Annotated in this window: 55 protein-coding genes (2 of these 55 only partly in view); 24 read left to right on the forward strand and 31 right to left on the reverse strand. The window is 70.4% G+C overall.

Going from position 1 to position 55,215, the window contains the following annotated elements:
• A protein-coding gene (locus tag ABJD39_RS11475; RefSeq protein ID WP_348608648.1) for an enoyl-CoA hydratase/isomerase family protein crosses the window boundary here: on the reverse strand, nt 1–635 show its 5' portion. It extends 142 nt beyond the left edge of the window; the window shows 635 of its 777 coding nt (coding positions 1–635); it begins with the start codon at nt 633–635; its stop codon lies off the left edge, out of view.
• Between the two features lie 109 nt (nt 636–744).
• On the opposite strand from ABJD39_RS11475, the gene ABJD39_RS11480 reads away from it, so the two are divergent.
• Complete coding sequence (locus ABJD39_RS11480; protein ID WP_348608650.1) at nt 745–1,260, forward strand: DUF5797 family protein; 516 nt, start codon at nt 745–747, stop codon at nt 1,258–1,260.
• A 91-nt stretch (nt 1,261–1,351) separates the two neighbouring features.
• On the opposite strand, the gene ABJD39_RS11485 is transcribed toward ABJD39_RS11480, so the two are convergent.
• Together ABJD39_RS11485 and ABJD39_RS11490 are read right to left on the reverse strand one after the other, a co-directional pair.
• Complete coding sequence (locus ABJD39_RS11485; protein ID WP_348608651.1) at nt 1,352–2,338, reverse strand: DUF5787 family protein; 987 nt, start codon at nt 2,336–2,338, stop codon at nt 1,352–1,354.
• Between the two features lie 105 nt (nt 2,339–2,443).
• Nucleotides 2,444–2,905 (reverse strand): bis(5'-nucleosyl)-tetraphosphatase, encoded by a 462-nt coding sequence (locus tag ABJD39_RS11490; RefSeq protein ID WP_348608654.1) that lies wholly within the window; start codon nt 2,903–2,905, stop codon nt 2,444–2,446.
• Nucleotides 2,906–3,132: 227 nt separating this feature from the next.
• Between ABJD39_RS11490 and ABJD39_RS11495 the strand changes: the two genes are divergently transcribed.
• From ABJD39_RS11495 to ABJD39_RS11505, 3 genes are all read left to right on the forward strand, one after another.
• Entirely contained in the window at nt 3,133–3,465 is a 333-nt protein-coding gene (locus ABJD39_RS11495; RefSeq protein ID WP_348608657.1) for an uS10/mL48 family ribosomal protein, read from the forward strand.
• Nucleotides 3,466–3,492: 27 nt separating this feature from the next.
• On the forward strand, nt 3,493–4,158 hold the full coding sequence (locus ABJD39_RS11500; RefSeq protein WP_348608659.1) for a 2,5-diamino-6-(ribosylamino)-4(3H)-pyrimidinone 5'-phosphate reductase: 666 nt from the start codon (nt 3,493–3,495) through the stop codon (nt 4,156–4,158).
• A 238-nt stretch (nt 4,159–4,396) separates the two neighbouring features.
• The gene (locus tag ABJD39_RS11505; protein WP_348608662.1) at nt 4,397–4,732 is read left to right on the forward strand and encodes a thioredoxin family protein; all 336 of its coding nucleotides are present in this window, start codon (nt 4,397–4,399) and stop codon (nt 4,730–4,732) included.
• A 74-nt stretch (nt 4,733–4,806) separates the two neighbouring features.
• Here the strand turns inward: ABJD39_RS11505 and ABJD39_RS11510 are convergent, their stop codons facing one another.
• Entirely contained in the window at nt 4,807–5,622 is an 816-nt protein-coding gene (locus tag ABJD39_RS11510; protein ID WP_348608664.1) for an inositol monophosphatase family protein, read from the reverse strand.
• Nucleotides 5,623–6,016: 394 nt separating this feature from the next.
• The gene (gene hflX, locus ABJD39_RS11515; RefSeq protein ID WP_348608666.1) at nt 6,017–7,366 is read right to left on the reverse strand and encodes a GTPase HflX; all 1,350 of its coding nucleotides are present in this window, start codon (nt 7,364–7,366) and stop codon (nt 6,017–6,019) included.
• 258 nt (nt 7,367–7,624) lie between these two features.
• Between hflX and ABJD39_RS11520 the strand changes: the two genes are divergently transcribed.
• Nucleotides 7,625–7,966: an FUN14 domain-containing protein gene (locus ABJD39_RS11520; protein ID WP_431357847.1), complete on the forward strand. Its 342-nt coding sequence runs from the start codon at nt 7,625–7,627 to the stop codon at nt 7,964–7,966.
• Nucleotides 7,967–8,005: 39 nt separating this feature from the next.
• Here ABJD39_RS11520 and ABJD39_RS11525 read toward each other — a convergent pair whose 3' ends face one another.
• The 3 genes from ABJD39_RS11525 to ABJD39_RS11535 all read right to left on the reverse strand — a co-directional run bounded on the left by ABJD39_RS11525 (nt 8,006) and on the right by ABJD39_RS11535 (nt 10,814).
• A complete protein-coding gene (locus tag ABJD39_RS11525; protein WP_348608668.1) occupies nt 8,006–8,731 on the reverse strand; it encodes a ribosome assembly factor SBDS in 726 nt (241 codons plus the stop codon).
• A gap of 75 nt (nt 8,732–8,806) precedes the next feature.
• A complete protein-coding gene (gene moaC, locus ABJD39_RS11530; protein ID WP_348608670.1) occupies nt 8,807–9,349 on the reverse strand; it encodes a cyclic pyranopterin monophosphate synthase MoaC in 543 nt (180 codons plus the stop codon).
• Between the two features lies 1 nt (nt 9,350).
• Nucleotides 9,351–10,814 (reverse strand): NAD(P)H-hydrate dehydratase, encoded by a 1,464-nt coding sequence (locus tag ABJD39_RS11535; protein WP_348608673.1) that lies wholly within the window; start codon nt 10,812–10,814, stop codon nt 9,351–9,353.
• Nucleotides 10,815–10,963: 149 nt separating this feature from the next.
• Here ABJD39_RS11535 and ABJD39_RS11540 point away from each other — a divergent pair, with 149 nt between their 5' ends.
• Complete coding sequence (locus tag ABJD39_RS11540; protein WP_348608676.1) at nt 10,964–12,322, forward strand: MFS transporter; 1,359 nt, start codon at nt 10,964–10,966, stop codon at nt 12,320–12,322.
• Between the two features lie 89 nt (nt 12,323–12,411).
• Here ABJD39_RS11540 and ABJD39_RS11545 read toward each other — a convergent pair whose 3' ends face one another.
• The 4 genes from ABJD39_RS11545 to ABJD39_RS11560 all read right to left on the reverse strand — a co-directional run bounded on the left by ABJD39_RS11545 (nt 12,412) and on the right by ABJD39_RS11560 (nt 17,779).
• Nucleotides 12,412–13,572 (reverse strand): acyl-CoA dehydrogenase family protein, encoded by a 1,161-nt coding sequence (locus tag ABJD39_RS11545; protein ID WP_348608679.1) that lies wholly within the window; start codon nt 13,570–13,572, stop codon nt 12,412–12,414.
• 76 nt (nt 13,573–13,648) lie between these two features.
• On the reverse strand, nt 13,649–15,559 hold the full coding sequence (locus ABJD39_RS11550; protein ID WP_348608682.1) for a class I adenylate-forming enzyme family protein: 1,911 nt from the start codon (nt 15,557–15,559) through the stop codon (nt 13,649–13,651).
• 86 nt (nt 15,560–15,645) lie between these two features.
• Nucleotides 15,646–16,032, reverse strand: a complete 387-nt coding sequence (mce, locus tag ABJD39_RS11555) for a methylmalonyl-CoA epimerase (RefSeq protein ID WP_348608684.1) — start codon at nt 16,030–16,032, stop codon at nt 15,646–15,648.
• Between the two features lie 70 nt (nt 16,033–16,102).
• A complete protein-coding gene (locus ABJD39_RS11560; protein ID WP_348608687.1) occupies nt 16,103–17,779 on the reverse strand; it encodes an acyl-CoA mutase large subunit family protein in 1,677 nt (558 codons plus the stop codon).
• A gap of 172 nt (nt 17,780–17,951) precedes the next feature.
• Here ABJD39_RS11560 and ABJD39_RS11565 point away from each other — a divergent pair, with 172 nt between their 5' ends.
• Nucleotides 17,952–18,413, forward strand: a complete 462-nt coding sequence (locus ABJD39_RS11565) for a transporter (RefSeq protein ID WP_348608690.1) — start codon at nt 17,952–17,954, stop codon at nt 18,411–18,413.
• Between the two features lie 15 nt (nt 18,414–18,428).
• Here ABJD39_RS11565 and ABJD39_RS11570 read toward each other — a convergent pair whose 3' ends face one another.
• Nucleotides 18,429–19,109, reverse strand: coding sequence for a DNA methyltransferase (locus ABJD39_RS11570; RefSeq protein WP_348608693.1), 681 nt, complete (start codon nt 19,107–19,109; stop codon nt 18,429–18,431).
• 149 nt (nt 19,110–19,258) lie between these two features.
• Here ABJD39_RS11570 and ABJD39_RS11575 point away from each other — a divergent pair, with 149 nt between their 5' ends.
• Entirely contained in the window at nt 19,259–19,942 is a 684-nt protein-coding gene (locus tag ABJD39_RS11575) for an O-methyltransferase (protein ID WP_348608696.1), read from the forward strand.
• Between the two features lie 190 nt (nt 19,943–20,132).
• Here the strand turns inward: ABJD39_RS11575 and ABJD39_RS11580 are convergent, their stop codons facing one another.
• Complete coding sequence (locus tag ABJD39_RS11580) at nt 20,133–20,900, reverse strand: 2-keto-4-pentenoate hydratase (protein WP_348608699.1); 768 nt, start codon at nt 20,898–20,900, stop codon at nt 20,133–20,135.
• Nucleotides 20,897–21,691, reverse strand: a complete 795-nt coding sequence (locus ABJD39_RS11585; protein WP_348608702.1) for a creatininase family protein — start codon at nt 21,689–21,691, stop codon at nt 20,897–20,899. Before ABJD39_RS11585 ends, ABJD39_RS11580 begins: the two co-directional genes overlap by 4 nt.
• A 143-nt stretch (nt 21,692–21,834) precedes the next feature.
• Here ABJD39_RS11585 and ABJD39_RS11590 point away from each other — a divergent pair, with 143 nt between their 5' ends.
• From ABJD39_RS11590 to ABJD39_RS11610, 5 genes are all read left to right on the forward strand, one after another.
• Nucleotides 21,835–22,236, forward strand: a complete 402-nt coding sequence (locus tag ABJD39_RS11590) for a nascent polypeptide-associated complex protein (RefSeq protein ID WP_348608705.1) — start codon at nt 21,835–21,837, stop codon at nt 22,234–22,236.
• Nucleotides 22,233–22,976, forward strand: coding sequence for a methyltransferase domain-containing protein (locus tag ABJD39_RS11595; protein WP_348608708.1), 744 nt, complete (start codon nt 22,233–22,235; stop codon nt 22,974–22,976). The genes ABJD39_RS11590 and ABJD39_RS11595 overlap by 4 nt, the downstream gene beginning before the upstream one ends.
• A 56-nt stretch (nt 22,977–23,032) precedes the next feature.
• Nucleotides 23,033–23,881 (forward strand): transcriptional regulator TbsP domain-containing protein, encoded by an 849-nt coding sequence (locus tag ABJD39_RS11600; RefSeq protein ID WP_348608711.1) that lies wholly within the window; start codon nt 23,033–23,035, stop codon nt 23,879–23,881.
• 114 nt (nt 23,882–23,995) lie between these two features.
• Nucleotides 23,996–24,229, forward strand: coding sequence for a hypothetical protein (locus ABJD39_RS11605; RefSeq protein ID WP_348608714.1), 234 nt, complete (start codon nt 23,996–23,998; stop codon nt 24,227–24,229).
• Nucleotides 24,226–24,612, forward strand: a complete 387-nt coding sequence (locus tag ABJD39_RS11610) for a hypothetical protein (RefSeq protein ID WP_348608717.1) — start codon at nt 24,226–24,228, stop codon at nt 24,610–24,612. The genes ABJD39_RS11605 and ABJD39_RS11610 overlap by 4 nt, the downstream gene beginning before the upstream one ends.
• Nucleotides 24,613–24,692: 80 nt before the next feature.
• Here the strand turns inward: ABJD39_RS11610 and ABJD39_RS11615 are convergent, their stop codons facing one another.
• The gene (locus tag ABJD39_RS11615) at nt 24,693–25,295 is read right to left on the reverse strand and encodes a hypothetical protein (protein ID WP_348608720.1); all 603 of its coding nucleotides are present in this window, start codon (nt 25,293–25,295) and stop codon (nt 24,693–24,695) included.
• A gap of 189 nt (nt 25,296–25,484) precedes the next feature.
• Between ABJD39_RS11615 and ABJD39_RS11620 the strand changes: the two genes are divergently transcribed.
• From ABJD39_RS11620 to ABJD39_RS11635, 4 genes are all read left to right on the forward strand, one after another.
• The gene (locus tag ABJD39_RS11620; RefSeq protein WP_348608723.1) at nt 25,485–26,024 is read left to right on the forward strand and encodes a transcription factor; all 540 of its coding nucleotides are present in this window, start codon (nt 25,485–25,487) and stop codon (nt 26,022–26,024) included.
• A complete protein-coding gene (locus ABJD39_RS11625) occupies nt 26,025–26,699 on the forward strand; it encodes a DUF2110 family protein (RefSeq protein ID WP_348608726.1) in 675 nt (224 codons plus the stop codon).
• Nucleotide 26,700: 1 nt separating this feature from the next.
• The gene (locus tag ABJD39_RS11630) at nt 26,701–27,519 is read left to right on the forward strand and encodes a DUF5803 family protein (RefSeq protein WP_348608729.1); all 819 of its coding nucleotides are present in this window, start codon (nt 26,701–26,703) and stop codon (nt 27,517–27,519) included.
• A gap of 86 nt (nt 27,520–27,605) precedes the next feature.
• Entirely contained in the window at nt 27,606–28,331 is a 726-nt protein-coding gene (locus ABJD39_RS11635; RefSeq protein WP_348608732.1) for an HAD-IIB family hydrolase, read from the forward strand.
• 64 nt (nt 28,332–28,395) lie between these two features.
• Here the strand turns inward: ABJD39_RS11635 and ABJD39_RS11640 are convergent, their stop codons facing one another.
• Both ABJD39_RS11640 and ABJD39_RS11645 read right to left on the reverse strand, forming a co-directional pair.
• Entirely contained in the window at nt 28,396–28,584 is a 189-nt protein-coding gene (locus ABJD39_RS11640) for an HEWD family protein (protein WP_348608735.1), read from the reverse strand.
• Between the two features lie 114 nt (nt 28,585–28,698).
• Nucleotides 28,699–29,298, reverse strand: a complete 600-nt coding sequence (locus ABJD39_RS11645) for a GNAT family N-acetyltransferase (protein ID WP_348608738.1) — start codon at nt 29,296–29,298, stop codon at nt 28,699–28,701.
• 67 nt (nt 29,299–29,365) lie between these two features.
• Here ABJD39_RS11645 and ABJD39_RS11650 point away from each other — a divergent pair, with 67 nt between their 5' ends.
• The gene (locus ABJD39_RS11650) at nt 29,366–29,920 is read left to right on the forward strand and encodes a class I SAM-dependent methyltransferase (protein ID WP_348608740.1); all 555 of its coding nucleotides are present in this window, start codon (nt 29,366–29,368) and stop codon (nt 29,918–29,920) included.
• 272 nt (nt 29,921–30,192) lie between these two features.
• Here ABJD39_RS11650 and ABJD39_RS11655 read toward each other — a convergent pair whose 3' ends face one another.
• The 6 genes from ABJD39_RS11655 to ABJD39_RS11680 all read right to left on the reverse strand — a co-directional run bounded on the left by ABJD39_RS11655 (nt 30,193) and on the right by ABJD39_RS11680 (nt 37,402).
• Nucleotides 30,193–32,586: an ATP-dependent DNA helicase gene (locus tag ABJD39_RS11655; protein WP_348608743.1), complete on the reverse strand. Its 2,394-nt coding sequence runs from the start codon at nt 32,584–32,586 to the stop codon at nt 30,193–30,195.
• 82 nt (nt 32,587–32,668) lie between these two features.
• Nucleotides 32,669–33,058 (reverse strand): hypothetical protein, encoded by a 390-nt coding sequence (locus ABJD39_RS11660; RefSeq protein WP_348608746.1) that lies wholly within the window; start codon nt 33,056–33,058, stop codon nt 32,669–32,671.
• 69 nt (nt 33,059–33,127) lie between these two features.
• A complete protein-coding gene (locus ABJD39_RS11665; RefSeq protein WP_348608749.1) occupies nt 33,128–34,492 on the reverse strand; it encodes a S8 family serine peptidase in 1,365 nt (454 codons plus the stop codon).
• Entirely contained in the window at nt 34,489–35,421 is a 933-nt protein-coding gene (locus ABJD39_RS11670) for a helix-turn-helix domain-containing protein (RefSeq protein WP_348608752.1), read from the reverse strand. The genes ABJD39_RS11665 and ABJD39_RS11670 overlap by 4 nt, the downstream gene beginning before the upstream one ends.
• Nucleotides 35,422–35,562: 141 nt before the next feature.
• Nucleotides 35,563–36,813, reverse strand: a complete 1,251-nt coding sequence (locus ABJD39_RS11675; protein WP_348608755.1) for an MFS transporter — start codon at nt 36,811–36,813, stop codon at nt 35,563–35,565.
• A gap of 121 nt (nt 36,814–36,934) precedes the next feature.
• Nucleotides 36,935–37,402 (reverse strand): GNAT family N-acetyltransferase, encoded by a 468-nt coding sequence (locus tag ABJD39_RS11680; RefSeq protein WP_348608758.1) that lies wholly within the window; start codon nt 37,400–37,402, stop codon nt 36,935–36,937.
• A 159-nt stretch (nt 37,403–37,561) separates the two neighbouring features.
• Here ABJD39_RS11680 and ABJD39_RS11685 point away from each other — a divergent pair, with 159 nt between their 5' ends.
• Nucleotides 37,562–38,632, forward strand: coding sequence for a glycosyltransferase family 4 protein (locus tag ABJD39_RS11685; RefSeq protein WP_348608761.1), 1,071 nt, complete (start codon nt 37,562–37,564; stop codon nt 38,630–38,632).
• A gap of 89 nt (nt 38,633–38,721) precedes the next feature.
• Complete coding sequence (locus ABJD39_RS11690; protein WP_348608764.1) at nt 38,722–39,843, forward strand: glycosyltransferase; 1,122 nt, start codon at nt 38,722–38,724, stop codon at nt 39,841–39,843.
• A gap of 138 nt (nt 39,844–39,981) precedes the next feature.
• Here ABJD39_RS11690 and ABJD39_RS11695 read toward each other — a convergent pair whose 3' ends face one another.
• Nucleotides 39,982–40,425, reverse strand: a complete 444-nt coding sequence (locus ABJD39_RS11695; protein ID WP_348608767.1) for a hypothetical protein — start codon at nt 40,423–40,425, stop codon at nt 39,982–39,984.
• An 89-nt stretch (nt 40,426–40,514) separates the two neighbouring features.
• On the opposite strand from ABJD39_RS11695, the gene ABJD39_RS11700 reads away from it, so the two are divergent.
• Both ABJD39_RS11700 and ABJD39_RS11705 read left to right on the forward strand, forming a co-directional pair.
• Nucleotides 40,515–41,942 (forward strand): CRTAC1 family protein, encoded by a 1,428-nt coding sequence (locus tag ABJD39_RS11700; RefSeq protein ID WP_348608770.1) that lies wholly within the window; start codon nt 40,515–40,517, stop codon nt 41,940–41,942.
• 83 nt (nt 41,943–42,025) lie between these two features.
• Nucleotides 42,026–43,132, forward strand: coding sequence for an AIR synthase-related protein (locus ABJD39_RS11705; RefSeq protein ID WP_348608772.1), 1,107 nt, complete (start codon nt 42,026–42,028; stop codon nt 43,130–43,132).
• A 19-nt stretch (nt 43,133–43,151) separates the two neighbouring features.
• Here ABJD39_RS11705 and ABJD39_RS11710 read toward each other — a convergent pair whose 3' ends face one another.
• Nucleotides 43,152–44,159, reverse strand: coding sequence for an alpha/beta hydrolase (locus ABJD39_RS11710; protein WP_348608775.1), 1,008 nt, complete (start codon nt 44,157–44,159; stop codon nt 43,152–43,154).
• A gap of 108 nt (nt 44,160–44,267) precedes the next feature.
• On the opposite strand from ABJD39_RS11710, the gene ABJD39_RS11715 reads away from it, so the two are divergent.
• Both ABJD39_RS11715 and kynU read left to right on the forward strand, forming a co-directional pair.
• The gene (locus ABJD39_RS11715) at nt 44,268–45,533 is read left to right on the forward strand and encodes an MFS transporter (RefSeq protein ID WP_348608778.1); all 1,266 of its coding nucleotides are present in this window, start codon (nt 44,268–44,270) and stop codon (nt 45,531–45,533) included.
• Nucleotides 45,534–45,591: 58 nt separating this feature from the next.
• Nucleotides 45,592–46,932, forward strand: coding sequence for a kynureninase (gene kynU, locus ABJD39_RS11720; RefSeq protein ID WP_348608781.1), 1,341 nt, complete (start codon nt 45,592–45,594; stop codon nt 46,930–46,932).
• 6 nt (nt 46,933–46,938) lie between these two features.
• Here kynU and ABJD39_RS11725 read toward each other — a convergent pair whose 3' ends face one another.
• The 5 genes from ABJD39_RS11725 to ABJD39_RS11745 form a co-directional block, all read right to left on the reverse strand.
• Nucleotides 46,939–47,064, reverse strand: a complete 126-nt coding sequence (locus ABJD39_RS11725) for a hypothetical protein (protein ID WP_275671153.1) — start codon at nt 47,062–47,064, stop codon at nt 46,939–46,941.
• Between the two features lie 85 nt (nt 47,065–47,149).
• The gene (locus tag ABJD39_RS11730; protein WP_348608784.1) at nt 47,150–51,994 is read right to left on the reverse strand and encodes a right-handed parallel beta-helix repeat-containing protein; all 4,845 of its coding nucleotides are present in this window, start codon (nt 51,992–51,994) and stop codon (nt 47,150–47,152) included.
• 332 nt (nt 51,995–52,326) lie between these two features.
• Nucleotides 52,327–53,205 (reverse strand): SDR family oxidoreductase, encoded by an 879-nt coding sequence (locus ABJD39_RS11735; RefSeq protein WP_348613637.1) that lies wholly within the window; start codon nt 53,203–53,205, stop codon nt 52,327–52,329.
• Between the two features lie 103 nt (nt 53,206–53,308).
• A complete protein-coding gene (locus ABJD39_RS11740) occupies nt 53,309–54,928 on the reverse strand; it encodes a lipopolysaccharide biosynthesis protein (protein WP_348608787.1) in 1,620 nt (539 codons plus the stop codon).
• 49 nt (nt 54,929–54,977) lie between these two features.
• Nucleotides 54,978–55,215 carry the 3' end of a diacylglycerol/lipid kinase family protein gene (locus ABJD39_RS11745; RefSeq protein ID WP_348608790.1) on the reverse strand. The gene runs 731 nt beyond the window's last position, so the window shows 238 of its 969 coding nt (coding positions 732–969); its start codon lies beyond the right edge, outside the window; its stop codon occupies nt 54,978–54,980.

Below are 55,215 nucleotides of genomic sequence, written 5' to 3' on the forward strand. Positions count from 1 at the left end.
TCCTTCGCCGCCGCGACGGCGAACTTCGGCTGGGCAGCGAGGTCGGCGGTCAGCTCGTCGATTCTGGAGTCGAGTTGATCGTGGGCGACCACCTCGCCGACCATACCGTACTCGTGGGCGTCGGTCGCGTCGATGCGGTCGCCGAAGAGGATCAGCCGTCGGGCGACCTCGTCGTTGACGAGTCGGGGGAGCCGCTGGGTACCGCCCCAGCCGGGGACGATCCCGAGGTCGATCTCGGTCTGACCGAAGACGGCGTTCTCGGCGGCGACGCGGAGGTCGCACGCCAGCGCGAGTTCGCACCCGCCGCCGAAGGCGTAGCCGTTAACCGCGGCGATGCTGGGCGCGGGGAACGTCTCCAGCGAGCGCGCGATGTCGTGACCCAACTCGGCGTACGCCTGCGCCTCGGGCGTACCGAGGTCCTTCATGTAGCTGATGTCGGCGCCGGCGATGAACGCCTCCTCGCCCGCGCCGGTGAGCACGAGCGCGCGGACGTCGGCGTCCTCCGCCTCGGCGACGGCCGTCCGGAGCGCCTCCAGCGTCTCGACGTTCAGGGCGTTGAGCTTGTCCGGGCGGTCGATCGTGATCGTGGCGACCTCGTCGTCGATGTCGAGGATGACGGTGTCTGATTCGGGCACGCGCAGTGCATCACGGCGTCGCGACCTAATCGTTTCCCCGACGGCATTCCACGGACCGCGGACACCGCAACCGGGAGGCCCAAATACCCCGGCGGGGAAGCCCCCGGCGATGAGCGACCTCACCGACGAGGAGCTGGAGCGGCTCGCCGACGTGGTGCGGCTCCAGCCGACGAAGAACAGCGAGCTCGGCGACCGGTGGGGGATGGACAGCGGCAGCGACGTGCACAGCTATCTGGAGACCCACCTGACGGACTACTACTACCGCGACGACAACAGCCTCATCCGGGCGACGACCGAGGCCGCCGAACTCACCGGCGTCGAGCCCGGCGTCGTCGACGACGAGGACGACCCGAACGCGGTGCCCGAGCGGATCACGGTCCCCGAACTCCACGAGCAGGTGTTCCGCGTCGTCGCCGACCACGACGAACGCTCGGAGTCGGTCGTCTCCGTGCTGAACAAGGTCCGCGAGGAGTACGGCGTCGACCCCGAGGCCGGCGACGTGCGTCGCGCGCTCCAGAGCCTCCGGCGCAAGAACGTCGTCGAGGTCGTCTACCGCACGGTGCCGACGTTCAAACTGGCGGTGCCGCGCGAGGAGATCGAAGTGGTCGTCGCCGACGACGCCTGACACGACTCACGGTTCGTCGGTCGGTCCCATTCGGCGCACCGGCTCACTCTCACCCTCTCCCTCACTCTCATCCTCACCCTCTCCCTCACTTTCACTCGTGTTCGACCGCTCGTTGCCGCTCCCGCTCGCGCCGCCGTTCCAACAGCGCCCGGATCCCCTTCCCCGGACCGCCCTCGATCGGCCAGCCGTTCGTCCGCCACTGCGGCGGCTCCGGCGAGAACTCCGGACACCTGCCCTTGCACTCGGCGGCCGTCGGGACCCGTTCCTTCGCTGCACAGTATGGAACGAGCGCGCGTCCCTCCCTGCGAAGCTCGAAGTGACGACAGTCCGGCCGCATCGTCTCCCGGAACGAGCGCCACCCCTTGCCGTAGGCGCGCTCGGCCAACAATAGCCGGGTTCGTGGGTCGCCGTCGGCGTCGAGCGCGGTCGGGTGCCAGACGACCTCCCCCGCACCGGCGTGGACGCCGTCCGAGAAGTCGAACTCTATGACGCCCACCTCTACGGGGATATCCTCCAACAGCGCCGGCGACACCCGATCCCCGGTCGCGGCGGTGGCGACCCACACCTCGTCGGCGAGACCCGACTCCACGTCGTGGCGAAGCTGATCCGACAGCGCGGCCGCGGCGCTGGCGTCCAGATCCGGCTTGTTCTCGATCGCAACTACGCGCTCGACCCAGTCGGGATAGTGGCGCAGGCGCCGGAACTCGATTCGACCGTTCGCCCCGCGACGTTTCTCGAGCAGGTCGCGGCCGGCCGCGCGGTGGACGGCCTCGCGGACGTAGCGCCACGGGAACCCCGGGTCCTCGAGGGCGTCCCGATACCACCGGTAGTCCGCGGGCGCCCCACGGACGACACGCAGGAGGTCCGAGTCGAGCGTCCGCTCGCCGAACGCGCGCCGCGCCGCCAGCGCGTCGGGGTCGACCTCCAGCACGACGGTGTCCCAGCGGCGCTCGCGGGTGCCGAGCTGCCGCGCGACGACGACTGGACGGTCGCCGTCGGCGGGGTGCCAGGCGAGTTCGGCCCACCGGCTGACGAGCAGCTCGAAGGCGAACTCGCTGTCGCCGGCGCCCCGAAACACACCCGGAGGTGGCGCGGACGCGAACTAACCGGTTTCGGTGTCACCACTGTGCCGCCCGCCGCGTTCCGGCGGTTCCGATCCGGCTGTGCTGCGGGGCGCTCCCGGTCAGCTCTCGGACCCGAGGAGGTAGCCGTCCGCCTCGGTGGCCTTGAGATCGTCCAGGTAGTCGTGGGCCTCCTCGAGGATATCTCGGGGGCCGTCCTGCGTGATGGTGTTGAGCGCTTGCTTGTAGTCGCGCCACTGGAGGTCGCGATGTTCGGTCGACAGCTCCGCGGAGGCCTCGAACGAGTGGGCGATGAACAGGTGCACCGTCTTGTGGATGGTGTTGCCGCCCGCCTCGAACACGTAGTCGTACTCCTTGCGGAAGCCGTCGATGAGACGGAAGTCTTCGACTCCCGCCTCCTCAGTCACTTCTCTGATCGCCGTCTGCTGGAGTTCCTCTTTCCCTTCGACCCCGCCCTTGGGGAACTCCCAGTCCCCGGGTCGGCTCTTCAGGAGCAAGTACTCCCTGCGGCCGCGGGTGTCGCGGAAGAGGATGGCTCCAGCGCTAGTCGCTTCGACCGGCATTAGCGACAGGTAAGCTACCCCGGTTGAAGAGTATGTCGGAGCCGAGACCGCCCCATCGGCCGGAACGACGCCTGTGCGGCCCCCAGCGACCGCGAGCCTGCCTCCGGTCCCCCGTTTCGACCCGTTGTTGAGCGCCCCAACGACGCCCGTGTGAGCCTCCCGCGTGGCGGTGCGCGGGTAGATGCGCTTTTGCCGCTCCGGCGAAACAGAACGGTAGACCCCAGCTCATGACCTTCGTAACCAAGCTTCGGTTCCAAAGCGGGGACCGGGCCGCGCTCGACGACACCGTGAACAGCCTCCGCGAGATGCTGGAACGAAAGGGCGCCGAGTGCAAGGGCCCCCACACGGAACCTTCAGAACGTATCCGCGTGCCGCTGTACGAGGGCCTCTCCTCCGGGAACGAGCTCGGCGAGTGGACGTTCGAGGTGTTCGCACGCCGCCTCGAGATCCACGGGAACGACCACATCGCCCGCGAGGTCGGGCACATGGACTTCCCCGACTCCGTCCACGTCGAGATCGAACTCGAACAGAAGAAGCCGCTCGGTCACCGACAGAACTGAGCCGCCGGACGATAGATCCCCGCTCACGTGTACGTCCACGTCAACGCCGCCGTCTCCGTCGACGGGAAGCTCTCCTCGCGCCGCCGCGAGCAGGTCCGAATCAGCGGCGCCGCCGACTTCGACCGCGTCGACCGGATCCGCGCGGCCGCCGATGCCGTGCTCGTCGGCGTCGGCACCGTCCTCGCGGACGACCCGCACCTCACGCTCGACGAGGAGGACCGCCGCGTCCAGCGCCTCCGTGACGGCCGTTCCGGGAATCCCGCCCGCCTCGTCGCCGACTCCCGCGCTCGCACACCATCGAACGCCCGGATCCTCGACGACGAGGCGACGACCTACCTGCTCGTGAGCGATGAGGCGGACCCGGACCGGCTGGCGGATCTCCGCGACGCCGGCGCGGAGGCCGTCGCCGCCGGCGGCGATGACGGCCGTGTCGACCTCCGAGCGGCCTTCGACGCGCTCGAACGCGAGGGGATCGAGCGCGTCATGGTGGAAGGCGGCGGCGAAGTGATCTTCTCGCTGTTCGACGCAGGTCTGGTTGACGAACTCACCCTCTACGTCGGATCGCTCGTGATCGGCGGCCGTAACGCGCCGACGCTCGCGGACGGCGAGGGGTTCGTCGACGACTTCCCGCGGCTGGAGCTGGTCGACGTTGCACGCGTCGACGACGGCGTGCTGCTCTCGTACGAGACTTGAAGTACCGGAGACGGGGCCAGCCCGTCGTATGCGCTGACCCACGCCGTCCGTCGCTCAGCGGGTGCGCGACTCATCGACGGACGCGGCCGCGCCGCGAGTCGCCTGTTCGCCTCGCCCGACAGCGACGGTGCTCGCGGTAACGAGCGTGTTTTCAGCGCACGGTCCGCGGTTTCGCGGTCGTGCGCGACGCCGACACTCGAGTGGAACGGTTAACACGCCAACTCGCCAAATAGCCGATATGAGCAGCAACACTGCCGCCGGGGAACCCGTTCACGTCGAAAGCGAAGAGCAGTTCGCGGAGCTGACGAGCGAGGGGCTCGTGCTCGTCGATTACCACGCCGACTGGTGTGGCCCGTGTAAGATGTTGGAGCCGACGGTCGAGGAGCTCGCGGCCGAGGTCGACGGGTTGACTGTTCTCAAAGTCGACGTCGACGCGTTCCAGGGGCTCGCCGCCGCCGCCGGGGTACGCGGCATCCCGGCGCTGCAGTTCTACGCCGACGGGGAGGAGGCCGAGCGTCTCGTCGGCGTCCAGGAGAAGGAGTCGCTCCTGCAGGTTATCGACCGGCTGCAGTAAGCGGCGGCGCCGACGACGCGGATATCGGAGCAGAACGCCGTCTCGCATGCGACTGCGCCTCGCCGAGTCTCCGATCACTCGCCGGGCTCGAGCGCGTCGACGAGCGTGCCGTGCGCCTCGCCGTTCGAGGCGATCAGTCCCTGCGAGCCCGGACGCCAACGCTCGCCGTTCACGTCGGTCGCGCAGCCGCCGGCCCGCCGGATCAAGTGGACACCGGCGGCAGTGTCCCAGGCGTTGAGTTCGACCGTCGAGACGACGGCATCGAGTTCGCCGGTCGCGACGCCCGACAGCGCCGCCTGCGCGCAGCCGAACCGCCGCATATCGCCGAACTCGGCGAGTACGGTATCGACGGCGTCCATCAGGCTCCGCCGGTGGGGTCGGGACACGCCGAACACGGGGTTGACGAGGAACGCCTTCGGGTCGTCGATCTCGCTGACTGTCGCGGGCTCTCCGTTCCGGCGTGCGATATCGTCGCCGGCGACGTACAGATCGTCGGTCGCCGGGGCGTAGTTCGCCGCGGCGAGGGGCGCTCCGTCGCGACAGACGGCGACGCTCGTCATCCAGACACGGTTCCCCTTCGCGTAGTTAACGGTCCCGTCGATCGGGTCGATGACCCAGGCGATACCCGTCTCCGGAACCGACTTCAGCGCGTCGTCCTCCTCCCCGACGACGGCGTCGCCGGGGTACGTCTCGCCGATGTACTCGATGACGTGCTCTTGGACCGCGCGATCGACGGCGGTGACGGCGTCCATCGGCCCGTCCGCCTTCGTCTCCACCTCGAGCGCCGAGCGAAACGCGTCGAGCGCGACGCTTCCACCGCGTTCGGCTGCGGCGACGGCGGTTTCGAGCCGGTCGTCGATCCCTGTCGGCGCCGACGGCTGATCGGTCATACGTGCCGGTCGGGCTCCCGCTACAAGCGTCGGTCGATCCGTGTGGATCGGAGAGGTGGGCGTCCACAGCCACCGCGTGGCCGGTGCTCACGGGCAACGATCGCGGACGACACTCGCGGGTGGCACGGCCGAACGTGCGGATCCGGTCAGTCCACGCGGCCGATCGCCACGTCGTGACCCGCGGTGTTCTCGTGGTCCGCGGCGACCCGAGCCGCGTCGCGCCCGGAGTCGCTCAGAAGCTCTGTGGGACAGTCGCGGCAGACGACGTGGTATCTGTACCTGTGTTGGTGCATCTCGACCGCGGCGTCGGACGGGTGACTGTTTGGTATTCACAGGCTAACAGCGCTGGAAGGGGCGAAAACGAGCGGTACGACCGCGTGTTCGCGGCCGGTAGCTACGGGGATTCGACGGATTCCGGAGGTGCTTCCCGGTCGAGGTCAGCCGCGCGCGACCGCACCTGTTCGACGACCGACGGCGGTGCCTCGAACTCCAACTCGACCTGCGTGGCGTCGTACTCCTCGCGCTCGACGTGGCCGTTGTCGTGCACCCACGAGACGAGGCTCATCGCGTCGTCGGACAGCGGGAGCAACAGCCGTTCGCGTTTCCAGTCGGGGAGCTCCGCCTCGACGCGCTCGCGCAGGTCATCGATCCGGTCTCCGGTCAACCCGGAGACGCACACCGGATTCGGTGCCAGCGCGGACAGCGCCTCCCGCTTGTGACGGAGCTCGTCGTCGCTCAGGCGGTCCACCTTGTTGAACACCGTAACGATGGGCGCCTCGTTGCGCTCGTACAGCGTGTCGTGAGACGTGACGAGCTTCTCGCGCATCTCCTCGACGGGCTCGCTGGCGTCGACGACGAGCAGGACGAGATCGGCGTGATACACCGACTGCAGCGTCGACTCGAACGACTCCACCAGCCAGTGCGGCAGGTCGGAGATGAACCCGACCGTGTCGGTGAGCAGCACGTCGCGCTTGCCCGTGTTCGCGCGGCGGGTCGTCGTCCCGAGCGTGGTGAACAGCTGGTTCTGTGACTCCGCGGTCGAGTCGAGGTCGGGATGTTTCTCCGCGTTCTCGTCGACGTCGAGGTCGTCCGCGAGACGTCGAAGCAGCGTCGACTTCCCGGCGTTGGTGTATCCCGCCAGCGCGACCAGATCGAACCCGGACTCACGGCGCTGCTCGCGACGCTTCTCCTCGGTCTCGGCGATAGCGTCGAGCTCGTCTTTGATCCGGCTGATCTGGGCCTTGATGTCGCGCTCGCGCGACTCGTCATACTCGCCGAGGCCCATGAAGCCGGGTCGCTCGTCGCGCTTGGCGAGACTCGCTTTCACCTCGGCGCGGGGGAGTTCGTAGCGCAGCCCCGCGAGCTCGACCTGGAGCTGCGCCTTGCGCGTCTGCGCGCGCTGGCCGAATATGTCGAGGATGAGCGTGAAGCGGTCGACCACCTCGGCTCCCTCCGGAAGCTTCGACCCGATGTTGAACGTCTGGTACGGGCCGACCTCGTTATCGATGATCACGACGTCTGCGTCCTCGCGCGCGACGAGCCGCGCGAGCTCGTCGGCTTTCCCCTCCCCGAAGTGGTAGGCGGGGTCCTGATCCCGGGTCTGTGTCAGCGACGCGGTCACCTCGTACCCCGCCGCGGTCGCGAGCTCCGTGATCTCCGTCAGGTCGGCGCGCCCGCGGTCGACGCGTTTCGCGACGACCGCCGTCGGCGCCTCCCCGGTGCGGCGGTCAGGGATGGCTGTCACCCACCTCGCGGTTCGTGCTGTGCGGCTGTGCGTGCATACGCGCGAGTACGCGGTCGGAGGACTTCAATTCCGCGCCGGTGCCGTCCGACAAGTTTCCCGCCCGCGTCACGTGATCGCGACCGCAACCCCGCCCGGACACGCTCCGTTCACGGTTTCACGGCCGACGTGGCTATCGGGGTCGCTTCGAGACAATGCGATCACGACCGTGTAGCCGTTCGGCCCACAAACGACTTAACCGGGGACGGCCCACACCGCGGTATGCCAGGACTGGAACTGCTCGCACAGTTGGATATCGACCCCCGGCAGCTCGGGTTCGAACTCGGGACGGGGGCCGTCATCGGGGGGATCATCGGGTTCGCGGCGAAGAAGATCGCGAAGCTGATCGCGGTGATCGTCGGGCTGGAGCTCGCGCTGTTCAAGTTTCTCGAATCCCGGGGAGTATTGACCGTGAACTGGAACAAGCTCGGCGGAGCGTTCGAGTCGCTCGGGACGGCCGCGACCGCCGAGACGCCGCCGACGTGGGTCGAGACGATCCTCTCGACGCTGTCGGTGTCGGCGGGGTTCACCGGCGGCTTCTTCGTCGGCTTCAAGCGGGGATGATCGACCCGCGGTGGGTCCGTCTCCGGCCACACCGCGCCGCTATCGGCGGCTGATCTCGTCCTCCTCTTTCACGACGCGCGTCTCGGCCTCCCCGCTGGACACCTCGTTCACGAGGTCGTAGAAGTCGTTCTGCAGTCCCGCGGGGAACGTGACCACGCCGACCCACGAGCCGTCGCTTTGCCACTCCTCGCGCTCCAGATCGCCGAACTCGCGCACCTTCGCCTGCCCTGAACCCGCGTAGTCGGCGGGCAACTGCACCGCGATCGTCACCTCGTCGAAGCGGATCGGGATGACGGGGCGCAAGGCTTCGAGCGCGTCGTCGATCTGGTTCTCGACGGGCTCCATCGGGTCGAGCGTGAACCCCGCCTCCTCCAGCGCGCGCTCGATTCGCTCGGGCGGGTGGGGCGCGTCGTCCATCTGTGGGTTCACCGCGTTGCGCGTGATGCGGTTGACGAGCTGTTTGTGCTTCTGTTCGAGCATCTCCTTGCGCTGCTCGGCGGTGATCTGGATCTCCCCGCGCTTGATGACCTCCGGGATGATCTCCATCGCGTCGGTCGTGCCGAACACCTCCTCGACGTCCTCCTCGGGCGGTCGGTCGCCGCGGGAAGCGTTCTCGAAGACGTCCTCGGCGGCGATCACGTCCTCCAGATCCCCGTCGAACTCGCCGCGTTTGATCGCCAGCGCCGCGTCCGGGTCGATCAGGACTTCGAAGCGCGTGCCATGGGATTCCAGCCGGGCGGTGACGGCCTCGTCGAGTGATATCATAGATGGTGGTTCCGCGGCCGTGATTAAAAGGTATCCGGCGGACGCAACCGGGCTAGCGCGACACCTGCACGGAGATCACTCCAGCACGGTCTTGTCCTTCGTCACGACCTCCACGTCCGTGATCCGCGTGTTCGGATACCCGCCCGTCGCGTCCTTCTCGGCGGCCTTCACCATGTCCCAGACGACGTTCAGGCCGGTGGTGACGCCCTCCAGCGCCTCCATCTCGCAGCCCGTCTTCCCGGTCGTCTCGACGGCGACCTCCAGATCGATTCGGTCGTCGCTCACCTCGAACTCGGTGTCGACGTTCGTTATCGGGATCTGGTGGCACATCGGGATCGTCTCCCAGGTGTGTTTCACCGCCTGTACCGCGCCGATCCGGGCGGTCGCGAGCACGTCGCCCTTCCGCACCTCGTTGCCGCGGACGGCCTCGACGGTCGACTCGGTGAGGTGGATCGTGCCGCGCGCGACCGCGCGCCGCGCGGACTCGGGTTTGTTCCCGACGTTCACCATCTGCACGTCGCCGGCGTCGTCGGTGTGGGTGAGGTCGTCGTCCGCGTCGGCGGTCGGATCGTCGTCCGAGCCGGCGTCGCGGTCGCCGTGGGCGTCGTCGTCGCTCATGTCACTCCCCTTCGTCGCGGAGGGCTTGTGGGATTCGATCGGGGAGGTCAGAGGCGGCGAGACCGTCGCCGAACTCGTCGGCGGCCGCGTCGCCCGCGCGGCCGTTCGCCCACGCCGCGAGCGCGGCCGCCTGGAGCGGCGACTCGACCTGCGCGGCGAGCGCGCCCGTCATCCCGGCGAGCACGTCGCCGGTGCCGCCGACGGTCATGCCCGGGTTGCCCGTCCGTCCCACTCGGGTGTCCGCCCCGTCGCTGACAACGTCGTAGCGACCCTTCACGAGGAGCGTGTGGCCCAACTCGCCCGCGAACTCGGTCACGAGGTCGGCACGCTCGCGCCAGTCGTCGTCGGTCTCACCGCCCATCTTCAGCAACTCGCCCTGGTGCGGTGTGCAGATCAGGTCGGCGTCGGTGTCGGCCTCGGGGACGACCTGGAGCGCGTCGGCGTCGACGACCGCGCGGCCGTCGTAGCCGGCGAGGAACTCGGCGACGGCGTCGAGCGTCACGTCGGCGCTGCCGAGTCCGGGGCCGAAGACCACGGTGTCCTGGTCGGCCGCGCGGTCGAGCAGGTCGTCGACGTGCCGCGGGGCGAGGTGGTCGCCGTCGAACGGGCGGACGATGAGGTCGGGGCCGTACCCCTGGATCTCGCGGGCGACGGGCTCGGGGCAGGCCACCCTGACGAGGTCGGCGCCGGCGCGGAGCGCGGCCCGGGCGGCGAGCGCGGGCGCGCCGGTGTAGGGGCCGCCGCCGACGACGAGCACCTCGCCGTTGTCGCCCTTGTGGGAGTCGGCCTCGCGGCGAAGCGCCAGCAGGTCGCCAGGGCCGACGAACGTCTCGGCGGCGTCGGGGATGCCGATGTCCGCGACCGTCACGTCGGCGTCGAGATCCGCGAGCCCCGGTTTATCCTCGTGGAAGGTGACGACCGCGTCGGCGTCGACGGCGAGGCTCGACCCGGCTCCCGCCCCCGTCGGCTCGCCGGTATCGGCGTCGACGCCGGAGGGTACGTCGACGGAGACGACGGGCACGTCGGCGGCGTTGAGCCGGCGGGCGACGGTCGCCTCAGGCTCCCTGAGCGCGCCCGTGACGCCCGTGCCGAGCATCGCGTCGACGACGAGGTCCGGACCGTACTCGTCGAGGTCGAACTCGCGGGAGTCGGCGACGGTTCGGGTCGGGAGGTCGCTCCCGACGAGCGCGTCCCAGTTCTCGCGGGCGATGTCGGTGCGGATCGTCTCCGGTCGGCCCAGAAGGAGCGTCTCGATGACGAACTCGTCGAGGAACCGCGCGGCGACCATCGCGTCGCCGCCGTTGTTCCCGCGGCCGCAGATCAGGAGGACTCGATCGCCGGGGGCCGCCCGCTCGCGGACCGCGCGGGCGACGGCGTTGCCCGACGACTCCATCAGCTGTTTCGTCGAGACGCCGAGCGCCGCGGCGTTGCGGTCGACCATCGCCATCCGCTCGGAGGAGATCATGTGTCGACTCCGAGTTCGACAGGGAGGGGGTAAAGCGCGTGGGTGGGCTCAGTGAGACGCGACCCTCGTTCGGACGGTTGGGATAGCAGCGCGTTCCGTGACGTTCGCCACACCACTGTTATCAAGTACTCCATGGCTGTGAACCCGATATGGCCAAGCACCGGTGGCTGTTCGCGTGGGGACTCGGCTCGATCGCCGCGGGTGTCGCGTCGTTGTTGGTCCCGCTGTACGTCGTCCAGATCGGAGGCGACCCGTTCGAACTGGGCTTGCTCGGTGCCGTCGCCGCGTTCCTCGGAGCCCCCGGCGCGATCGTCTGGGGTCGCCTCGCCGATCGGACGTCGAACTCACGCGGGATCATTCTGTTCAGCCTCGGCGGCGTCGGCGTACTCCTGGGTGTGATGCCGTTGCTCTCCTCGATCCCGGCCCTCATCGTCGCGAACGCGATCCTCTGGCTCGTGTTCGCCGCCGCGGGGCCCGTACTGACGCTGCTCGTCGTCGCCGATACGCCCGAACGGGAGTGGAATCGAGAGATCGCACTCCTCAACAAGTATCAGGGATACGGCTGGGCCGGCGGGCTGTTGCTCGGGATCTGTTGGTCCCTCACGGTCGGTCGGCAGTTCACGCCGGCGTTCACACAGCAGTCCCTGTTCGTGTTCAGTGGGATCTCTGCGCTACTCGCCGCAGTCCTTCTCGATCGCTGGATGCCAGCACCGTCACGGCGACAACTCGGTCGGGTCGATCCTGAACAGGTCGCACGGATCCTCTCGATCGGCCGACGAGGAATCCGTGGGGCGACGTTCGTATTCAACCCCAACCGTCTGTATTGGTCGACCCGGACGCTGCACCCGAAGCATCTCGCCGGCAAGTTCACACCCACGCTCGCCGTGTACTTCCTCGGCGTCGTCCTCTTCTTCATCGGCTTCTCGGCGTTCTTCGCGCCACTTCCCCTGTATCTCACCGGCGTCGGCTTCTCCTCGGATCTGGTGTTCGGGCTCTATCTCGTTTCCAGTCTCGGTGCGGCGGCGTTCTACACCAGTGCGGGGACGCTCAGTACCAGATTCGACCTCAGAATTCTCCAGACGGGCGCACTGGGGATTCGGGGTCTCGCGATCCCGCTCGTCGCCGTCGTCGGTGCAGCGCTCGCTGCCGGTGTCGTCGGGATGGCTCTCTCCGCACTCCTGTTCGTCCTCATCGGCGTCTCCTGGGCAGTGATCGCCGTGACCGCCGGGACGATCGTTACACGGATCGCCCCCGCGGATGTCCGGGGGGAAGCACTGGGGATGTACGCCGCGCTCTCGGCCCTCGCCGGCGGTATCGGGAGTATGGGAGGTGGCGCGCTCGCGAACGGAGTCGGGTTCACCACCGCGTTCGTCGTGGCGGGCGTCGTCATCATGGCCGGCGCTGGGATCGTCATGTCGCTGCGTCAGCTATCGTCACGGACGAAGGTCACGCTGGATAGCGCTCACGAGGTGGAGGGCAGTTCGGCCCAACCCGGAACGGACGACTGAAGTCCGTCCCTGAATCCGGGTTATCACCGTTCTCGGGGATCGATCGGTTCGACCGAGATCGCTATCGAGCCCGGAATCGACGGCCGATCCTACTGCGACTGCCGGTACACGAGGTTGCGCTGCACCTCGCTGGCGCCCTCGTAGATCACCGGAATGCGCACGTCCCGGTAGACGCGGGCGATGCGGCGCTCGGTGAGGATCGAGCGGCCGCCGTGGAGCTGCATCCCGCGCTCGGCGCAGTCGACGGCCGTCTCCGTGGACTTGAGCTTCGCCATCGCGGCCCACAGCCCGGCGTTCTCGCCCTCGTGGAGCTTCTCGGCGGCGCGCCAGTTGAGCGAGCGCGCGGCCTCGAACTCGGTGCGCATGTCGGCCAGGTCGTGCTGGACGGACTGGAACTCAGAGATGGTACGGTTGAACGCCTCGCGGTCGTGGACGAACTCCCACGCCTCCTCGATGGCCGCCGCGGCGAGGCCGATGCCGTGGCCGCCGACGACGACGCGTCCGTGGTTGAAGAAGTCCGCGAGCATGTAGAAGCCGCCGCCCTCGGCGCCGATCAGGTTCTCCTCGGGGACGAAGCAGTCCTCCATGACGATGTGGCCCTGCTTGGACGCGCGCATGCCCATCTTCTCGGGGATGTGCTCGGCCTCGTAGCCGTCGGCGTCGGTCTCGACGATGAACAGCGAGTAGTTGCCGTAGCGGTCCTCGGAGTCGCCGGTCTTCGCGTAGACCGTGAGCCAGTCGCCCTCGACGGCGTTGCCGACCCAGTACTTCTCGCCGGTGATCTCGTAGCCGCCGTCGACCTTCTCGGCCTTGGTCGTCATGCCCGCGAGGTCGGAGCCGGTCTGCGGCTCAGACACCGCGAGCCCGGATATCTGCTCGCCCTCGGCGACGGGGCGGACGTACTCCTCGCACTGCTCGTCGGTGCCGTAGTCGTAGACGAGCTCGTTGCCGAACGACGCGAGCATCATCGTCAGCCCGATGCCGGCGTCCGCGCGGTAGAACTCCTCGGCGATGGCGAGCATCTGGTAGATGTCGAGGCCGCGGCCGCCGTACTCCTCGGGGATGTCCTGTCCGACGAGGCCCGCCTCCTGGCCGGCCTCCAGCACCTCCCACGGGTAGTCGTCGGCCTCGAAGTGCTCCTGGGCGACCGGCGCGATGTGCTCTTCGGCGAACTCGCGAGCTTCCTGCTTCACGTCGCGCGCGTGCTCCGGAACCAGCGACTCGTCCAGCAGACCGAGGTCCGTGTTCATACTTCCCATTCGGTAACCCGCCACCATAATCTCCGTGGAACCGCCGACCCGGGGATTCGCGTTTACCGGGCGCGCGTTACTCCTCGTCGTCGGATTCCTCGTCCCCGTCCGCCCCCTCGATGTCGTCCTCATCGCCCCCACTGTCTCTACCGCCCCCACTGTCTCCACCGCCCCCACCGTCCGCACCCCCCCTGCCGTCCGCGGTTCCCTCAGCGGGGGTCGTCGCCCTGTCGGCATCGGACCCCTCGACTGCGTCGTCCGTCTCGCCCAAGTCGCGCTCGGCGCCACGGGCACGTTCGAGCCGGTCCCGTACGGCCGGTCGCTCGACGGTGCCGGAGACGGTTCGGGGGAGCTCCTCGGCGAACGCGATCGTACGCGGGATCTTGAATCCCGCTAAGCGCTCGCGGCAGAACGATTCGACGGCCGCGGCCGTCAGCGGGTCCTCGGCCGTCGCGGTCGGCTCGACGGGGACGACGAGCGCGGCGACGCGCTCGCCCCACTCGTCGTCCGGCAGGCCCGCGACCGCGACGTCGTCGATGTCGGGGTGTCCGCGGATCGCCGCCTCGACCTCGCCGGGGTCGACGTTCTCGCCGCCGGAGATGATCCGGTCGTCGAGGCGGTTGAGCACGTACACGTAGCCGTCCCCGTCGCGGTAGCCCACGTCACCCGTCCGGAGCGCGCCGTCGTCGGACGACGCGGCGTCGGTCGTCGCCTCGTCGCGGTAGTACCCCGCGGTGATCGACGGGCCGGAAACCACGAGCTCCCCTGTTTCGCCCGACGGGAGCTTCGCTCCGTCCTCGTCGCGGACCGTCACGTCCGTCCACAGTAGCGGCCGGCCCACGGTGCCGACTCGGTCGAACGCCTCCCGGGGGCTCGCGGTCGCGATCTGGGAGGCGGCCTCGGTCATCCCCCACGTCGGGTGAATCGGGACCGAGAAGTCGCGACAGCGCTCGATCAGCGAGTCGGGCGCGGGCGCGCCCCCCAACAGCACCGCGCGCAGCGAGCTCGGTAGCGTCCCGCGCGCGTCGAGCATCCGCGAGAGCATCGTCGGGACGAGCGAGACGCCCGTCACGTCGTAGCGCCGGATATCGTCGACGGCGCCGCCGGCGTCGAACGACTCCCGGAGGACGACGCTCGTCCCGTACAGCGTCGCCCGGTACAGCGGCATGATCCCGCCGGTGTGGTGCAGCGACAGCGTCGCGAGGTAGCGGTCGTCGGGCAGCACACCCAGCCGGAACGCCGAGGCGGTCGCCGACGACAGGACGTTCCCCATCGACAGCGGTACGAGCTTCGGCTCCCCGGTCGACCCCGACGTGAACAGCATGATGAGGGTGTCGCCTCGTCCCCAGCGGACCGCGGGAACGTCCCCATCGGGCGCGGCGTCGATCCCCACGACGCGGTCGTCGTCCGGATCGTCGAGCGAGACGACCGGAACCGGCGACCCGGTCGGTCCGCCAGCGCCGTCTACAGCGCCCTCGTCACCGCGGCCACCCGTCCCCTCGGCGTCGACACGGGCGGGCTCGAAGTCGCCGACCGACCGCCAGCCTGTCGCCGCCGGATCATCGGCGTCGCCCTCGCCCGCGTCGCCCTCGCCGGCGGCGCCCTCATTGGCGCCGGTCCCGGCGAACGGATCGCCGAGGGCCGCCGCGACGGCGACGGCTTCAGTGTCCTCCCCACATACGAGCACCGTCGCGTCGGCGGCGGCGAGTTTGGGTTCGAGTTCCGCGGCCGTGAGCCGGTCCGAACAGGGGACGAGCCGCACGCCCAGCCGCATCGCGGCGTGGACGAGCGCCACGTATCCCGGCCGATTGTCGAGGACGACCGCGAGGTGATCCCCCGGTTCGATGCCCAACCCGGCCAGCCGGGCCGCCAGCGCCGCCGCGCGGGCGTCGAGATCCGCGTACGTCAGTGACTCCCCCGAGGCCGCCGGCACGAGCGCTTCCGCGTCCGGCGTGGCGGCGACCCGGTGGGAGAGCCAATCGCGCATGGAACCGAGATGAACCCCATCCCACTACGCTCTTTCCATCGCTGCGGGACCGCGTTGGCGATGCCGTGCTGGGCGACTGCGATGCCTCAGTGTTCGACGAACTCCACGAGGATACCGCCGGTGTCCCGCGGGTGGCAGAAGGCGACCTCGTGGCCCCACGCGCCCGGCCGCGGCTCCTCGTCGATCAACTCGACCCCGAGGTCGCGGGCGCGGTCGAGCGCGCCCGCGATGTCGTCGGTGGCGAACGCGAGGTGGTGGATCCCCGGCCCGTTGCGGTCGAGGTAGCCGGCGATCGCCCCCTCGTCGTCGAGCGGTTCGAGGAGTTCGAGGTACGAGTCGCCCAGTTCGAGGAAGACGACCGCCATCCCGTCGAACTCCTCCTCGTGGGCGATCTCGCAGTCGAGCAGGTCCGTGTACAGCGCGGCGAGTGCGGCCGCGTCGTCGGTCGCGGTCCCGGCGTGGTCGACGTGCATACCCGGCGCGTACGACGCCGGGAGGATAAATCCGTCCGAACCCAGCGTCGATCGCGGACGGGTCCCGGAACTACTGCCCGGGCTTGTACTCGCCGAACTCCTCGCGCATCACGTCGGAGATCTCGCCGACCGTCGCGTACGCCTTCACCGCGTCGACGATGTGCGGCATCACGTTCGCGTCGCCCCGGCAGGCGTCGCGCAGCCCCGCCAGCGCGTCCTCGGCGGCCTCGGAGTCGCGGTCCTCGCGGAGCGCCTGCACCCGGTCGATCTGCGCTTGCTCCTCCTCCTCGGAGACGTCCTCGAGGTCGACGTGGGCCTCCTCCTCGACCTCGTACTCGTTGACGCCGACGATGATCCGCTCGCCCTCCTCGATCTCGCGCTGGCGCTCGAAGGCGGTGTCCTGGATCTGTCGCTGGACCCACTGGCTCTTCACGGCGTCGAGCATCCCGCCGCGGCGGTCGACCTCCTCGAGGATCTCGAACGCCTCCTCCTCGATGCCGTCGGTGAGGCTCTCGACGTAGTAGCTGCCCGCGAGCGGGTCGATCGTGTCGGCGGCGCCGGACTCGTGGGCGAGGATCTGCTGGGTCCGGAGGGCCGTCCGAACCGACTGCTCGGTCGGCAGCGACAGCGCCTCGTCTTTCCCGTTGGTGTGGAGGCTCTGTGTACCGCCGAGCACCGCCGCCAGCGCCTGGTAGCCGACGCGGACGACGTTGTTCTCGATCTGCTGGGCGGTGAGCGTCGACCCGGCGGTCTGGGTGTGGAACTTCAGCTGCTTCGATTTGGGGTTCTCCGCGCCGAACTGCTCCTCCATGATCTTCGCCCACATCCGTCGGGCGGCACGGAACTTCGCCACCTCCTCGAGGATGTTGTTGTGGGCGTTGAAAAAGAAGGAGAGCTGCGGCGCGAACTCGTCGACGTCGAGTCCCGCGTCGACGGCCGCCTGCACGTACTCGATACCGTCGCCGAGGGTGAACGCGATCTCCTGTGCGGCCGTGGAGCCGGCCTCGCGGATATGGTACCCCGAGATGGAGATGGTGTTGAAGCTGGGGACCTCCTCGGCGCAGAACGCGAAGATGTCCGTGATCAGCCGCATCGACGGCTCCGGCGGATAGATGTAGAGGTTGCGGGCGATGTACTCCTTCATGATGTCGTTCTGGATGGTGCCGCGAAGCTCCTCGCGGTCGACGCCCTGCCGGTCGCCGACGGCGATGTACATCGCCAGCAGGACGGCGGCGGGCGCGTTGATCGTCATCGAGGTGGACACCTCGTCCAGCGGGATGTCGTCGAAGACGCGCTCGAAGTCCTCGAGCGAGTCGATGGCGACGCCGGACTTCCCCACCTCGCCGGCGGCCATCTTGGCGTCGGAGTCGTACCCCATCTGGGTGGGGAGGTCGAACGCCATCGACAGCCCCGAGGAGCCCTGGTCGATGAGGTACTGGAAGCGCTCGTTGGTCTCGGCGGCGGTTCCCATCCCGGCGTACTGGCGCATGGTCCACAGGCGCCCGCGGTGCATCGTCGGGTAGACGCCGCGCGTGTACGGCTCCTCCCCGGGGAACCCCACGTCGTCCTCGTAGTCGAGGTCGGGCACGTCGTCCGGGGTGTACAGCCGCTTCACGTCCTGCCCGCCGGTGTCGGTGGTGAACTCCTCCTTGCGCTCCCCGAAGCGGTCGAGCGTCGAGGAGAGGGTTTCCTCCTCCCACTCCCGCTTGCCCTCGCGGATGGCTTCGAGATCGTCGGGGTCGAACATGACGGACCCATCACGCGCCCGCGGCTTAAGCGGACTGGAGCCGTCGCCGCCAGGACGGACGTACCGGCGACCGCGTTGGCCCCACCGGCCGCGACGGCGACGTCGGCGACCGCGACGGGGGCGTCGCCGCGTCGTGTCGGGATTTATGTGGCTCCCGCCGCTGTGACTGTCCGTGCAAGTCGCTCCGATGCAAGCCGCGCTCACCGCGGCGTACGTGTTCCACACCCTGTTCGCCGGCCTCTGGGTCGGCGCGGTCGTCATCACCGCCTGGAAGGTCATCCCGCTCGCGAAAGACGGCGACGTGACCCCCGAACTGCTCGGCGGCGTCGTCTCGGGCGTGTCGACGATCACGCGGGTCGGCGCGCTCGTGTTCATCGCGACGGGCGGACACATGGCCGCGACAGTTTACGGGGCCGAGGGACTGTTCGCGCCGCCACGCGGCCACGTCGTGCTCACGATGCTGGCGCTGTGGGTCGTCATGACCGGACTCGTCGAGGTCGGCGGGAGCAAGGTTCGCTCGGCGCTCGACACCGGGAAGGTCCGCACCGCCGCCCGCGACGCCGGCACCTTCTACACCGCCGCCGCCGCGGTCGGCCTCGTCCTGCTCGTGCTCGGCGGCTACCTCTCGGTCTGACGGCGACCGCCCGGCTCACTCGCTCGATCCCTTCTCGAACACCAGGCAGTACGAGTGATCGAACCCGTAGCCGTAGCACCCCGGGGTATCCTCGTAGCCGTCGCCCTCCCACTCGATCACGACCTCCCCGTCGAACCGGAGCACCTCGCTCACCCGGTCGGCCACGTCGAACGCCAGCGGCGTGACGTGGTCGCCCTCGCGGAGGTTCACCACGTCGACGACGACGGTTCCGCCGGGCGCCATCGCCGACGCGACACCGCGGAACGCGGCCTCGATGTCGTCGAGGTAGTCGGCGTACGTGCTCTCGCCCTCGTAGTTCTCGAAGGGGTTCAGGTCGATGCTGTGGGTCATGAACGGCGGCGACGTGAAACAGCAGTCACACGGCGGGAACCACGATCCGTCGAGGTCGAGGGCGCTCCCGTGGCGTATCTCCCCGCCGTGGTCGCCGCCGAGGCGGTCGCGGATCGCGGCGACGCGGTCCCGCTCGTACTCGACGCCGAACGGCACCCTCCCGAGGCGGTCGGCGGCGACCAGTGTCGTCCCGAACCCCGCGAACGGGTCGAGCACGCGGTCGCCGGGGTCGGTGTACTTCCGGAGGAACCGCTCGACGAGCACGTCGGGCGTGCGAACCTCGTCGGCGTGGCCCGCGGGGAGCGGGTCGCGGTGGCCGAACTCCAGCGTGAGGTGAGTGTCCATCGCGTGCCGATCCGGCGCGAGCGAGCCCGATAAATCCACGGCGGCCCGCGCGCCCGGTGCGCGTGACTGGCCACCGCGGCCGATCACAGCGATCGGTCCGCCTCGACCTCGGCGTCGGGATACAAGTCGCCCGCCGTCGATCCGTCGCCATGGTACTCACAGACGAGGTCTCCCGGTTCGTCCGCGCGGTCGGTCCCGAGCACACCGACGTGCAGGCGCGGATGGCGGCGTTCGCCGACGACCACGAATTCCCGAACATCGGCCCGGAATCGGGCGCCGTCCTCCGCCTGCTCGCGCGGCTCACCGACGCCGACACCGTCTTCGAGTTCGGCTCGGGCTTCGGCTACTCCGCCTCGTGGTTCCTCCGCGGCGGCGCCGACCGCGTGATCCTCACGGAGTTCGACGCCGACGAACTCGATCAGGGCCGCGAGTTCATGCGTGAGGCCGGTCTCGCGGGCCGCTGCATCTTCGAGGAGGGCGACGCGATGGAGACGATCGAACGCTACGACGGTCCCTTCGACGTGGTGCTCGTCGACCACCAGAAGGAGCGGTACGCCGACGCGTTCGACGCCGTCCGCGACAAGTTCGCGCCGGGCGGCGTCGTCGCCGCGGACAACGTGATGCGCGGTCCGATCGACTTCGACGCGCTGCTCGCGCACGTCGAGGGCGACACCACTGGCGGTGAGGAGGACTCGGAGGGCGCGCTCGCGTCCGCAAACGACCAGACCCGCGGGATAGCCGACTACCTCGCCGCCGTCCGCGACGACCCTGACTTCGAGACTGCCATCCTTCCGGTTGGCTCGGGGCTCGCAGTGAGCACGAAGGTCGACTAGCGGGCCGATTCCGCCCGCGGCGAGAGTTCAAGTACGAATCCGGAACCAGTCCCCGCATGCGCTGAGTACGGCCCCGTCGCGGACAGCGGGTGTGCGACACACCGCGACGGGAACACGCCTCGGACCGTCGGTCGGACGCCCGGAGGTGCGTCTCGGACGACGGCCCGGGCCGCGATTGTCGCCTGTTCGCCTACGAAACCCGGAGCTCGACGCTTCCGAGCGACGCGAACGTCGCCGTCGCGGTCTCCTCGGCCGCGACGGGCACCGGCTCCGTCAGCGATCCGGTCGTGACGAGCGTGCCGGCCGGGAGCCCGTCGACGGCGTCCGCCAGCCACGCCAGCGCCGCGAGCGGGTGCCCCAGCACGTCCGCGCCGACGCCCGAGTCGACACGCTCGCCGTCGACTCGAAGCGTCACGGCCTCCTCGCCGAGCGAGCGACCGTCGATGGCGGTTCCGGCGCCGAGAACGAGTCCCGCGTCGAGACAGTTGTCCGCCACCGCCAGCGGCGCGTCGAACGTCCACCCCGTCCGGCTGTCGACCAGCTCGATCGCGGGGTGAACTGTCGCCACCGCGTCGCGGGTACGGGTGCGCGAAGCGTCGGCCGGAAGGTCCTCGTCGAGCCGGAACGCGATCTCCGGCTCGATCCGGACGCCGACGAACTCCGCGGCGGCGACGCTCGCGGGCGGGTCGACGACCGTCGCCTCGAGGAGTCGGCCGTACGCCGGTTCGTCGACGCCGAGGTCCGTTTGAACGCGCTCGTTGGTGAACCCGATCTTGTATCCGACCGGGTCGCCGCGGTCGACGGCGAGACGGCCGATGAGCTGCGTCTGAACGCAGTAGGCGGCATCGATCGATTTCGGGAGGCCGGACGCCGAACCGCCGTTGGGATCGACCGGCGATGCGGTTCGGTGCGCTTCCGCGAGCCTCGCCGCCAGGGCGTCACTGGCGTCGTCGGTCATCGCCGACTTCCGGGCTGCGGGTCGACGTGCGGCTCGGGCATGAGGTCCGCGAACGGCTGCGCGTCGATCCACTCCAGGAGGTGCACGAGCTGGTCGGTCGCCGCCTCGAACAGCTCCTCGCCCGCCTCGGGCGTCGCGTCGGTCTGGTCGCCGAAGACGCCGTTTCCGGAGTTGTCGGCGGAGTCGTAGAACGTTCGCGCGCCGAACTCCCGGTGATCCGCGTCCGAGAGGTCGACGATGCCGCCGTCTCGGGCGGACTCCAATCGGTCGGTCCGCACCAACTCCTCGGCGATGTGCATGACCATCGCGGTCTCCTTCGGGCCGCCGTGCGGGCCGTTGTGCTCGAAGGCCTCCGAAACGAGATCGGGGATCGACTCGTCCCACATCCACTCAACCGCGAACGCCGTCTCGTCGCGGCGAAGCCGGCGGCCGACTTCGCGGAGGTGCTGAACGTTGCCGCCGTGGGCGTTCACGTACACGATGCGGTCGATGCCGTGATACGCGAGGTTACGCGAGAAGCTCTCGACGTAGTCGCGGAAGACCGTCGGCTCGACCCACATCGTCCCGTGGAACTGCCGGTGATGCTCGGAGACGGCGATCCGCACCGGCGGCGTACAGAGGAATCCGGTCCGATCGGTCGCCTCGCGCGCGAGCGCCTCGGCGATGAGGTGATCCGTCGCCAGCGGCAGATGCGGGCCGTGCTGCTCCGTGGAGCCGAGCGGGACGATCGCGACCGACTCCTCGGCGACGTAGTCGCCCAACTCCGGCCACGTCTGATGAGAGAGGTACACGTGCCGTGGGAGGGTCGCGGGGGGGATGAAACGCGGGGATAGCGGTCCGTCCGCGGATCCGGGCGGATAGCGGGCTCCTTCCGTTGGGTGCCGCCAGCCGCTGCTTCGCCACGTTTTTGCTGCGCGCGGTCGACTTCTCGGGTATGTTCGGAGGCGGCGGGATGAACCCGCGCAAGATGCAGCAGATGATGAAGCAGATGGGTATCGACGTGACCGAGATCGACGCCGAGGAGGTCGTCATCCGCACGGGCGATGAGGAGCTCGTGTTCGACGGCGCGCAGGTCACGCGCATGGACGCCCAGGGCCAGGAGACGTACCAGATCGTCGGCGAGCCGACGACCCGCGAACTCGGGGCGGGCGACGGGGGCGACGGTGACACGGCCGACGACACGGCCGACGACGCCGATTCGGGTGATGCCGCCGGCATCACCGACGAGGACGTCCAGCTCGTCGCGACCCGTGCGAGCGTGAGCGAGGCCGACGCCCGCGAGGCGCTCGAGGACGCCGACGGCGATCTCGCCGCGGCGATCTCCAGCCTGGAGTGAGTTCGTACCTCCTCGTCCACGCCGACTCGGATCGAGAGTACCTCCGCGGCCCCGGCGAGGAACTCCAGACCGACCTCGGCGTGCTGGAGGTGCCCGACGACGTGGCCCACGGAGACGTGCTGGAGACACATCTCGGCGAGGCGTTCCACGTCCGGCGCCTGCGCGGGCCGGACCTGTTCAACCACTTCGAGCGAACCGGCGCGCCGATGATGCCGCGCGATATCGGGCTCGTCATCGGCCATACCGGCGCGCAGTCGGGCGATCGCGTACTCGACGCCGGTACCGGTACGGGCGTCCTCTCGGGGTACCTCGGCCGGATCGGCGCCGACGTAACCACCTTCGAGATCGATCCCGAGTTCGCCGAGGTCGCCCGCGGGAACATGGAGATGGGCGGCGTGAGCGCCCGCGTCGACGTTCGGACCGGCGACCTCACCGACGAGCTCGACGACCTCGCCGCCGGCGAGCCGTTCGATCTGATCTCCCTCGACACCGGCGACGCCGCCGCGATCGTCGACCGTGCCCCGGAGCTGCTCGTCCCCGGCGGCTACGTCGCCGTCTACACGCCGTTCGTGGAGGACGCGCGTGACATCGAACTCGCCGCACGGGAGGCCGGCCTCGGCGACGTGGAGACGCTGGAGACGATCCAGCGCGAACTCACCGTCGACGAGCGCGGCACCCGCCCGAGCACCGCGGGCGTCGGCCACACCGGCTACCTGCTGTTCGCTCGCCGCGTCGAATGATAATCCAACGAGCGATATCCTGAAAACTGAAGTCGAAGCGGTTCACACGCTTCGGCATGACGACCAGCCCCCCGTCCGCGCTCGCCGATCGAGCGCTGGCCGCGGCCTCCGACGCCCTCGTCGTCGATCCCTCGCCCGCGCTCGTTCGGGGAATCGTCGGTGTCGTCGCTGATGACGACCGATCGGATCCCGACGCGTCGATCGACGTGGGCGCACCGTCGCGGGTCCGGCTTCTGTGTACCGTTGAGTCGGCGGACGCCGCGTTCGACGATTTCCTGACCGCCACCGCCGCCGTCGACGCGCGATCGGCCGACCGGTTGGCCGTGCGAACGGCATCGGATCTCGGCGCGAGCCTGACGGTCGCCGACGGAACCGTCCGCGCCCACGTGTCGCTGGACGGCGACGGCTCGACGGATCGATCGAGCGGTGGGTTCGCCACTGGAGATGAGGAGCCGTTGTGTACGGCCGTCGAGGACGCCTACGGCGCGCGATGGCGCGACGCCGATGAGTACGCGCTCGATGTCCCGGGCCGGACGACGATCATAGAATCGTTCGCGGAGCGGTGGCCCGACGCGGGCGAGACACTGGTCGACCTGTTTGACGTGGCCGAGACGCTCCCGCGAACGGGCGCGTTCGACCCAGTGACCGCGTGCACGCTCGTCGGCGCGCGCCACGGGCTGCTGACGATGCACATCGGGGAGTGGGCCGAGGAGATCGGCCTCACCAGTCGTACGGAGGTCGCGCGGGCGAAGGCGCGCCTCATCGAGACGGGGCTCGTCGAGACCGAGCGCGAACCGGTCGGCGTCGGACGCCCCCGGCACCGACTCGTGCTCGCGAGCGACGAGCCGACCGATCTAACTGGCGCGGAACTGCTCGCACGCGGACGTGCGGCCTTGTGCGAGTGAGTACTTGCGGGATCGAGGCGACGACACAGCGCAGCGAGCACGGCGGACGCTCCTGAACCGCCGGGAGACCGGGGAACACCGATAAGTCGGTCGGAACCGTTAGTGCAGACAGTAATGAGCGCCGACGACACGGCCGAGACCCGTCGAGGGGATCCGACCACGTGGTCCGACTTCGGCATCGCGCTGTACGAGCGGTTGACGGGACGGGGCGCCGAGATCAACTACACCTTCGACGACTTGGAGGTGGACGTCCCGAGCAGTGCCGACGCGGACGCCGACCACGCCCACTGGCGACTCAATGGGACGCTCCGCGTCTCGTCGAGCGAGCGTGAGGACCCCGAGGAGTGACTGACCGGTCGCCGCGCGATAGTTCTCGGACCGCCGACGGCGACCCCGAACGGGTCGCCCTCGGCGACCTCTGTGTCGCGGTCGACGTCGAGGCGACTGTTGACGGCGAGCGACTCACCGTTCGCTCTTCGGACGGCCGGATCGACGTGTCGGCCGACAGCCTTCGGACGCTCCGACGGCTGGGGTCGCTTTGGGAGTCGCTCCCGAATCGGATCGGTCGCTCGCTCGATCGGGCCCCGATCGGCGTCCACGTCGGCGACGTGGAGGTCGCTCGTATCGATCCCGGCGTCCCGGCGGGACCGCTCGCGCGTGCGCTCGGTGTCGCGCCGGCCCGGCTCGACGTGGGAGGGGTCGCCAGGGCGGTGCTTCGCGGTCGGTGGTGACGGCGACCCCGACACTCCCTTCGCCGCTTCGTTTCTCGCCGATGTCTCTGCCTCCGTCTCTGTCCCCGTCCCTGACCTCCTCATCGCGTCGCGCGCATCAGTGAAAACAGCTCCTCGCGGAACCCCTCGGGGTCGAACGCCTCGGCGAGCGCGTCGTCCGTGTGCTCGTCGGGCGCGGTTCGGACGGCCGTCGGGTAGGCGCCGCCGACGAGGAGATACGCGTTGTCGACGGGGCGGACCGCCGCCCAGCCGCGCGCCCGAACGCCGACGCCGTCGAGGCGACACAGCGCGTCGTACCCCGCGACCCGCGAGTCGTCGCCGAGTGTGGCCTCGGCGGAGTCGACTGCTCCGGGATCGACGCGCCGGACGCCCTCGAAGCCGCGCGCCGTGAGCGTGTCCGCGAACCCCGCGTGCGCCCGGTTGGCGACGAGTCTCGTGAGCGCAGTCGACGGGCCGGTCGCGGGCGACACCGTGAGCCGGCTCGCGACGAAGAAGCGCCACAGTCGGTCCAGCTCCGTCTCCTCGGCAACCCGGTCGCGAAGCGTGCGATCCTCGTACACGAGCGTCGCCGCCTCGACGGTGACGACCGCCGCGTCGAACTCCGTCGTCCGTCGACGCTCGCGCTCGCACCACCCTCCATCAGCGAGTGCGTCCGTGGGGACTGACGGGAACGAATCCGACATGCGTCGAGATCCGGTGTCGGGTGCGACGGGGATAACTGTGCGTGGCGAACGTCGCGATCGCCGCGACCGGCCCACGGTCCACACGTCGCAGGTGCGCCGGACACGGACCGGCGAGCGTCGCCGGCGCCCGCGCCACGGCGACCCGCCGAGTCGGTGACTTTAACCGATATCCACCCCCATAATCGACAAATGGCTTTTGAGGACCTCCTGGAAGACCCTGTTATCCAGAAGTACCTCCACGAGCTCGTCGGTCCGACGGGGATGCCCGTCGCCGCGGCCCCGCCGGACGGCGAGGTCACCGACGAGGAACTCGCGGAGGAGATGGGACTGGAGTTGAACGACGTGCGCCGCGCGCTGTTCATCCTGTACGAGAACGACCTGGCGTCGTATCGCCGCGTGCGCGACGAGGACTCGGGGTGGCTCACCTACCTGTGGACGTTCCACTACGAGAACATCCCGGAAAACCTCGAAGAGGAGATGCACCGCCTGCTCGAGGGGCTCCAAGAGCGCCGCTCGTACGAGTCCGACCACCAGTTCTACCTCTGTGAGATCGACTCGATCCGCTTCGAGTTCGAGGAGGCGATGGAGTTCGGCTTCGAGTGCCCCGAGTGCGGGTCGCCGCTGGAGTCGATGGAGAACAGCCGCCTCGTCGAGGCGATGGAGTGGCGCATCGACCAGCTCGCCGACGAGCTCAACGTCGACCGCGAGGAAGCCGGGGCCGAAGCCTAAATGGTCGTCCTCGCGACCAAGTGCTACGTCTCGGGCGACGCCCGCGAGCGTGCACTCGACGGGATGACCTCGCTCGTCGCCAACGACCTCGGCGACCTGGACGTGGAGTTCGACGTGGGCGTCCGCCACGACGACTTCGTCTCCGTGACCGTCTCCGGCGACGACGAGACGGTCGCCCGCAACGTCCTCCGCGAGGAGTGGGGCGAGATCACGGATCACTTCACCGACGGCGAGACGTACGTCGGCACGCTGGAGAGCTGGGACGAGGACGGCTTCGTCCTCGACGCTGGGACGGAGGTCCGGATCCCGGCCGACGGCCTCGGGCTCGGGGCCGGCTCGCCCGAGCAGATCCGCGACCGGTTCGGTATCGTCCAGCACCTGTCCATGCGGTTCGTGTACGACGAGGACGGGGACCACGAACTCGCGGACGATGAACGCGACCGCCTGTACGACTGGACGCGCGGCCAGGGGCGCGTGAACGCCAACTCCGCGACCCGCGCGGAGGTGCGTGCGACCGTCAACCGGGCGGGCCACGCGAACGACATCGTCACCGTCGAGCGGCTCGGCCTGCTCGAACAGAGCGTCATCTGCCGGGAGAACACGGACGCCCCCGGCCTCCTGGCGTCCATCGGCGGCTACCTCCCCGCGGAACTGAAGGCGGTCATCCCGCAGTAGCATGGCTCGCCGGCGACGATTCCTCGCGCTCGCTGCGCTGGTCGGCATGCTCGCGCTGTCAGGGTGTCTCGGTTTCTTCGGCGGCGGCTCCGTCTCCGACGAGCGACTGGATCAGTCGCCGGCGGGCGGCGAGTACGACTGGAACGCGAGCGTCGACTCGGAGCTGAACGCTCACATCACGATCCACGACAACGCGACGTTCTCGGCGGTGTACGCCGTCAACGGGAGCGAGCTCGAACTGTTCCGACGCGACGGCCTCGGCGGCACGAACCCGCTGGACGTGCGGGCGGTACGCTACCGCTACCCCAACGGAACCGTGATCAACGGGTCCGAGTTAGCCGAGCGCGGCGCGGTCGAGCAGACCCGCGACGTGGTCCGCATCGACCTCCCCGGCGAGGGTGACGTCGAGGGCGACCGAGTCGCGTTCACCGCGGGGTCGACGCCCAAGCGGTTCGCGCTCCCGACGTACGTGAAGGGCTCCTACGAGGTCGTGCTCCCGCCGAACCGCCGCGCGTCGCTGCCGGTGTTCGGCGACGTGAATCCCGGCGGCGCGACCACCTCCGTCGACGACGACAACCGGCTGCACGTCCGCTGGGACGACGTGCAAACCGAGTCGGTGATCGTCCAGTTCTACCTCCCGCAGGACATCCGGATCTTCGGGGGGGTGTTCGCCCTCCTCGCGGTCGTCGGCGGGGGCGGCCTGCTGTACTACCGTCGGCAGATCGACGCGCTGCGAGAGCAGCGCGAGGAACTCGGCCTCGATGTCGACACCGACGATGACGACCTCGGCGACGACGGTCCGCCGCCCGGGATGCGCTGAGGCGCGCCGGACCCGTCGACGAGACTGACCCGCCCACGATCTGCGGAACCGACGCCCCTTTTCGCTCGCACCCCCTTCGCCCGTCAATGACGACCGATCCGTCCGCCGACCTCGATATCCCCTCGGAGGCAGATCTCCCGCCGCTGGCGCTCGACATCGACGGGACGTTGACGACGCCGGATCACACGATCGACCCGCGCGTGTTCCGGGTGCTTCCGGAGTGGCCCGCGCCGGTGGTGCTCGCGACGGGCAAGTCGTTCCCGTACCCGATCGCGTTGTGTCACTTCGTCGGCATCCCCGAGCGCGTGATCGCGGAGAACGGCGGCGTCGTCTGCGTCGACGAACAGGTGCACATCGAGGGCGACGCCGACCGCGTCGCCGCGGCGGCCGCCGCCTTCCGCGAGCGCGGCGGGGAGTTGGGCTGGGGCGACGCGGACACGACGAACCGCTGGCGCGAGACCGAGGTCGCCGCCCGCGTCACCGCCGACGAGACGCTCCTCCGTGAGGTGGCCGAGGAGTTCGATCTCACCTTCCTCGACACGCAGTACGCGTACCACCTCACCGACCCGACCGTGAGCAAGGGGAACGGGCTCCGGGAGGCGGCGTCGATCCTCGACCGCGACCCCGGAGCGTTCGTCGCAATCGGCGATTCGATGAACGACGCCTCGACGTTCGCGGTCGCCGGCGAGAGCTACGCGCTCGCGAACGCCGACCCCGTCGCGACGGACGCGGCGGATGTCGTGGTCGAGACGGGATATATGGACGGCACGATGACGGTGCTCGCGGGGCTGATCGAGCTCGCGGACCGCTGAACGGGGAGTGTACGCGGGCGACGCCGACGATGTGTATGCGGTTCGCGGCGACGACCCGCTCGCGTCAGGCTTCGGTCGTCTCGTCCTCGAACGGGATGAACGAGCCGTTGATGTCCCACTCGTGGATACAGTACACTTTGCCGACGGCGTCGTCCTCGGCGACGACCCAGCTTCCGGTCTCGTCGTCGAACCGTTCGTCGCGGCCGCACCGCTCGCAGGTGCGCGCTCGCGGGCGACGGATACGGGCTGACATACTGCACGGTGGTCGGCGAATCACCTTAACGCTCTCGGGGGAGCCGACCCGGGGCTTCGACGAGTGTGTCCCGCTCCGGGTGGGACGCCCCGCCGAGTTCGCTCCGGCGGCGGATCACCGCTCGTCGTCCTCGATGGCCCCGAGCCCCGCGAGATCCGCGAGGTCGGCCGCGACCATCCGCTCGTCGTGCGCCTCGCCGCCGAAGGTCGTCGTCTGCTCGCCGATCGTCTCGAACCCGTGTCGCTCGTAAAAGGACAGGCCGACCTCGTTCTCCGAGAACACGACCGCCGAAAGCCGTTCGCCGTCGTCGACGAACCGGCGCGCGACCGCGCCCAGGAGGGCGGACCCGGCGCCCTTCCCCCACGCGTCCGGGTGGACGTAGATCCGCCGCAGCACGACGTTTCCGACCTCGGGGGCGTACCGAACGTGTGCGAACCCGAGGAGTGTCCCGGCATCGGTTGCTCCGTCCGTGTCCGCCTCGTCGGAGCTGTCGGCCTCCCCGAGGTCGTTCGATTCGTCCGCGTCCGCCTCCGCGACGAGGAACGCGCCGGCTGCACCGATGTGGCGCCGGAGGGTCCCGGGCGCGTACCACTCGTCTACTGTCGCGTCGATCGCGGCGTCGGACAGGAACTCGCCGTAGGCGGCGTGCCAGGACGCCCGTGCGATCGACGCGATCGACTCGGCGTCGTCCGGGCGCGCGTCGCGGACGTGCATAGGTGCCGCTGGACGGGAGGCGACAAAACCGCCGGGGGTATTGTTCCTCGATTCCTACCGAACGCCGATGGGATTTCACACGTTCGACGCCGACCGCGCGGACACGCTCGAGGACCCCGGCCGGTTCCGGTACTGTTCGGGCGAGGAACTGCTCGCCGCGCTGGCGGTCCCCGCGGACGCGACGGTCGCCGACCTCGGCTCCGGCACCGGCTTCTACACCGACGTGATCGCGGCGCACGTCGGCACCTGCTACGCCGTCGACGTGCAGTCAGAGATGCACGACCTGTACGCCGAGAAGGGGGTCCCGGAGAACGTCGAGACGGTCACCGCCGGCGTCGAGGACCTCCCGATTTCAGGCGACGCGCTCGACGCCGCCTTCTCGACGATGACGTACCACGAGTACGCGAGCGACGAGTCGCTGGCGGAACTCGCGCGCGTCGTCCGCCCCGGCGGTCGCGTCGTCACGGTGGACTGGACCGCCGACGGGCCCGGTGAGGTGGGACCGCCGCGCGACGAGCGGTTCGGCGTCGGCGACGCCGCGAGCGCGTTCGAGGACGCCGGCTTCACCGTCGAGCGCGCCGAGACGCGCACCGACACGTTCGTCCTCGTCGCGCGTCGCTGAGGATCGGCGGACGGCCCGACGGCGACTCCCGACACCCCGGAGCAGCACGATCGGGTGTCCGTGCCGCACCGCTCGCCCGAACAACCGGCGGGTGGGACTGAAAGGGGCCGGCGTTCTGCGCGAAGCCCGACGAAGCAAGCACCGCAGGAGGGAGGCGAAGCCGACCGACGAGGAGCACAGCGAGTCGCGCGAGCGCAGAACGCCGGGGGCTTTCGCGGTCGACACCGAACCCATGACTGCAGCGTCGGAACTGCCTGTCTCAACCGCGGCGACTACCGATGATCGTCCCAGAACCGCTCCAGTCCGAAGCGCAGCATGTCCGGGCTCACCGGGCGGAACTCCTCGCGCTCGTACTCGGGGAGGTACTCCCGGACCGCGTTCCACGACTCCCGGGCGTACCGCGCGTCGATCAGGCAGCGCACGCCGACCTCGTCGCTGCCGCGGATCACCCGGCCGATCGCCTGGCGGGCCTTCCGAACCGCGGGGACGGTCAGCGCCGTCTCGAACCCGTCACCGAACTCGCGGTCGTACGCCGTCTTTACCGCGCGCGTCCGCGGCGACGACGTGTTGATGATCGGGACGCCGCAGATCACCGCCGCGGCGAGGCGGTCGCCCTCGTAGTCGACGCCCTCGGTGAGTGTCCCGCGGATGCTGGTGACGAGCACCTTCGCGTCGCCGTCGAAGAAGTCCGTCTTGAGCGCCTCGGTCGCGGTGTCGTCGCTGGACTCGTCGATGAGGACCTCCTTTCCGACCCGTCCGTCCGCCTCCAACTCGCCGGCCATCCACTCCGCCTCGCCGTAGCTTGGCATCCCGACGAGCACGTTGCCCGGGGTCGTTGCCGCCACCTCCGCGGCGGCGTCGGCGTGCGCGCGCCGGGTCTCGTTGTCCTCGCCGGGAGGCCCGCGGTTGGAGAACGTGAACTTCGGCGCGTCGACCGCGAACGACGCCCGGTTCTCCTCGGGGAACCCGAGGCCGTAGGTCCGCTGCTCGAGGGGTCGCCCCTCGGACTCTATGTAGTTGAGTCCCGTCACCTCCCGGAACACGTCGAGCGGCGCGAGCGTCGCCGACATGAGCACGCCGCCGCCGAAGTCGGCGAGGCGCTCCCCGATGGCGTCCGCGGGCACGCAGTTGTGCAGCGCCAGGCGGGCGTTGTAGGCGCGGCGCCACGAGTCGGGTGGCTCGGTCTCGTCCCACGTGCGCAGGAGTTCGAGTTCCCGGAAGTACGTCTCGTGGTCGCAGCGGTACCAGGCGTTCAGCGTCCGCCCGACGCCCGGCGCGGCGCGCTGGCGGTCCTCCTCTTCGGCCTCGTCCAGGATCCGCGCGGCGACGGCGCCCACCTGCTCGGCCCTGGCCCAGACCTTCTCGCCGTAGCCGGCGTCGCGGGCCCACTCGGTGATATCGTCGACGCCGGGCTCCTCGGGGTCGCGAAGCGGGATCTCCTCGTCGTCGAGGTCGGTCGGATCGTCGCGCCAGCCGCGACGCTCGGCGTCGAGGAAGCCCTCGACGCGGCGGTCCAGTTCCTCGCGGAGGTCGCGCACGAACTCCACGAGTAGCTTCACTTCGTCGAGGCTCACCTCGGCGTCGGCCAGCTCGCCGCGCACGAGATCCGCGTCGGTTGTTCCCTCGACCCGGCGTCCGGAGTCCTCGAACTGCACCGGCTGGATAACGCGCGTCAGTTCGTTCTCGGCGTCGCGGAGGCTCGCGTCGGCGACGCCGTCGGAGACCAGATCCCGGACGCGCGGCTCGAGCATGTGCGCCTCGTCGCAGACGACGAACGTCGAGTCGTCCACGAGCGCGCCCGTGAACCCGCCGACCGTGGTCGGGTCGAACGCGTGGTAGTAGTTGCCGACGACGACCTCGACCTGCGGGAGGATCGCCCCCATCATCGAGTGCGGGCAGGTGCCGTGGCCCGCGGACAGTCGAACCAACTCCTCGGCGTCGATCAGTCCGCGGTCGGCGAAGTCGAACGGCACCGCCTCCGCGGCGTCGCCGTCCTCCGGGAGGTCGTCGAGGTACTGCGCGTAGAAGGGGCAGTACTCGACCCCGTCCCGGGTGGCTGAGCCACCATGTTCCGGCATCTCCGGGAGGTACGGCGTCGGCTCGCCCGCCGTTTCGAGGTAGCTCGCCCCGTCCTCGCCGGTGTCAGCGAGTCCGGTCTGTGCGCGGCGGGCCTGCTCGGCGAGCGCGCCCGCGGTCGTCTCGCCGCCGTCGCCGACGAGGTCCCGGGTGCGTTCGCGCAGCCCCTCGCAGCGCTCGTACACGTTCGACGTGTCGATGCGGCCGCGGTTCTCGCGGGCGTACGGGCACACGTCGGCCTTCCCGACGAGCGTCATGCCGGAGACGGGACGCCAGTCGTCGGGGAGGTCGTCGTTGATCGTGCGGAGGTCGGCCTCGAACTGTCGGAGCTGCTGCTTGACGCTCGTGAGCACGAGCACGCGCTCGTAGTCGCTGTCTGGGTCGCGCACCAGGTCGATGCCGGCGGTCAGCGCCAGCATCGTCTTCCCGGTGCCGCACGCGCCCTCCAGTGCGAGGAATCCTCCGTCGTCAGCGACGGCGCGGGCGGCCTCGATCCCGTCCGCCTGCTCGGGGTACGGGTCGGGGTGCCCGAACACGGTTCGCCACGGCTGGTCCGTCGCCTCGGTCACGGTGTAGTCGGCGGTTGCCACGGGTTTCAGTCCGTCGATGGTCCCGCTTTCGTACTTGAACCTTCAGTCCTGTCCGCCGAACTCGTCGCCGCCGCGGCGACCGTCACAGCAGGCTCTCGCCGAGCACGATCACCGAGAGGTTGTTGGCGAACACCCCGAGCCCGGCGGCGACGAGCAGCCCCAGCCACACCTCGATGAGCAGGCCGTAGTAGGGACGAACGCGCGCCGGCGTCAGCCGGTAGGTCTCCATCAGCCCCCGAAAGACGACCGCCGCGAGCACGACCGCGCCGAGGTTCACGCCGACGAGCACGGGCAGGGGCTGTCCCAGCGCCCACCGCATCAGCGGGTTCGCCTCCGCCTCGGCTCCGACGACCGCGGCGGCGTACATCGTCGTCAGGAGATCGACCGACACCAGCAGGAACAGCGCGACCGCCGCCCACGCCCAGTACTCCTCGACGCGCTCGGCGATCGCGGGCCCGCCGGGTTCACTCACGGGTTCGGGACGGCAGCGTGTCGTCCTAACGGTTTCGGCACGATCCGGGACCGCGGAGCGCAGCGCGGGTCACGGACCGCGGTACGCCCACGACCCGTCGTCCGCGCTCGCGTCGTCGCCCGTGCGGTTCCCCACGCTCGCGGCGGCGACGGCGGATCCGCGGTCGATCCGGCCATCGACAGCCGTCTCGCGGAGCAGTCGCTCGACCTCCGCGGGCGTGAGGCCGTCCTCGCCGGCGGCGGCGCTCATCTCGGCGACGACGCCCGCGACGGCCGGCGCGGCGGCGGAGGTCCCTTCGAGGGTCGTCCCGTCCGGGAGGCCGACCGTCCCCGCCGCCCGCACATCCGTGGTCGACGGGGAGTACGCCGCGAGGCGGCCGTCGGGGCCGACCGCGCCCACGGAGATGACGCCCTCGGCGGTCGCGGGCGCGACCGCGCTCCCGTTGTCGGCGGCGTGCGCGAGCCGGTGGCGCGCGGCGAACAGGTCCACGTGGCCGTCGCCGGGGTCGCGCACGTCGACTGCGACGTAGTAGGAGCCGCGAGGAAGGACCGCGTCGATCGCCTCCGCGCGCCCCGACTCGCGGGTCGACTTCGCGACGACCTCGTCGGGACCGTCGGCCACGTCGCGGTAGAGGTACAGGTCGTAGTCGCCCGCGCCCGTCCAGTACACCCGCAGCGTCACGGAGCCGGAGATCCGTTCCTCGCCGAGTCGGTTGCCCTGCGTGCCGTTGTCGCCGAACGCCAGCCAGCCCGGGTCGGTCGCCGCGCCGCGCCAATGTCGCTGTCCAGTGTTGCCGCCGGAGGTGACGAACACGGTGCCGGCATCGGCCGCGCGCTCGGCGGCGCCCGCGATCCGGTCCATCCCGTCGACCGTCCGCGGGTAGTAGCTCCCCGCGTCGACGATCACGTCGACGTCGCGCTCCACGAGCCAGTCCACCGCGCGGGCGTACTCTTCGGGCGTCGGTTCGTGGCCGACCGAGGCGAGATACAGCGACGATTCCGGGGCGCGCTGTGCGACGACGCTCGCGACGGCGGCGTCGTGACTGCCCGCGTCGTTGTCGCCCACCTTCAGGCCGAACCGCGAGCTCGTCACCCGCTCCCGCGCGACCACCCGGCCGTCGATGTCGGCCGCGTCGCCGAAGGCGCTCCCGATGACGCCGACGCGAACCCTGTCCGTATCCGCGTCCGTGCCGACTGACTTGGGTGGGGCCCGCTCTACTCGCGCACGATCTATCGGGGCGTGAACGGACGACCCCGGGACCGCCCCGGCGGTGACCCCGCCGAAGAGTTGGCCGACGTCGCCGTATTGCGGGGGCGAGGTACCGCCGGCGACCGCGGCCTCGTCGGTCACGTCGGCGCCGACGAGGCCGACGCCGGCGCTCGCGACGACGATGACGACCGCGAGGAGTGCTGCCGTTCGGCCCACGGCTGTCACCGGGCCCGGATGCGACCGACGGCCACGAGGGTCGCGAGCACGAGCAGTCCGCCGGCGAGGAACGCCACGCCCGGCGAGAGCGTTCCGATGGTCGCGCCGCCGGTCGCCCCGACGGCGTCGCCGATACGCGGCACCGTCTCCGGCCCGGAGAGCGTCGCGACCTCCGGGCCGAACACCGACTGCACGAGGACGCTCGCACCAGCGAGGACGGCGACCGCGCTCAACAGTCCGCGAAGCGAGTCGAGCAGCGAGGAGCGCTCGGACTCGCCGCCGACGGCCACGACGACTCGGTCGTCCGCGGGGCCGTACACGGTCATCTCCCGTCCCTTGACGGAGTAGCGGGTGTCGGCCGTCTCGACCAGTCCGGCGTCGACGAGCTTCGAGACGTGGTGGCGGACGTTCTGGACGGACGTGTCGGCCGCATCGGCCAGCTCGGAGGCCGTCCGCGGTTCCTCGTGGACCGCTCCGAGTATCGTTCTGGCCGTCTGTGGAGCGAGCGCGCCGATGAGGTCGTCCGCGCTCTCGTCGTCTATCCAACAGACGCGGACGCTCTCGTCGCCGCCGTCGGCGGGGCCATCGACGGCCTCGGCGCCCTCTGGGCCGTCGGCCTCGTCCCGCTGGACGTGGTCACCGTGCTCGGCCGCGTCGCGATCCGCCGCCGTCGGGTCCGCGCCCACCGGTGACGGATCATCACCCACGGTCGACGGTTCGGTGTCGGTCGGCGCGGAGGACGTCGTGCGCTCCGACGTGGCGGGATGCCTCGGCGACACGGCGTCGGAGTCGGCGGTTCCCCCGTCCGCCCGAGTGCTGTTCGCTCCGTCCGCCCCGTCCGCCCGTGCCCCGTTCGTCTCGTCCGGAACGCGGTCGCTCCCGTCCGATCCCTCGGCGTCGTCGGGATCGTCCTGGCTCGACGGAAGCGTCCCTGACATACGCGGCAATTTTACACAGAAGACCAAAACGTTTCGGTCCAGGTCCCGTCGGATCGCCGGGAAACGGGGACGCGCGGTGACAGTCTCTCGATAGCCGTCGACTGATCACCGACCGTCACGCGCGGCAGCGGTCCGTAAGTCTCACTCATTCACTCGCTCACTCGCTGCCCGATCGCTACCGAGCGGTGTGGGGAACCGGCCGAGGGCGTACAACAGCGCCGTGAGCACGAGCACCGCCGCGACCGCGACGGCGAACAGCCGGAACACCTGATCGAACCCGACGCCGGCGTCGGTGAGCGCGCCGACGACGCCCGAGCCGTTGGCTTCGAACAGCAGCGCCGCGCCCGAGAAGACGGCGTACGCGCTGGCTCGGTCCGGCGCAGGCAGCGTCGACAGCATGTACGTGTCGACGGCGGGAAACAGCGCGTGGGCGGCGTAGCCGATGACGGCCGAGACGACGGCGAACGCCGCCAGCGACCCGGCGTACGTGAGCGCCACCAGCGACGCGAGGAACGCGGCGTTGAGCGCGAGTAAGTACGGCACCTTCGGGAGCCGGTCGGCGAGCCGCCCGCTGAGCCAGAACGCCGGAACGCCGGCGGCGAACGCGACGGTGAGCAGGAGGTTCGCGTTCGCGGGCGTCAGCCCCTCCGAGAGCAGGTAGCTGACGTAGAAGTTGAACACGCCCTGCCAGGCGAACCCGGCGACGGCGACCAGCGACATCCCCGCGAGCACGATCCGCCAGTGCGACAGCGCCGCGAGGAAGCTCCGCGGCTCGGCCGGCGCTGACCCCTCACGCACCGGGGCCTCTTCGCCGGCGTCGCTGTCGCGGTTGCGCTCGTCGGCGCCGCGACGACGGAGCACGACCACCAACGAGGCGGTCGATACCGCGGCGCCGACGGCCAGCGCCCAGAACACGACGCGCCAGTCGCCGAGGCGGGCGATGGTCGCGAGGACGAACGCCGGCGCGACGACGCTCGCGATCTGGCTCGCGGTGCCGTGAATCCCCACTGCCCGGCCGGTCCGCTCGGGATACAGCATGCCGATGAGCGGGATCGCGGCGACGAAGTAGCCGCCGGTGGCGAGCCCGACGGCGAACGCGCCGGTCTGAAGCGTGTACAGCGAGTCCGCGGTCGCGGTGAGCGCCGCCGCGGCCGACAGCGCGACGCCGGTCGCGAGGACGACCCGTTCGCGGCGAACCCGCGTAAGTACCCAGCCGATCGGGATCCGCGGCGCGGCGGTGCCGAGCCACACGAGCGTCGTGACCGACCCGACCGCGGCCGCCGAGAGGCCGAGCTCCTGCTGGAACTCCGGAACCAGCGGGGCGAACGCGACCCGCCCGAAGTTGACGAGAAAGACCAGTCCGCAGAGCGTGGTAAAGAGGCGCTTCGTCACGTGAACGGGTGTCGATTCGCGCGGCGGGGCTCAAGCGTTATGGAACCGGGGATCGACCGCCCGAACGTCGCGAACGAAGGCGAGGTCGGGGCGCAGCGGGTGACGCGCTACCTCCGTCGACTCACTCCAGTGGCTGTGCGTAGTCGACCTGTTTCGGCCGGAAGCCGGCATCGCGGTAGAACCGGCGTGCGCCATCGTTCTCCCACTCGCAGGAGACCTTGAGGTGATCGCACTCCCGGTCGCGGGCGATCTCCTTCACGCGCTCGACGACCGCCGTGCCGTGGCCGCGGTTCCGGTGGGCTTCGTCGATAGCGACGTTCACGATCCGGAGGTACCGGGAATACCGTCGCGAGGGGTGCCGACCCTCCCGGAGGGTGAGGAAGCCGATCGTCTCGGAGCCGTGAACGACGAGATAGTCCGTGACCCGCTCGTCCTCGAGGTGGGCCCGGAACCCGTCGTCCGGGACCTCGTCGGCGTCCGCGTAGACGTGTTCGTTCAGCTCGGAGTGCGCCGCCATCGTCTCCGCGAGGTCGTACCAGCGCTCGACGAGCGCGTCGAGGTCGTCGGCGGTGGCTTCGACGAGTTCCATATCGGGACTGCTCGGCGCCGACTGTTCAGGCTTTGCCCGGCGTGTCGACCCCTGACGCGATCCGTGACGCGGTCCGCGGTCCGAGTGAATGATCGGCTCCCGTCGACGCGGATCCAGCACGCTCAAACCCCGACCCCCCGAAGCCGGAGCCACCCGACCGTGCGCGTTCTCGACTACCTCGAACTCGACGCCCGACTCGACCGCGCGGGCATCGGCACCGCCCACGACCAGCAGGTCGAGGCGCTGGAACGCGCCCGCGCGGCCGGCGTCGACGTGGCGGTCGTCACCTCGCCGTGGGCCGAGGGCGACCGCCGCGCCGCCCTCCGCCGGGCCGTCTCCGGTCGCTCACCCCTCGCCGACGTGGACGTGATCCACCTGAACCTCATCGGCCCCGCGAGCGTCGCGCTCGCGCGGTACGCGAGGCTGACGGACACGCCGCTGGTACTCCACTGCCACGTCACCAGCGAGGACTTCCGCGAGAGCTTCCGCGGGTCGAACGCCGTCGCGCCCGCCCTCCGTCGGTACCTCCGGTGGTTCTACTCGCAGGCGGACCTCGTACTCACGCCCTCGGAGTACACGAAGCGGCAGCTGCTTGCGTACCCCGTCGACGCGCCGATCCGCGCCGTCTCCAACGGCATCGACCACGACTCGGTCGCCGACCACGAGGCGTACCGCGAGGCGTACCGCGAGCGATTCGACCTCGACGGCGTCGTGATGTTCGCGGTCGGGTCGGTGTTCGAGCGCAAGGGACTCACCGACTTCTGCGAGGTGGCGAAGCGCGTCGACCACGACTTCGCGTGGTTCGGCACCGTCGACTCCGGGCCCCAGGCCTCGCAGACGGTGAAGCGGTGGACCGGCGACCCGCCGGAGAACGTCACCTTCACCGGCTGGGTCGACGACAAGCCCGGCGCGTTCGGCGCCGGCGACGTGTTCTTCTTCCCGACGAAGGAGGAGAACCAGGGCATCGTCGTGCTGGAGGCGATGGCCTGCGGCAAGCCGTGCGTCCTCCGGGACATCCCCGTGTTCCGCGAGTACTTCGAGGACGGCCACGACTGCCTGCTGTGTGACTCCCGCGAGGAGATGGTCGACGCCCTGAACCGACTCGCCGACGACTCCGATCTCCGCGAACGACTCGGCGAGAACGCTCGCGAGACGGCCGCCGAGCACTCGTTGGAGCGCGTCGGCGAGGAACTGGTCGACACCTACGAGCAACTGATCGACGCACAGTAGGCGGTCCCTTTCTCACCACTCCGCCGCGGTCAACGGCGCCCGCGCGGAAGACGCAAGGCATTACCCCTCGCTCCGGAAACGGCGGACGAATGCAGACCGTCGCCGCGTTCACCGACACGTACCTGCCGACGGTGAACGGCGTCACCTACACGCTGGAGTCGTGGCGCGAGGAGTGGCGCGCCCGCGGCGGCCGGATGGACGTGGTGTTCCCCGAGGCGCCCGGACACGACCCCACGGACGGCGAGTACACCACCCGCAGCGTCGGCTTCCCCTTCTACGACGGCTTCCGGATGGGCCTGCCGGGCGTCCCCGACGCCGTCCGCGACGCGGACGTCGTCCACGCGCACACGCCCTTCGCGCTCGGGCTCTCGGGATGGTACCTCGCGCGACGGATCGACGCGCCGCTGGTCGCCTCCTATCACACGCCGACCGCAGAGTACGCCGACTACCTCGCGGCCGGCCCGGCCGCCGCGGTCGTCGAGGGCGCCGCCCGACGCTACGAACGGCGGTACATGAACGCCGCCGCCGCGGTCGTCGTCCCCAGCGAACCCGCCGGCGAGCACCTCCGCGATATCGGGGTCCACACGCGCGTCGAGGTGGTGCCCAACGGCGTCGACACCGACTTCTTCGCGCCGCCGGACGCCGAGGCACTCGACGCCTTCCGCGACAAGTACGATCTGCCCGCCCCGTCGGACGGCCCGCTCGTCGGCTACACCGGCCGCCACGGCTTCGAGAAGGAACTGACCGAGATCCCGCCGGCGGTCGCCGCCGCCGACGCCGAGGCGACGCTCGTGTTCGGCGGCGACGGCCCCGCCCGCGAGGCGGTCGAGCGCGCCTGCGACGAGGCCGGCGTCGACGCGCGCTTCCTCGGATTTCTCCCCCGCGAGGACCTCCCGGCGCTGTACGCCAGCCTCGACGCCTTCGTGTTCCCCTCGCCCGTCGAGACGCAGGGACTCGTCGCGCTGGAGGCGAACGCCTGCGGGACGCCCGTCGTCGGCGTCGGCGCCGGCGCGCTCGCGGACACCGTCGTCGACGGCGAGACCGGCTACCACTACCCCCGCGGCGACACCGCGGCCTTCGCCGACGCCATCGACCGCACGCTCGCGGAGCGTGCGGCGCTCTCCGAGCACTGCCTCGACCGCCGCGAGGAGACGAGCGTCGAGCACGCGGTCGACCGGCTGGCGGACCTGTACGACTCGGTGACCGAGTGACGACGGCCGCGCCGCTCGCCGTCGGTCGCGTCGAAAAAAAAAAACGGAACTCAGTGCGGTCGGTCTCGCTGCTCTCCGGGGCGGACCGGCACGGAGACCGCTCCGCCGCTTCGTCGAGACCTCCCTTCGCGGAACTCGCTAGTCGTCCTCGATGGCCTGCGCGATCCGCTGGAGCTGCCGGGTCGCGTCGCGGACCTCGTCGCGGAGCTGACGCACCTCGCGCACGAGCTCCTCGTTGCCGACGGACTCCTCCTCGGCGCCGCGCCCGCCGGGGCCACCGGGGCCGCCGCCCATTCCGCCGCCCATGCCGCCGGGGCCGCCCCCGCCGCCCATCATCCCGCCCATCATCTGCGCGAAGGGGTTGCCGCCGCCGCCCATGCCGCCGGGGCCGCCCCCGCCGCCCATCATCTCCTCGGGGGAGGGCGCGCCGCCCTCGCCCTCCTCGCGCTCCTGTTCGCGTCGCTCGCGGATCTCCTCGACCCGCTCGCGGAACGACTTCTCCTCGCCGTCGTCGCCTCCGTCGGCTCCGTCGGCGCCCTCGTTCGCGTCCGATCCAGCGTCCTCGGGGTCGTTGTCTGCCATGAATCCGGGTTCGGTCCGGCGTCCGAAAAGCGTTGTTCCTCGGGGGGCGGAACCGAGCCCTCTTGTACCCCGGCCCCCGAGCGGGGCGCGTGTTCGCGGATCGGTCCGACGCTATCGCCGACGACGCGCCTCATCGCGGCTACGGGGTCGCGCTCACGCCGGGCGTGAGCGGGCCGTGCGCCCTCGTCACCGGCTATGGACCGGAGAATCGCCTGCTGACGTGGCGCGACGGCGCCCTCCGCGACGTGGCGACGCCCGCCGTCGCCGACGAGGGGCGCCACGCGATCGGCGTCGTCGCCGCCGACCTCGACGCCGACGGCGCCGAGGAGATCTACGTCCACAACACGGAGTCCTACCGGGGACAGACTCGAGATACCGACCTCCTGCTCGACCCCGTCGACGTGCTCCCGGACCACGATGACGTACGCTGGCGCGACCTGTTCGGCCTCGCGATCAACGCCGACCGCGGCAACTTCCGCGCCGGCCGCTCGGTCGCCGCGCTCGACCGCTACGGCACCGGCCGCTACGGCGTCTTCGTCGCCTGCTACGGCGTCCCCTCCCGGTTCTACGAACTCGGCGACGACGGCGAACTCTCGGACATGTCCGAGGCGGTCGGCCTCGAACTGGACGCCGGCGCGCGCTCGCTGTACGCCGGTCCGCTCGTGAGCGATCGGATGGATCTGTTCGTGGGCGTCGAGCGAGGGCCGAATCGGCTGTTCCGAAACGCCTCGGGTCACTTCGAGGAGGTCGCCCGGGACGTCGGACTCGACGCGCCCGGGACGAACGCCCGCGGTGTCACGATGGCCGACGGCGACCTCGCGGTCGGCGGCTGGGAGACGCCGAGCCGGCTGTTCGCTCGGACTCCACCGGGCGGGTCCGGCCGACCGACAGACCACGAGCCCCGGGCGGACGGCTCGCTGTCGCTTCCCACCTTCAGCGACGCCGCCCCGGCCGAGTTCTCGGCGCCGACGCGGATCCGGACGCTCGTCACGGCCGACTTCGACAACGACGGGCGAGAAGAGCTGTTCTGCAACGCGCTGGGCGCCCCGAACCGCCTGTTCCGCAAGGGGCGCGAGGGATGGACCGCGCTCGACCCCGGCGACGCCGCGGAACCGCGCGGGCTGGGAACTGGCGCCGCCGTCGCGGACTTCGACGGCGACGGCGCTCTCGAGTTACTCGTGGTCCACGGCGAACTCGCCGCCCAGCCGCTCTCGCTGTACGCCGTCGACGGCGCCGCCGAGAACGACTGGCTCCGCGTGCGCCCGACCACCCAGTACGGGGCACCGGCCCGGGGCGCGGCCGTCACCGTCGAGACGGCGTCGTGGACGCGGACGAAGGTCGTGTGCGCCGGGTCGGGGTACCTCTGTCAGATGGAGCCGGTCGCCCACTTCGGTCTCGGCGATGAGACGCCCGAGCGCGTCACGGTCCGCTGGCCCGACGGCCGCGAGGCGACGCTGGAGTCGCCCGCCGCCCGGACCGAACACGAACTCTCCCACCCGATGGCGCCGCGGTTCTGATTCTGCGGGCTGTCGCCCGGCCATCCGATCCGACCCCGCACGGTGACGCAACCGCTTTGGGGCACCCCGGCGCACGTCGAACCATGACCGACGAGCGCGCGCCGAGACGGGGGAAGGTCGACCGCGACGCCTTCGAGTCGGTGGTGCGGCCGAACCTCGGGGCCGTCCGCGACGACGTGCGCCTCGGGCCGACCCACGGCGTCGACTTCGGCGTCATCGACGTGGCCGACCGCGCGGTCGTGTGCGCGACCGACCCGATCTCGCTGCTTCCGGAGCTGGGCTACGAGCGCGCCGGTCGCTTCGCGCTCTCCTTTGCCCTCGGCGACGTGGCCGTCTCCGGCGTCGCGCCCACCCACTTCTGCCCCTCCTTCGCGCTCCCGAGCGACGTGACCGACGACGAGTTCGCCGCCTTCTGGGCGGCTGTCGCAGCCGAGTGCGAGGCGCTCGGCGTCGCTATCCCGACGGGCCACACTGCCCGTTACCCCGGCGCGTCGCTCCCGTGGGTCGGCGCCGCCACGGTGCTCGGTGTCGGCGACCCCGACGACGTGATCCGCCCCGACGGCGCCCGTCCGGGCGACCGTCTGCTCGTCACGAAGGGGCCGGGAATCGAGACGGCGGGGCTGTTCGCGTCGCTGTACCCCGACGCGCTCGCCGAACGAGGGCTCGACGAGGCGACGATCGACTCCGCGGCCGCCCTGCTCGACGAGACGAGCGTCGTGCGCGACGCGCTCGCTGCCGCGGAGGCCGGCAGTGAGCGCGTCGACAGCGACGGCACCGACGCGGGCGACCGAGACGGCGAGCCGACCGCCGACGCTGACGCGGGCGTCACCGCGATGCACGACGCGACCGAGGGCGGCCTCCGCGGGGCGCTGTGTGAGACGGCCGAGGCGGGCGCCGTCCGCATCGACGTGGACTCGGCGGCCGTTCCGACGAACGCCGCCGCCGTGGCGACGTGCGAGGCGCTCGACCTCGATCCGTGGGCGTGTACGACCTCCGGGACGCTCCTGCTCGCTGTCGACCCTCTGGCCGTCGACCGCGTCGTCGCCGCGCTGGAATCGAGAGGAACGCCGGTCGGCGTCGCCGGCGACGTGCGCGAGGGATCGGGCGTGTTCGTCGACGGCGAGCGTGTCGAGCCGCCCGCTGAGGACGCGTCGTGGGCGGCGTACGAGCGACTCTCCGGGTCGGACTGAACGATATTCGGGGCCGCAGTCACTCCTCGCTGCCGGCGGCCGTTAGCCGCTCCCGGGTCGCCGCCGCGAGGTCGTCGAACGCCGCGTCGGCGGCGGCGACCTCGTCGGCGAACGACAGGAACCCGTGGCACATCCTCTCGTATTCCAGGTGCTCGGCGTCGACGCCGGCATCGGCGAGCCGGGCGGCGTAGGCGGCGCCGTCGTCGCGCAGCGGGTCGCGCTCGCCGGTGACGACGACCGCGGGGGCACTGTCGGCGAGCGTCGCCTCGTCCGCCCGCAGCGGCGCCGCGTAGGGGTTGACGGCGTCCACGTCCGAGCGGAGGTACTCGCGCCAGAAACGGCGCATGTCGGCGCGCGTCAGGAGCGGGCCGTCCGCGTTCGCCTCGTAGGAGTCGGTCCCGAAGTCGCGATCGGTGATCGGGTACAACAGCGTCTGGACCGCGGGGGCCTCACCGTCGGGGGTCGCGAGCGCGGTCGCGGCCGCGAGGTTCCCGCCGGCGGAGGATCCGGCGACGCCGACGACGCCGTTTCCGCCGAACTCGGCGGCGTGCTCGCGGGTCCACCGGAGCGCGTGGATCGCGTCGTCCACCGCGGCGGGAAACGGGTGCTCGGGCGCGAGTCGGTAGTCGACGGAGACGACGACGGCGCCGACGCGGCGACACAGCCGCCGCGCGAGGTCGTCCGCGGAGTCGAGCGTGCCGAGACACCAGCCGCCGCCGTGGAAGAAGACGAGCGTCGGCGCCGGCGTTTCGGTTGGGCGGTAGACCCGAAGCGGGAGGTCGTCGTCCGGATCGTCGCCGCCGCCGGACCCTGCGGGACCGTCGATCGCGAGATCGAGCGTCGAGGCGACCGGGAGGTCGTCGTCCGAGGTGAAGAGCTCGTCCTCGATGCGCCGGGCGCTCTCCACGGAGAGGGCGTGCCACGGCGGGACCCCGAGCGCCTCGATCTCGACGACGACCTCGCGGAGTTCGGGGTCGAGCTCGGCGAGTCGACCCGAGCGGGTTTCCTCCTCGGCGGAGTCGGTCATGCGCCCTCGGATGTGCGCGGGCGACAAGAATCCCCGCGTGACGGATCCCGTACCGCCGCGGTCGCCGGAACCGAGCCGCTCTTGCTGGGTCGTGCCGGACGTGTCGGTGTGTCGCTCTCGCTCGGTCGCCTCGTCGGCGACGACGCGGACGTGCTCGACGACCGCGACTTCCGCCTGCTGTTGCTCGCGTCGCTCATCTCGCCGATGGGTGCCTCGGTCGTCTCGCCGGTCGTCGAGTCGCTGGCGGGCCCGTACGGCGTCTCGGCGACGGAGGCCGCGCTGCTCCTCTCGGCCTTTACCGCGCCGGGGATCGTCCTCATCCCGCTCTCGGGCGTGTTGGCCGACCGCTACGGCCGCAAACCCGTGCTCGCGTCGGGGCTGGCGCTGTTCGGCCTTGCGGGCGTCGCGCTCACGCTGACGACCGACTTCCGCACCGCGCTCGCGCTCCGGTTGCTTCAGGGGGTCGGCTACACCGGGATCGGCCCGATCCTGATCACCGCGACTGGCGACCTGTTCTCGGGCGCCCGCGAGTCGGCCGCGCAGGGCGTCCGCTTCACGGCCGTCGGCGCGTCGCTGACGGTGTTCCCGTTCCTCGCGGGGCTGCTCGTCGGGTTCGCGTGGCAGTACCCGTTCGCGCTGTACGCCGCCGCGCTCCCCGTCGCCGCGGTCGTGTGGCTGCGGTTCGAGGAATCCGCGGACCTCGGGAATGCCGGCGACGATGCGACCGCCGGCGGCGGCGTCCGCACGCTGCTCGCGCTGGCGACGCGTCCGCGGGTCGCCGCCACGCTGGTCGGCCGGGCGGTGCCGGGGTTCCTCTGGTTCGGCTTTCTCACGTACAACTCGATCGTGGTCGTCCGCCTGCTCGGCGGGACGCCCGGCGCCGCGGGCGCGCTCGTCGCCGTCGCCTCCGTTTCCAGCGCCGTCGCGACGACGCAGGCCGGCCGCATCACGGCCCGGTTCGGCCGGACCGTCCCGACGTTCGCCGCGCTCGTGCTCGCCGGCGGCGGGCTCGCGGGGCTCGCGCTCGCGCCGTCGGTCCCGGTCGCGCTCGCCGCGGGCGTCCCCGTCGGCGCGGGGTTCTCGGTGTCGCTGACGCTGTACCGTTCGGCGATCACGGGGCTCGCCGGCGACGACACCCGTGGCGGCCTCGTCAGCCTCGGGGAGTCGATCGGTCGGCTGGGCTCGACCGGTGCCCCGATCGCGATGGGTGCCGCGGTCGGGTTCCTCGCGGACGCGGTCGGGTACGCCGCCGCCGTCAGGACGGTCTCGATCGTCGTCGCCGTCGGCGTCGTCGCCGTCGGGGGCGCTCTGCTTCTCCTCGGCGACATGGGCGCCGACACCGGCGCCGGGACACCGGCCGCCGGCGGTGATTGAGCTTACGGCCGCGAGCCGCGACGCCAACGCCTAACTCCCTTCCGTCGAACGCCGACCCATGACCGACACGAACGCCGGGGACGGCCACGCGCTCGCCGACGCTCGCGAGCGCGACGCCGCTGATCCCCTTCGGGAGTATCGAGACCACTTCTCGGTGCCCGACGGCGAGCGCTACATGGACGGGAACTCGCTCGGGTTGGCCTCCGACACCGCCCTCGCGACGCTGGAGCGCGTCGTCGACGAGTGGCGCGAACTCGCGATCCGCGGGTGGGAGGCCGCCGACCCCGACTGGTTCCACTACGGCGAACACCTCGGCGACCTGCTCGCGCCGCTGGTCGGCGCCCGCGAGTCCGAGGTCGTCGTCGCCAACTCGACCACCGTCAATATCCACACCCTGATCGGGACGTTCCTCGACACGCTCCCCGGCACGCCGGCGGGTCCGGATCCCACCGCCGACCCGCCGGCGGTGCTGGTCAACGACCTCGACTTCCCGACTGACCACTACGCGATCCGGGGGCAGTTCCGCCAGCGCGGGATCGACCCCGACGAACAGCTTGTGGCCGTCGAGTCGCGCGACGGCCGCACCATCGAGGAGGCCGACATCGAGGCGGCGCTCCGCGAGCGCGACGACGTCGGGATCGTGTTCATGCCCTCCGTCCTCTACCGGTCGGGCCAACTGCTCGATATCGACCGGATCACCGCGGCCGCTCACGACCACGGCGCGCTCGCGGGGTTCGACTGCGCCCACTCGATCGGGGCGGTCGACCACGCGCTCGGCGACGCCGGCGCCGACGACGAGGGCGCCGACTTCGCGGTGTGGTGCTCGTACAAGTACCTCAACGCCGGTCCCGGCGCGACCGCGGGGCTGTACGTCCACGGGCGCCACCACGGCACGACGCCCGCGCTCGCCGGCTGGTGGGGCAACGACAAGTCGACCCAGTTCGAGATGCGCCACACCTACGAGGGGGCCGACACCGCCGGCGCGTGGCAGATCGGCACCGTCCCGATGCTGTCGTCGGCGCCGATCGAGGGAGCCACGGAACTGGTCCGCGAGGCCGGGATCGACGCGGTCCGTGAGAAGTCGCTCGCGCTCACGGACTACCTGATCGAGCTGGTCGACGACCGCCTCGGGGACGACTTCGCCATCGGAACGCCCCGCGAGCACGCCCGCCGCGGCGGCCACGTCGCGATCGAACACCCCGAGGGCTACCGCGTGAGCGAGGCGCTCCGTGACCGCGGGGTGGTCGTCGACTTCCGACCGCCGAACGTCGTCCGCGTCTGCCCGGCGCCGCTGTACACCCGATACGAGGACGTGTGGCACGTGGTCGAGACGATCGAGGAGATAGTCGAGTCGGATGTGCACCTAGAGTACGAGCCTCGGGACGGAGGCGTCACCTGAACGATGTCACTCGCCGAGGTAGCGCAGTCCCGCACCGGCGACGAGCACGAGGCCGCCGGCGATGAACGTTCCCGGAAGCGGAAGCACGAACAGGCCGAGGCCGATCAACAGCACGGCCGTGGATAGTCGCATGGCTCTCGTTGGCCGACCGGACGGAAGTACTCGGTGACGGTTCCGGTGCCGCCGGAAGCCGCGAGACTGCGCGGCGGTCGCTTCGTCACCGCTGGGGACGAACGAACAGCACGCCGGCCAGTCCGAGTATCGAGAGGGGTGCCCCCAGGACGATCGCGTCCGTTCCGTCGCCGATGTCTGACACGCTCGACGCGAACGGTGAGAGCGTCGTTGCCTCGGTTGTGGTTGCCATCGCGGTCGCCGTTTCGGTTACAGTTTCCGTCGCGGTCGCCGCCTCGGTTGCCGTTGAGGTTACCGTGCCGGTCGCCGTCCCGGTTGCGGTTGCCGTCGCCGTCCCGGTTGCAGTTGCCGTCGCCGTCTCGGTTGCGGTTCCGGTTGGGGGTACTGTCGCGGTTGCGGTCTCGTTGGGCGTTTGTGTCGCGGTTGCGGTCTCCGTCTCGGGACTCGTGGAGACACCGAACGCTGCCACGGTCTCGGAACCCGAAAGGATGACCGTCGGCGTCGGTCCGGTAGCCCCCTCGATCGGCGTCCAGGCGTCGCTCACGAACCTGAACAACTGAGCCTGCGTGTCGTCAGCTATCGAGGAGATAGTGAACGTCGCCGCGACGTTCGAGTCGGCGTTGGTGACGGTGAGCGCCTGTTCGCTGAGCGGGTCACCGGGCGTCTCCGCGCCGATCTCGGACACCTCGAGGGTTCCCAGTTGCACCGGGCTGTCCCGGTCAGCCTCGAACGTCACGACTGACCCGTCGGCGGGCGTGGAAACGGTGATCTGTGCGCTTAGCGAGACGTTCGAGAGCGCGAGCTCGCCGGTGTCGCGAACCTCGAGCGCGACGCCGTCGTCGTCACGGATCGTGACGTCCTCCAGCCGGTCGCCTGCCGGGTTGTCGCCGAAGACGGCCGGGCCGTCAGTCCCCGTGATCGCCGACTGCTCGACCACGTTGTCCCCTGAATCGGAGAAGCCGACGCCGAACTCGCCGTTGTTCTCGACGGTCGCGTTGGTGACGGTGTTGTCGACGACGTCGGTGCTGAAGTAGATCCCGCCGCCGTCGTTACCGGAGACAGTGAGGTTCGCGAATCGACTCTCTTCGACCACCTCAGCCAGGTACAGCCCGACGTTCGAGTTGTCGGCGATCGTCAGGTTCTCGCCGGTGACGTTGGTCGTCTCCCACAGGTAGAGCCCGTTCCCGCCGTCGGTGACGGTGACGTTTCGGAGCACGCTGTCGTCGGCACCGTACAGTGCGATTCCGCCGGCGTTGGTGACGGTGACATTGACAAACTGGACTCGCGGTCCACCGTTGTCCAGCGTGGGGCCCGCGCGGATTCCCTGGTCCCACTCGGAGACCGCGAGATCGCGAACGGTGACGTTCGTGAGCGGCTCGTCGTCGCCGAATCCGTCGACGGTGTCGTTGTACACGAGGAGGCCCAGCGAGTCCTCGGCGCCGGCCCCGGTCACGCTGTTGCCGTTTCCGTCGAGAACGACGTCGCTCGCACGGACGTGGATACAGACCTCCCCGGCGGAGGACTCGACGTCGTCAGTCAGTTCGTACGTCCCGGACTCGGTGATCGTCGTGCAGGAGTCGATCTCCTCCGGAGTGGTGTCTTCCGGTGCGCCGTCATCGGTGACGTTCCCATCGTCAGTGACGTTGCCGTCGTCGGTGATGTTCTCGTCGTCGGTGACGTTGCCGTCGTCGGTGATGTTCTCGTCGTCGGTGACGTTCCCATCGTCGGTGACGTTGCCGTCGTCGGTGATGTTCTCGTCGTCGGCCTCGACCGCCTCGACGCTGAAGTCGAACGCCTCGTCGTCGTTCACGGGAACGGACCGGCCGTCCTCGGCGGTCGCCGTCGCGGTCCAGTTTCCGGGTTCGAGGTCCGCCAGCACCTCAGCCTCGTTGGCGGGGACGGGCACCGATCGGTTCTCCCCCGTCTCGTTCGTGGCGGTGACGGTGACCGTGTCGTCGTTCGGATTGTCGACGGTCAGCGACCCGTTGTCGACGGTCGCGGTCACCGACTCGAGTTCCTCCGGCGGCTGTGCGTCCGCTTCGACGGTGAACGCGAACGTCTCGTTGTCGTTGATCAGCGCGGTCGCGTTCTCCCCGGCGTCGGCGGTCAGCGTGTAGTCGCCCGGCGGCAGATCGGAGACGGTCGCCGTTTCGCCGGCGGCGACGTCGAACGACTCGACGGTCCCCGTCTCGTTTTCGAGGGTCGCCGTGGCGTTCACCCCGGACGGGTTCGTGACCGTGAGCGTGGCGTTATCGACCGACGCGTCGAGGAACGCCTCGCCCGCTGCCGGTGCGATGGAGACGTTCACCCGCGACTCGCCGTTGAGTGGAGCCGGTTCACCGTCCGCGGTGGTAGCCGTGAGGGTGTAGGTTCCGGGTTCGAGCTGGAGCGTCGTGGTCTCGTTCGAGGACACCGTCTCGTTTCGAGCCGTGCCCGACTCGTCGGTCGCGGTGACGGTGACGGGATCGTCTCCCGGATTCGTGACCGAGACGTTCTGCTCGCGCTCCACCACGGTAAGGCTCTCTGCAACCGCCGGACACTCCGCGACGGTGGCCGCGAGTTCGGACTCGTTTTCGTCTCCGAGCGGAACCGTCGTCCCGTCGCCGGTGGCTGCCGACAGGCTGTACTCGCCCGCCGACTCCACCACCTGTCGGGTCTCGCCCGCGGCCACGCCGAGCTCTTCGGTGCCGTTCGGTCCGTCGACGGTCACCGTGACCGGGATGTCGTTCGGGTTCGTGACGGTGACGTTCTCACAACTCGTCGCGACACCGAGCGACCGGATCTGCGGCGGGTCGTCGGGGTCGAGCGGGTCCGTCCCGTCCTCGACTTCGACCCCGTCGAGGATCCCGTCGCCGTCGGTGTCGGGGTCGCTCGCGTTCGTTCCGATCGACTCCTCGGTCTCGTCGGAGAGCCCGTCGTCGTCGGAATCGATCGGGACGGGATCGTTGATGTCGAGCGGGTCGGAGCCGTTCGCGACTTCCTCGCCGTCGCTGATGGAGTCGCCGTCGGTGTCGGGGTCGGTCGGGTCGGTGAACGTTACCGTCACCTCGAATCCGTCGTCGAGGCCGTCGCCGTCCGTGTCGGCGTCATTCGGATCGGTCCCGATCCGCTCCTCCTGTGCCGTTCCCAGCCCGTCGCCGTCGGGGTCCGGCGGTGCGGGATCGTCGGGGTCGGTCGGGTCGGTACCGCGGTCGACCTCCGCGGCGTCGGTGAGCCCGTCGCCGTCGGTGTCGGGGTCGGTCGGGTCGGTCCCGAGGTCGACCTCCCTCCCGTCGCCGAGCCCGTCTCCGTCCGTATCGTACGCGAGCGGATTCGAGCCGTACGACTCGACCTCGGTTCCGTCGTCGAGGCCGTCGCCGTCCGTGTCGGCGTCGTCCGGGTCGGTGCCGAGCGCGCGCTCCTCCTCGCGCGTCAGCCCGTCGCCGTCGGCGTCAGTCTCGCTCGGGTCGTTCGGATCCAGCGGGTCGGACCCCTCGTCGACTTCCGTTCCGTCGTCGATTCCGTCGCCGTCGGTGTCGGCGTCGGTCGGATCGGTGCCGAGGCGGATCTCGGTGCCGTCGTCGAGGCCGTCATCGTCGGTGTCGGGGTTACGCGGGTCGGTCCGCTCGATGAGCACCTCCGTCCCGTCGTTGAGGCCATCGCCGTCGGTGTCAACGTCCTTCGGGTCGGTGCTGATGAGGCGCTCCTGATCGTCCGAGAGGCCGTCACGGTCGCTGTCGCCGGAGGAGGAGAGCTTGTTCTCCCCGGTCTTCTTCCCGTCCTTGTATATCGCGTACGGGCGATTCTCCTTGTTCTTGACCGCCTTCTTCGTGGTGTCGGCGGCCGCGATCTGAACGGAGATCTGTATCTGGACGATGTTGACGACCTGTACCTGCGTCACCTGTCCGAGAACACCCGCACACGCGCCTCTGGCGGACGACTGGATCTGTGTGACGCTCGCCGACTGACTCTGGGAGAGCGCGCCCGAGGACGCGCCCGCGGCGGCGACCTGTATCTGCACGATCGTGACTGTCTGGCTCTGAGAGATCGCGCCGGCGGCACCACCGTACGCCGCCGCCTGTACCTGTTTAACTGTCGCCCGTTGACTCTGGGAGATCGCCCCGTTCGCGCCGCCCAGCGCCGCCACCTGCACCTGCTTCACGTTCGCCTGCTGGACCTGTTCGAGCGCGCCTTCGGCGCCACCGCTGGCCGCGCCGTGGACTTTCTCGGGCCTGCCGTGTCCTTCGAGCGCACCGTATGCGCCGCCCTGGGCGGCTTCTTGGATCTTCGAGACGTCCGCGACCGACCGCTTGGCCGCACCCCGTGCGGCACCGGAGGCGGCTCCCGCCGCGGCTTGCTGCACCTGTGTCACCGAGGCGCGTTGGCTCTGTGCGATCGACCCGTGAGCCGCGCCGTAGGCTGCCCCCTGTATCTGGGTTACGTTCGCCGACTGGGACTGTCGGAGCGCGCCACGGGTGCTCCCCGAGACGGCCGCCTGTATCTGGGTCACGTTGACCGATTGCGACTGCAGGAGCGCGCCGTGTGCCGCGCCGCGGGCGGCGCGCTGGATCTGCTCGACGCTCGCCCGCTGTCGCTGGTCAACGGCGTCGACGGCCGCCTCCTTCGCGGCCGCTATCTGCGCCTGCGTGACTGTCGCCCCCTGCTGCTGGGCCAGCTCTGCACCCTCCTCGACGCCCTCCTCCGCGGCGGCGCGACGGGACTGCTGGACCGTCGCGGGATCGTCGACGCCCTCGAGATCCGCGGCCGCCAGTACGCTCGGTGACGCAAGCGAGCCGGCGGTCGAGTCCGCGATCTGGGCTGCGCTGGGATCGTCCTGCGGTACTGCCGCACCGGCGCCGGCGGCGACCGGGCTCGTGATGATCGTCAACGCCACCAGTCCGACCAGCAGTCTCCTCGCGACCTTGTACCGGAGTCCCGGAGAATCAGGCATGGGTTCCTCCGATATCGGATAACTGTGCGCCCCGTTCGCCCCCGATAGATCGCGTGACTCGACTCGTGTGTATCGAGATGTCGACTGACCCGGTTCCGGGTGTCATCCCGATGGGTATCCCGCCGGGCTCGGTGCCCGTGAACCCCTGATGAGTGTGAAGTGCTGACATGATAGCTGGTAGCACTCCCAGTGAGAACGGGCATTACTGTTCTTTCGCCGTCGATGTCAGCTTCCGGCCGATTTCGGCAGAATATCGGCTCGATCGTTCGATCGAGCACCTGGATGGGTCCGAGTTGGTACCCGCTTAGTTGATGCGTTCCGCCGGGATCGGGTTACTCGCGGGAGTACTCGGTGTCGAACATCTGCGCGGACGTGGGCACCGGGTCGCCCTCGGTGAGGTTGTACGCGGACAGGTCGGCGTCGCTCGCGCCCGCGGCGCGAAGGAGGTCCTCGTCGTACGCCGAGTGGCCGGTGTACTCGTCCGGGTCGCGCGCGAGGATCGAGAGCACGGCGTCCGCGAGCACGTGCGGGGTTCGCCAGTCGTCCTCGGTACCGAGCCCGAAGTAGCGCGTCGCGCGGGTGTCGACGGCGGTCACCGGCCAGAACGTGTTACAGCCGATCCCGTCGGCCGCCAGCTCCTCGGCCAGCGAGAGGGTGACGAACGACATCCCCAGCTTCGACCACGCGTAGGCGGCCTTGCCGGGTGCCCGGTCCATCGTCACCGGCGGCGCGTTCGTGAGGATCCACCCGCCGTCCTGCCCGCGCAGGTGCGGGAGGAACGCCCGCGAGACGAGGTAGGTTCCGCGGACGTTCACGTCCGTCAGCAGGTCGAAGCGGTTCGCCGGGAGGTCGGCGACGTTCGCCAACTGGATCGCGCTGGCGTTGTTGATCACGATATCGACCGTGCCGAACTCGTCGATCGCTTCCTCGACGGCGGCCTCGACGGCGTCCTCGTCGCGCACGTCCAACTGGATCGCATGGGCGTCGACGCCGCGCTCCTCGCACTGCTCGGCCGTCGTGTGGATCGTGCCGGGGAGGTCGCCGCCGGGTTCGGCGGTCTTCCCAGTCGAGACGATGTCGCAGCCGTGTTCGGCGAGCGTGAGCGCGATGCGCTTGCCGATGCCGCGGGTCGTCCCGGTGACGAACGCCGTCGACCCGGAGAGGTCGGGCGCGTCGAAGGGCGGGTCGGCGCGAGCGGGTCCGGCGGGCATCGCGTCGTCGGCGTCGGGGGATGCGTCGGCCATACCGCCACCTCGGCGGGGGGATCCGAATACCTACCGCCGCGGCGGGGGCGGACGATCGTCCGGGGCGAATTCACGCCGCGTCGCGGGCGCGGTCACGGAGGCCAGAGATGACTCGCCGGTAGCGCTCGACCAGCGTCGCGAGCAGGCGTCGCTCGACCGTCGAGAACCCGAGGACGCGCAACACGGCGGCGTACGCCGCGAATCCGAGGAGCGTGCCGACGACCGCCGCGGGGGTCCGGGAGAGGAGCCCGCGCGTCGCAAGCGCGATGGCCGCGAACGGAACCGCCGCCAGCAGCGGCTTGCCGTGTGCGCGGGTGAACGGCTGGAGCCCCTCGACCCGGTACAGCACCGCCACCTCCAGCCCGTTGTTGACGCCGAGCATGAGGAGGTAGCTGGCGACCAGCCCCGGTAACCCGAATTCGACGGTGAGCGGGATCGCCGTGACGGCGAGAAACAGCGTGATCGCGGTGTTGACCACCAACAGCGCGCGCTGGTGGTCGGTCATCCGCAGGAGGATGCCGACGCTGCCGGCCGCGCACGCCAGCACTTGGGCGAGCACGAACCCCGGAAGCAGCGGCGCGTACCGCACGAACGTCGGCCCGAACAGCGCCATCACCGCCTCGCGGTAGACGATCGTCGGCACCGACAGTCCGACCACGCCGACGAGCACGAGCCGACTCGTGACGTGGTACAGCCGCGACAGGGCCTCGGGGTGGTCGCCGTCGTTGAGCGCGGCCGCGACCGGCGGGATGAACTGGTTGATCGCCATCAGGGGGAGCCGGACGAGGCTCCCGACGAGGACGCCGACGGCGAACACGCCGCCCGCGGTGCCCGACAGGAACACGGCGATCAGCGGGTAGAAGCCCAACCGCTGGGTCGTCGTCGCGAAGCCGCTGAGGAACAGCGGCGTCGTGTACCCGACGTACCGACGCCGGATCGCCGCGGCGTCGGGCACGCGGATCCGCGGACGGAACCCTCGTGAGCGCGCGAGCCACCCCGCCCCGACGAGCGCGAGCGCGCCCATCGCCACGGGCAGTCCCACGGCGACGCCGACGAGGCCGCTCACCACGACCGCGCCGGCGACGCCGACAGTCAACTGGGCGAGCGGGAACGCGACGCGCTGGAACACGTTCAGCGCGGTCACCTCCTCGGTGGCGCGCAACACCCGCGCGACAACGAACAGCGACACCGTCAGCGGTAGCCCCGCGCCGAACGCGCGGAGGTACAGCGGGAACGGCGGTCCCTTCCCGGTGAACTCGGCGACGGCGGGCGCGCCGAGGAACAGCCCCGCGCCGAAGACCGCGGAGACCCCGACCACCAGCGCCGCCGCGAACATCGCGAGGGCGTCGCGTTCGGCCGGGTCCTCCACGGTCGGGAGAAAGCGGCTGAGGCCGCTGCCGAACCCCATCGCGAGCCGTCGGAGAAACCGCGAGAGTCGCCGTGCGAGCGCGAACAGCCCGTACGGCCCGGCTGCGAACGTGTTCGTCAACAGCGCGGTGAACGCCAGCGTCAGCCCGCGCTGGGCGAGGATGCTCGGCGTGGAGACGACCGCGCCGTGGGCGACTCGTTCGAGCGCGTCCGCGAGGCGCGCCTCGGTCGGGTCGAGGTCCGCGGCGGCGTCGCGGCCGGCGTCGCCGCTATCGCCGTCGGCTTCCTCGGTCGTAGCGGTCGATCCCCCCGCCGAGCCCATCGACTCGCCGGAGCGGAGAGTCGGAGAAAAACCCGACGAAGTGGGCCGGTTACTGTGGGTCTGGATCGTTCTCCGGGTCCGGTTCGTACGCGTCGCCGACGCGCACGTCGAGCGCGGCGGGAAGCACGCGGAGATCGAGCCACTGGTGGGTCACGACCTCGCCGTCGCGGCTGAAGGTGATCGGCTCGTCGTCGCTCTCGATGTGCAACTCGCTCGCACGGAACTGGGTGACGCCGTCGGTCCCCTCGCCGAGCAGGCGGTGGATCGCCACCTCGACTGCCAGCCCC

Origin of the sequence: Halobaculum rarum (genome assembly GCF_040025155.1) — an archaeon.
GTDB lineage: Archaea > Halobacteriota > Halobacteria > Halobacteriales > Haloferacaceae > Halobaculum > Halobaculum rarum.

What these genes read in the sequence shown, in the direction of transcription:
- ABJD39_RS11615 (WP_348608720.1), bottom strand. Translation starts at nt 25,295, where the DNA reads ATGTCGGATTCGTTCCCGTCAGTCCCCACGGACGCACTCGCTGATGGA.
- ABJD39_RS11570 (WP_348608693.1), bottom strand. Translation starts at nt 19,109, where the DNA reads ATGGACACTCACCTCACGCTGGAGTTCGGCCACCGCGACCCGCTCCCC.
- moaC (WP_348608670.1), bottom strand. Translation starts at nt 9,349, where the DNA reads ATGAGCGACGACGACGCCCACGGCGACCGCGACGCCGGCTCGGACGAC.
- ABJD39_RS11545 (WP_348608679.1), bottom strand. Translation starts at nt 13,572, where the DNA reads ATGAACACGGACCTCGGTCTGCTGGACGAGTCGCTGGTTCCGGAGCAC.
- ABJD39_RS11705 (WP_348608772.1), top strand. Translation starts at nt 42,026, where the DNA reads ATGACCGACGAGCGCGCGCCGAGACGGGGGAAGGTCGACCGCGACGCC.
- ABJD39_RS11625 (WP_348608726.1), top strand. Translation starts at nt 26,025, where the DNA reads ATGGTCGTCCTCGCGACCAAGTGCTACGTCTCGGGCGACGCCCGCGAG.
- ABJD39_RS11560 (WP_348608687.1), bottom strand. Translation starts at nt 17,779, where the DNA reads ATGTTCGACCCCGACGATCTCGAAGCCATCCGCGAGGGCAAGCGGGAG.
- ABJD39_RS11525 (WP_348608668.1), bottom strand. Translation starts at nt 8,731, where the DNA reads ATGATATCACTCGACGAGGCCGTCACCGCCCGGCTGGAATCCCATGGC.
- ABJD39_RS11650 (WP_348608740.1), top strand. Translation starts at nt 29,366, where the DNA reads ATGGGATTTCACACGTTCGACGCCGACCGCGCGGACACGCTCGAGGAC.
- kynU (WP_348608781.1), top strand. Translation starts at nt 45,592, where the DNA reads ATGACCGACACGAACGCCGGGGACGGCCACGCGCTCGCCGACGCTCGC.
- ABJD39_RS11490 (WP_348608654.1), bottom strand. Translation starts at nt 2,905, where the DNA reads ATGCCGGTCGAAGCGACTAGCGCTGGAGCCATCCTCTTCCGCGACACC.
- ABJD39_RS11505 (WP_348608662.1), top strand. Translation starts at nt 4,397, where the DNA reads ATGAGCAGCAACACTGCCGCCGGGGAACCCGTTCACGTCGAAAGCGAA.
- ABJD39_RS11495 (WP_348608657.1), top strand. Translation starts at nt 3,133, where the DNA reads ATGACCTTCGTAACCAAGCTTCGGTTCCAAAGCGGGGACCGGGCCGCG.
- ABJD39_RS11735 (WP_348613637.1), bottom strand. Translation starts at nt 53,205, where the DNA reads ATGCCCGCCGGACCCGCTCGCGCCGACCCGCCCTTCGACGCGCCCGAC.
- ABJD39_RS11590 (WP_348608705.1), top strand. Translation starts at nt 21,835, where the DNA reads ATGTTCGGAGGCGGCGGGATGAACCCGCGCAAGATGCAGCAGATGATG.
- ABJD39_RS11740 (WP_348608787.1), bottom strand. Translation starts at nt 54,928, where the DNA reads ATGGGCTCGGCGGGGGGATCGACCGCTACGACCGAGGAAGCCGACGGC.
- ABJD39_RS11725 (WP_275671153.1), bottom strand. Translation starts at nt 47,064, where the DNA reads ATGCGACTATCCACGGCCGTGCTGTTGATCGGCCTCGGCCTGTTCGTG.
- ABJD39_RS11710 (WP_348608775.1), bottom strand. Translation starts at nt 44,159, where the DNA reads ATGACCGACTCCGCCGAGGAGGAAACCCGCTCGGGTCGACTCGCCGAG.
- ABJD39_RS11605 (WP_348608714.1), top strand. Translation starts at nt 23,996, where the DNA reads ATGAGCGCCGACGACACGGCCGAGACCCGTCGAGGGGATCCGACCACG.
- ABJD39_RS11680 (WP_348608758.1), bottom strand. Translation starts at nt 37,402, where the DNA reads ATGGAACTCGTCGAAGCCACCGCCGACGACCTCGACGCGCTCGTCGAG.
- ABJD39_RS11600 (WP_348608711.1), top strand. Translation starts at nt 23,033, where the DNA reads ATGACGACCAGCCCCCCGTCCGCGCTCGCCGATCGAGCGCTGGCCGCG.
- ABJD39_RS11550 (WP_348608682.1), bottom strand. Translation starts at nt 15,559, where the DNA reads ATGCGCGATTGGCTCTCCCACCGGGTCGCCGCCACGCCGGACGCGGAA.
- ABJD39_RS11580 (WP_348608699.1), bottom strand. Translation starts at nt 20,900, where the DNA reads ATGACCGACGACGCCAGTGACGCCCTGGCGGCGAGGCTCGCGGAAGCG.
- ABJD39_RS11510 (WP_348608664.1), bottom strand. Translation starts at nt 5,622, where the DNA reads ATGACCGATCAGCCGTCGGCGCCGACAGGGATCGACGACCGGCTCGAA.
- mce (WP_348608684.1), bottom strand. Translation starts at nt 16,032, where the DNA reads ATGCACGTCGACCACGCCGGGACCGCGACCGACGACGCGGCCGCACTC.
- ABJD39_RS11480 (WP_348608650.1), top strand. Translation starts at nt 745, where the DNA reads ATGAGCGACCTCACCGACGAGGAGCTGGAGCGGCTCGCCGACGTGGTG.
- ABJD39_RS11575 (WP_348608696.1), top strand. Translation starts at nt 19,259, where the DNA reads ATGGTACTCACAGACGAGGTCTCCCGGTTCGTCCGCGCGGTCGGTCCC.
- ABJD39_RS11730 (WP_348608784.1), bottom strand. Translation starts at nt 51,994, where the DNA reads ATGCCTGATTCTCCGGGACTCCGGTACAAGGTCGCGAGGAGACTGCTG.
- ABJD39_RS11520 (WP_431357847.1), top strand. Translation starts at nt 7,625, where the DNA reads ATGCCAGGACTGGAACTGCTCGCACAGTTGGATATCGACCCCCGGCAG.
- ABJD39_RS11640 (WP_348608735.1), bottom strand. Translation starts at nt 28,584, where the DNA reads ATGTCAGCCCGTATCCGTCGCCCGCGAGCGCGCACCTGCGAGCGGTGC.
- ABJD39_RS11540 (WP_348608676.1), top strand. Translation starts at nt 10,964, where the DNA reads ATGGCCAAGCACCGGTGGCTGTTCGCGTGGGGACTCGGCTCGATCGCC.
- ABJD39_RS11690 (WP_348608764.1), top strand. Translation starts at nt 38,722, where the DNA reads ATGCAGACCGTCGCCGCGTTCACCGACACGTACCTGCCGACGGTGAAC.
- ABJD39_RS11670 (WP_348608752.1), bottom strand. Translation starts at nt 35,421, where the DNA reads ATGTCAGGGACGCTTCCGTCGAGCCAGGACGATCCCGACGACGCCGAG.
- ABJD39_RS11620 (WP_348608723.1), top strand. Translation starts at nt 25,485, where the DNA reads ATGGCTTTTGAGGACCTCCTGGAAGACCCTGTTATCCAGAAGTACCTC.
- ABJD39_RS11645 (WP_348608738.1), bottom strand. Translation starts at nt 29,298, where the DNA reads ATGCACGTCCGCGACGCGCGCCCGGACGACGCCGAGTCGATCGCGTCG.
- ABJD39_RS11630 (WP_348608729.1), top strand. Translation starts at nt 26,701, where the DNA reads ATGGCTCGCCGGCGACGATTCCTCGCGCTCGCTGCGCTGGTCGGCATG.
- ABJD39_RS11535 (WP_348608673.1), bottom strand. Translation starts at nt 10,814, where the DNA reads ATGATCTCCTCCGAGCGGATGGCGATGGTCGACCGCAACGCCGCGGCG.
- ABJD39_RS11635 (WP_348608732.1), top strand. Translation starts at nt 27,606, where the DNA reads ATGACGACCGATCCGTCCGCCGACCTCGATATCCCCTCGGAGGCAGAT.
- ABJD39_RS11695 (WP_348608767.1), bottom strand. Translation starts at nt 40,425, where the DNA reads ATGGCAGACAACGACCCCGAGGACGCTGGATCGGACGCGAACGAGGGC.